This is a genomic window from Fervidobacterium pennivorans DSM 9078, from assembly GCF_000235405.2.
GTDB lineage: Bacteria > Thermotogota > Thermotogae > Thermotogales > Fervidobacteriaceae > Fervidobacterium > Fervidobacterium pennivorans.
In genome coordinates, this window is the sequence record NC_017095.1 from 1,687,915 (window position 1) to 1,745,585 (window position 57,671).

At 38.0% G+C, this 57,671-nt stretch carries 55 protein-coding genes (2 of these 55 only partly in view); 30 read left to right on the forward strand and 25 right to left on the reverse strand.

Annotated elements, in window-relative coordinates:
• A protein-coding gene (tdh, locus tag FERPE_RS08035) for an L-threonine 3-dehydrogenase (protein WP_041263479.1) crosses the window boundary here: on the reverse strand, positions 1-700 show its 5' portion. The gene continues 338 nt to the left of window position 1, outside the view; the window shows 700 of its 1,038 coding nt (coding positions 1-700); its start codon is at positions 698-700; its stop codon lies beyond the left edge, outside the window.
• A gap of 244 nt (positions 701-944) precedes the next feature.
• On the reverse strand, positions 945-1,640 hold the full coding sequence (locus FERPE_RS08040) for a Crp/Fnr family transcriptional regulator (RefSeq protein WP_014452130.1): 696 nt from the start codon (positions 1,638-1,640) through the stop codon (positions 945-947).
• Positions 1,641-1,827: 187 nt separating this feature from the next.
• On the opposite strand from FERPE_RS08040, the gene hcp reads away from it, so the two are divergent.
• Positions 1,828-3,123: a hydroxylamine reductase gene (gene hcp / locus FERPE_RS08045; protein WP_041263480.1), complete on the forward strand. Its 1,296-nt coding sequence runs from the start codon at positions 1,828-1,830 to the stop codon at positions 3,121-3,123.
• 37 nt (positions 3,124-3,160) lie between these two features.
• Here hcp and FERPE_RS08050 read toward each other — a convergent pair whose 3' ends face one another.
• Together FERPE_RS08050 and FERPE_RS08055 are read right to left on the reverse strand one after the other, a co-directional pair.
• Positions 3,161-5,293, reverse strand: a complete 2,133-nt coding sequence (locus FERPE_RS08050) for a metallophosphoesterase (RefSeq protein ID WP_014452132.1) — start codon at positions 5,291-5,293, stop codon at positions 3,161-3,163.
• 92 nt (positions 5,294-5,385) lie between these two features.
• Positions 5,386-5,568: an HTH domain-containing protein gene (locus FERPE_RS08055; protein ID WP_014452133.1), complete on the reverse strand. Its 183-nt coding sequence runs from the start codon at positions 5,566-5,568 to the stop codon at positions 5,386-5,388.
• 117 nt (positions 5,569-5,685) lie between these two features.
• Here FERPE_RS08055 and FERPE_RS08060 point away from each other — a divergent pair, with 117 nt between their 5' ends.
• The gene (locus tag FERPE_RS08060; protein WP_014452134.1) at positions 5,686-6,636 is read left to right on the forward strand and encodes a YbgA family protein; all 951 of its coding nucleotides are present in this window, start codon (positions 5,686-5,688) and stop codon (positions 6,634-6,636) included.
• Positions 6,637-6,646: 10 nt separating this feature from the next.
• The gene (locus tag FERPE_RS08065) at positions 6,647-7,549 is read left to right on the forward strand and encodes an alpha/beta hydrolase fold domain-containing protein (RefSeq protein WP_014452135.1); all 903 of its coding nucleotides are present in this window, start codon (positions 6,647-6,649) and stop codon (positions 7,547-7,549) included.
• On the opposite strand, the gene FERPE_RS08070 is transcribed toward FERPE_RS08065, so the two are convergent.
• The 14 genes from FERPE_RS08070 to FERPE_RS08135 all read right to left on the reverse strand — a co-directional run bounded on the left by FERPE_RS08070 (position 7,546) and on the right by FERPE_RS08135 (position 20,730).
• On the reverse strand, positions 7,546-8,772 hold the full coding sequence (locus FERPE_RS08070; RefSeq protein WP_014452136.1) for a D-alanyl-D-alanine carboxypeptidase/D-alanyl-D-alanine-endopeptidase: 1,227 nt from the start codon (positions 8,770-8,772) through the stop codon (positions 7,546-7,548). The genes FERPE_RS08065 and FERPE_RS08070 overlap by 4 nt on opposite strands.
• A complete protein-coding gene (locus FERPE_RS08075; RefSeq protein ID WP_014452137.1) occupies positions 8,741-9,454 on the reverse strand; it encodes a biotin--[acetyl-CoA-carboxylase] ligase in 714 nt (237 codons plus the stop codon). Before FERPE_RS08075 ends, FERPE_RS08070 begins: the two co-directional genes overlap by 32 nt.
• A 50-nt stretch (positions 9,455-9,504) precedes the next feature.
• On the reverse strand, positions 9,505-10,932 hold the full coding sequence (murJ, locus tag FERPE_RS08080; protein ID WP_245530454.1) for a murein biosynthesis integral membrane protein MurJ: 1,428 nt from the start codon (positions 10,930-10,932) through the stop codon (positions 9,505-9,507).
• Positions 10,933-10,971: 39 nt separating this feature from the next.
• On the reverse strand, positions 10,972-12,519 hold the full coding sequence (gene rny / locus FERPE_RS08085; protein WP_041263481.1) for a ribonuclease Y: 1,548 nt from the start codon (positions 12,517-12,519) through the stop codon (positions 10,972-10,974).
• Positions 12,520-12,524: 5 nt separating this feature from the next.
• Positions 12,525-13,055 (reverse strand): regulatory protein RecX, encoded by a 531-nt coding sequence (locus FERPE_RS08090; RefSeq protein WP_014452140.1) that lies wholly within the window; start codon positions 13,053-13,055, stop codon positions 12,525-12,527.
• Positions 13,033-14,103, reverse strand: coding sequence for a recombinase RecA (gene recA, locus FERPE_RS08095; protein WP_014452141.1), 1,071 nt, complete (start codon positions 14,101-14,103; stop codon positions 13,033-13,035). The genes FERPE_RS08090 and recA overlap by 23 nt, the downstream gene beginning before the upstream one ends.
• The gene (thpR, locus tag FERPE_RS08100) at positions 14,093-14,665 is read right to left on the reverse strand and encodes an RNA 2',3'-cyclic phosphodiesterase (RefSeq protein ID WP_014452142.1); all 573 of its coding nucleotides are present in this window, start codon (positions 14,663-14,665) and stop codon (positions 14,093-14,095) included. Before thpR ends, recA begins: the two co-directional genes overlap by 11 nt.
• A 47-nt stretch (positions 14,666-14,712) precedes the next feature.
• Positions 14,713-15,279: a CDP-diacylglycerol--glycerol-3-phosphate 3-phosphatidyltransferase gene (gene pgsA / locus FERPE_RS08105; protein WP_014452143.1), complete on the reverse strand. Its 567-nt coding sequence runs from the start codon at positions 15,277-15,279 to the stop codon at positions 14,713-14,715.
• Positions 15,276-16,571 (reverse strand): 30S ribosomal protein S12 methylthiotransferase RimO, encoded by a 1,296-nt coding sequence (gene rimO / locus FERPE_RS08110; protein ID WP_014452144.1) that lies wholly within the window; start codon positions 16,569-16,571, stop codon positions 15,276-15,278. Before rimO ends, pgsA begins: the two co-directional genes overlap by 4 nt.
• Positions 16,572-16,585: 14 nt before the next feature.
• On the reverse strand, positions 16,586-17,155 hold the full coding sequence (locus FERPE_RS08115; protein WP_014452145.1) for a DUF4416 family protein: 570 nt from the start codon (positions 17,153-17,155) through the stop codon (positions 16,586-16,588).
• The gene (locus FERPE_RS08120; RefSeq protein WP_155804141.1) at positions 17,143-17,430 is read right to left on the reverse strand and encodes a hypothetical protein; all 288 of its coding nucleotides are present in this window, start codon (positions 17,428-17,430) and stop codon (positions 17,143-17,145) included. The genes FERPE_RS08115 and FERPE_RS08120 overlap by 13 nt, the downstream gene beginning before the upstream one ends.
• 977 nt (positions 17,431-18,407) lie before the next feature.
• On the reverse strand, positions 18,408-19,151 hold the full coding sequence (locus FERPE_RS08125) for a Mut7-C RNAse domain-containing protein (RefSeq protein WP_014452147.1): 744 nt from the start codon (positions 19,149-19,151) through the stop codon (positions 18,408-18,410).
• 3 nt (positions 19,152-19,154) lie between these two features.
• Entirely contained in the window at positions 19,155-20,372 is a 1,218-nt protein-coding gene (locus tag FERPE_RS08130) for an adenylosuccinate synthase (protein WP_014452148.1), read from the reverse strand.
• A 79-nt stretch (positions 20,373-20,451) separates the two neighbouring features.
• Positions 20,452-20,730 carry an acylphosphatase gene (locus tag FERPE_RS08135; RefSeq protein WP_014452149.1) on the reverse strand — a complete coding sequence of 93 codons (279 nt, stop codon included), beginning with the start codon at positions 20,728-20,730 and terminating at the stop codon, positions 20,452-20,454.
• 385 nt (positions 20,731-21,115) lie between these two features.
• Here FERPE_RS08135 and FERPE_RS08140 point away from each other — a divergent pair, with 385 nt between their 5' ends.
• The 5 genes from FERPE_RS08140 (at position 21,116) to FERPE_RS08160 (ending at position 27,212) form a co-directional block, all read left to right on the forward strand.
• A complete protein-coding gene (locus tag FERPE_RS08140; protein ID WP_041263483.1) occupies positions 21,116-22,507 on the forward strand; it encodes an aspartate kinase in 1,392 nt (463 codons plus the stop codon).
• A gap of 21 nt (positions 22,508-22,528) precedes the next feature.
• On the forward strand, positions 22,529-23,950 hold the full coding sequence (locus FERPE_RS08145; protein ID WP_041262888.1) for a homocysteine biosynthesis protein: 1,422 nt from the start codon (positions 22,529-22,531) through the stop codon (positions 23,948-23,950).
• 28 nt (positions 23,951-23,978) lie between these two features.
• Positions 23,979-24,821: a UPF0280 family protein gene (locus FERPE_RS08150; protein WP_014452153.1), complete on the forward strand. Its 843-nt coding sequence runs from the start codon at positions 23,979-23,981 to the stop codon at positions 24,819-24,821.
• A gap of 31 nt (positions 24,822-24,852) precedes the next feature.
• Positions 24,853-25,803 carry a methylenetetrahydrofolate reductase gene (locus FERPE_RS08155; RefSeq protein WP_231882497.1) on the forward strand — a complete coding sequence of 317 codons (951 nt, stop codon included), beginning with the start codon at positions 24,853-24,855 and terminating at the stop codon, positions 25,801-25,803.
• Positions 25,804-26,018: 215 nt separating this feature from the next.
• On the forward strand, positions 26,019-27,212 hold the full coding sequence (locus tag FERPE_RS08160; RefSeq protein WP_041263485.1) for an L-cysteine desulfidase family protein: 1,194 nt from the start codon (positions 26,019-26,021) through the stop codon (positions 27,210-27,212).
• Positions 27,213-27,218: 6 nt separating this feature from the next.
• Here FERPE_RS08160 and FERPE_RS08165 read toward each other — a convergent pair whose 3' ends face one another.
• Positions 27,219-30,707: an ATP-binding protein gene (locus tag FERPE_RS08165; RefSeq protein WP_155804143.1), complete on the reverse strand. Its 3,489-nt coding sequence runs from the start codon at positions 30,705-30,707 to the stop codon at positions 27,219-27,221.
• A 180-nt stretch (positions 30,708-30,887) separates the two neighbouring features.
• On the opposite strand from FERPE_RS08165, the gene FERPE_RS08170 reads away from it, so the two are divergent.
• From FERPE_RS08170 to amrB, 13 genes are all read left to right on the forward strand, one after another.
• Positions 30,888-32,015 carry a sodium ion-translocating decarboxylase subunit beta gene (locus FERPE_RS08170; RefSeq protein WP_014452157.1) on the forward strand — a complete coding sequence of 376 codons (1,128 nt, stop codon included), beginning with the start codon at positions 30,888-30,890 and terminating at the stop codon, positions 32,013-32,015.
• Between the two features lie 21 nt (positions 32,016-32,036).
• Entirely contained in the window at positions 32,037-32,204 is a 168-nt protein-coding gene (locus FERPE_RS10470) for a hypothetical protein (protein WP_014452158.1), read from the forward strand.
• Positions 32,167-33,234, forward strand: a complete 1,068-nt coding sequence (locus FERPE_RS08175) for a sensor domain-containing diguanylate cyclase (protein WP_014452159.1) — start codon at positions 32,167-32,169, stop codon at positions 33,232-33,234. Before FERPE_RS10470 ends, FERPE_RS08175 begins: the two co-directional genes overlap by 38 nt.
• 40 nt (positions 33,235-33,274) lie before the next feature.
• Positions 33,275-33,934 carry a class I SAM-dependent methyltransferase gene (locus tag FERPE_RS08180; protein ID WP_014452160.1) on the forward strand — a complete coding sequence of 220 codons (660 nt, stop codon included), beginning with the start codon at positions 33,275-33,277 and terminating at the stop codon, positions 33,932-33,934.
• 33 nt (positions 33,935-33,967) lie between these two features.
• The gene (locus FERPE_RS08185) at positions 33,968-34,651 is read left to right on the forward strand and encodes an energy-coupling factor ABC transporter ATP-binding protein (protein ID WP_014452161.1); all 684 of its coding nucleotides are present in this window, start codon (positions 33,968-33,970) and stop codon (positions 34,649-34,651) included.
• 11 nt (positions 34,652-34,662) lie between these two features.
• Positions 34,663-35,913 (forward strand): type II secretion system F family protein, encoded by a 1,251-nt coding sequence (locus tag FERPE_RS08190; protein WP_245530408.1) that lies wholly within the window; start codon positions 34,663-34,665, stop codon positions 35,911-35,913.
• Between the two features lie 31 nt (positions 35,914-35,944).
• Entirely contained in the window at positions 35,945-36,280 is a 336-nt protein-coding gene (locus tag FERPE_RS08195; RefSeq protein ID WP_014452163.1) for a hypothetical protein, read from the forward strand.
• Between the two features lies 1 nt (position 36,281).
• A complete protein-coding gene (locus FERPE_RS08200) occupies positions 36,282-37,202 on the forward strand; it encodes a hypothetical protein (RefSeq protein ID WP_014452164.1) in 921 nt (306 codons plus the stop codon).
• Entirely contained in the window at positions 37,174-37,737 is a 564-nt protein-coding gene (locus FERPE_RS08205; protein WP_014452165.1) for a hypothetical protein, read from the forward strand. Before FERPE_RS08200 ends, FERPE_RS08205 begins: the two co-directional genes overlap by 29 nt.
• Positions 37,737-38,135, forward strand: a complete 399-nt coding sequence (locus tag FERPE_RS08210) for a hypothetical protein (protein WP_014452166.1) — start codon at positions 37,737-37,739, stop codon at positions 38,133-38,135. The genes FERPE_RS08205 and FERPE_RS08210 overlap by 1 nt, the downstream gene beginning before the upstream one ends.
• Positions 38,136-38,167: 32 nt before the next feature.
• The gene (locus tag FERPE_RS08215) at positions 38,168-38,803 is read left to right on the forward strand and encodes a hypothetical protein (protein ID WP_014452167.1); all 636 of its coding nucleotides are present in this window, start codon (positions 38,168-38,170) and stop codon (positions 38,801-38,803) included.
• 26 nt (positions 38,804-38,829) lie between these two features.
• Positions 38,830-43,017: a type II secretion system protein GspD gene (locus tag FERPE_RS08220; protein WP_014452168.1), complete on the forward strand. Its 4,188-nt coding sequence runs from the start codon at positions 38,830-38,832 to the stop codon at positions 43,015-43,017.
• A gap of 144 nt (positions 43,018-43,161) precedes the next feature.
• Entirely contained in the window at positions 43,162-43,962 is an 801-nt protein-coding gene (gene amrB, locus FERPE_RS08225) for an AmmeMemoRadiSam system protein B (protein ID WP_014452169.1), read from the forward strand.
• Between the two features lie 49 nt (positions 43,963-44,011).
• Here amrB and FERPE_RS08230 read toward each other — a convergent pair whose 3' ends face one another.
• From FERPE_RS08230 to sufC, 6 genes are read right to left on the reverse strand one after another with little or no spacing between them, the layout of a single operon-like run.
• A complete protein-coding gene (locus FERPE_RS08230) occupies positions 44,012-44,374 on the reverse strand; it encodes a large conductance mechanosensitive channel protein MscL (protein ID WP_014452170.1) in 363 nt (120 codons plus the stop codon).
• 57 nt (positions 44,375-44,431) lie between these two features.
• Entirely contained in the window at positions 44,432-44,842 is a 411-nt protein-coding gene (gene sufU, locus FERPE_RS08235) for a Fe-S cluster assembly sulfur transfer protein SufU (RefSeq protein ID WP_014452171.1), read from the reverse strand.
• Entirely contained in the window at positions 44,839-46,098 is a 1,260-nt protein-coding gene (locus tag FERPE_RS08240) for a SufS family cysteine desulfurase (RefSeq protein ID WP_014452172.1), read from the reverse strand. Before FERPE_RS08240 ends, sufU begins: the two co-directional genes overlap by 4 nt.
• Complete coding sequence (locus FERPE_RS08245) at positions 46,073-47,215, reverse strand: SufB/SufD family protein (RefSeq protein ID WP_014452173.1); 1,143 nt, start codon at positions 47,213-47,215, stop codon at positions 46,073-46,075. The genes FERPE_RS08240 and FERPE_RS08245 overlap by 26 nt, the downstream gene beginning before the upstream one ends.
• A 17-nt stretch (positions 47,216-47,232) precedes the next feature.
• Positions 47,233-48,642 (reverse strand): Fe-S cluster assembly protein SufB, encoded by a 1,410-nt coding sequence (gene sufB / locus FERPE_RS08250; RefSeq protein ID WP_014452174.1) that lies wholly within the window; start codon positions 48,640-48,642, stop codon positions 47,233-47,235.
• Between the two features lie 11 nt (positions 48,643-48,653).
• Complete coding sequence (gene sufC / locus FERPE_RS08255) at positions 48,654-49,415, reverse strand: Fe-S cluster assembly ATPase SufC (protein ID WP_014452175.1); 762 nt, start codon at positions 49,413-49,415, stop codon at positions 48,654-48,656.
• A 165-nt stretch (positions 49,416-49,580) separates the two neighbouring features.
• Here sufC and FERPE_RS08260 point away from each other — a divergent pair, with 165 nt between their 5' ends.
• From FERPE_RS08260 to FERPE_RS08300, 9 genes are all read left to right on the forward strand, one after another.
• On the forward strand, positions 49,581-50,156 hold the full coding sequence (locus FERPE_RS08260; protein WP_014452176.1) for an ECF transporter S component: 576 nt from the start codon (positions 49,581-49,583) through the stop codon (positions 50,154-50,156).
• Positions 50,157-50,185: 29 nt separating this feature from the next.
• The gene (locus tag FERPE_RS08265) at positions 50,186-50,965 is read left to right on the forward strand and encodes an energy-coupling factor transporter transmembrane component T family protein (protein WP_041262890.1); all 780 of its coding nucleotides are present in this window, start codon (positions 50,186-50,188) and stop codon (positions 50,963-50,965) included.
• A complete protein-coding gene (locus FERPE_RS08270) occupies positions 50,950-51,822 on the forward strand; it encodes an energy-coupling factor ABC transporter ATP-binding protein (protein WP_014452178.1) in 873 nt (290 codons plus the stop codon). The genes FERPE_RS08265 and FERPE_RS08270 overlap by 16 nt, the downstream gene beginning before the upstream one ends.
• Positions 51,806-52,603, forward strand: a complete 798-nt coding sequence (locus FERPE_RS08275; RefSeq protein ID WP_014452179.1) for an energy-coupling factor ABC transporter ATP-binding protein — start codon at positions 51,806-51,808, stop codon at positions 52,601-52,603. The genes FERPE_RS08270 and FERPE_RS08275 overlap by 17 nt, the downstream gene beginning before the upstream one ends.
• A 19-nt stretch (positions 52,604-52,622) precedes the next feature.
• Complete coding sequence (locus FERPE_RS08280; protein ID WP_014452180.1) at positions 52,623-53,870, forward strand: M48 family metallopeptidase; 1,248 nt, start codon at positions 52,623-52,625, stop codon at positions 53,868-53,870.
• Positions 53,863-54,417, forward strand: a complete 555-nt coding sequence (locus FERPE_RS08285) for a thermonuclease family protein (RefSeq protein WP_014452181.1) — start codon at positions 53,863-53,865, stop codon at positions 54,415-54,417. The genes FERPE_RS08280 and FERPE_RS08285 overlap by 8 nt, the downstream gene beginning before the upstream one ends.
• Positions 54,418-54,632: 215 nt before the next feature.
• Positions 54,633-55,748 carry a DUF3798 domain-containing protein gene (locus FERPE_RS08290; RefSeq protein ID WP_014452182.1) on the forward strand — a complete coding sequence of 372 codons (1,116 nt, stop codon included), beginning with the start codon at positions 54,633-54,635 and terminating at the stop codon, positions 55,746-55,748.
• 132 nt (positions 55,749-55,880) lie between these two features.
• Entirely contained in the window at positions 55,881-57,485 is a 1,605-nt protein-coding gene (locus FERPE_RS08295) for a sugar ABC transporter ATP-binding protein (protein WP_014452183.1), read from the forward strand.
• Positions 57,478-57,671 carry the start of an ABC transporter permease subunit gene (locus FERPE_RS08300; RefSeq protein ID WP_014452184.1) on the forward strand. The gene runs 871 nt beyond the window's last position, so only the first 194 of its 1,065 coding nucleotides appear in the window; it begins with the start codon at positions 57,478-57,480; the stop codon falls past the right edge of the window. Before FERPE_RS08295 ends, FERPE_RS08300 begins: the two co-directional genes overlap by 8 nt.

The window sequence follows — 57,671 nt, forward strand, 5'->3', positions numbered from 1 at the left end:
CATCACCAAGAAGTTTGTAAACTTCCCTGACTAAATCTTTCTCAGCAGGATTGATGACAACATCTGCACCATTTTCCTGAGCCATACGAATTCTTAATGGGTCGACTTCCGAAACGATTACTGTACTTGCTCCGGCAACTTTTGCGACCTGGATAGCCATTAAGCCGATAGGTCCCGCACCGGTTATAAGTACTGTTTTACCAAGTAAGTTTGTAACAGAGGCAGTATGGATCGCATTTCCGAATGGTTCCATAACGGAAGCGTAGTCAAGAGGTATCTCAGGAGAGAATCTCCAAAGGACCGTTTCAGGTATAATCGCGTATTCTGCAAATATACCGTTTGTATCGACACCCAAAATCTTAAGATTCTTACATATGTGCATCCTACCGGTTTTACATTGATAACAATGTTCACAAGGAATATGTGTCTCGGCTGCTACCAAGTCTCCAACTTTGACTTGCGTAACCGCGTTACCAACCGCAACAACTTCACCTGCCATCTCATGTCCCGTGATTAATGGAGGAATTATACGTGACTGTGACCATTCATCCCACTTGTATATGTGAACATCCGTTCCACAGATTGAAGCTCGTCTTATCTTAACAAGCACGTCCCTCGGTCCAAGGTCTTCTTGTGTAGGTTTCTTAACTTGCTCCATTACTAATCCAGGACCTGCCACCTTTTTCATTATCGCTTTCATTGTTCCATTCGTTGTCTCTGTTCCCAAGACAAACACCTCCTCTTATAAGAATGTTCATATTTATTAAGCTCTACATTTCAATTATACAACCAACAAAAAAACATCGAAATTCTATCAAGCGCTAAATTAACGAGTATACAAGAGAAAAACCATCAGAAGAATTCTTAATATGGTAAAATTCACTAATTTTCTCAAAAACGTTCGCTACGTGAATTTTCTACAAACTTTCACGGAAATATTTCTGTTATTCGAATTCCGCATAGTCTCTAACATACCGTTCGTTCCTTATTCTCACCTTTTTTCCATCCATTTCTATAATTCCCAGCTTTTTAAGTTCTATAAACACTCTGGAAAGTGCTGGTCTTGTTGCTCCAAACTCCCTAGCAATTTCTTCTTTTGACATATCCATCGTAACGATAGACGAACCCTGCTCGTTCATCAAACGAATAAGATACGAACAAACTTTTTGAACAAGATTTTTCATCGTTATCTCGTAGAATCTATCAGTTACAAAAGTAAATGCATCGCTTACATATCGAAGATAGTTTCTCAAAAGCCTTTCGTTTTTCATCATTAACGAGACAAAAAAGTTTTTATCTAAATTCAGAAAAACAGAAGACCTAACGGTTTCTACATCAACGGGGTACTTCGCATCAGCTGAAAAAATAATCGCAGCTGCCAAAAGTTTTGGCGCAAACATGTGATCTATCTGCAGAACCCTTCCCTCAGGATTCGTAAACAATCCAAATGCTTCGCCTTCGACTAAAAATAGCAATTCATTACATTCATCACCACGCATCCTTACTAATTCCTTTGCTTTGTATCTTTCAATCTTTGCGTTGCGAACAACTTCCTCTATACAGTTCCTCTCCACACCTTTGAATATTTCACATTGTTCAAGAACTTCTATAAACTCCTTATTTGAATTGCCCATACGCATAATATTTCCCCCTTAACTGTTAAGCTTTCACTAATTTTCTTGTTTCCAACAAAAATTGTAACATAGGTTACGGAAAAATGTGGGCATCCCTGCTACAATAACAGTGAACGGTCAAAATAAATCTTTCACAAAGTTTGTAAATTGAAAAACCATGAAAAATTCACTTGTAGGAGGTGTTAGTATGGCGTTGAACATGTTTTGTTACCAGTGTTCGCAAGCGATGAATGGTGAAGGTTGTACGGTAACCGGTGTTTGTGGCAAGGAACCAACAGTTGCAAGATTACAGGATAACCTACAATTTATACTGAAAGGTATCTCTGCATATTACTACCACGCAAGAGAACTGGGTTACAAAGACGAAGAAATAGCAGCATTTCTCAGCGAAGGACTATACTCAACACTCACAAATGTGAACTTCGATGCTCAGGAGTTTGTAAACCTTGCACTCAAGGCTGGTATGATGAATTTCAAGGTTATGCAACTTTTGAAAAAGGCACACATTGAGACTTACGGAGAACCAACACCCGTTGAGGTTGAAACAGGAACGAAGGAAGGTCACGCAATAATCGTTACTGGTCACAATCTGAAGGCTCTTGAAGAATTGCTCAAGCAAGTTGAAGGCACAGACGTTTACGTTTACACACACTCAGAAATGTTACCAGCGCATGGTTATCCTGGATTAAGGAAATACAAGAATCTTGCTGGTAATCTTGGCGCAGCTTGGTATGACCAAAGAGAACTCTTCGACAAAATTCCAGCCGCGATATTGGGAACAAGCAACTGTGTATTGCTTCCCAAAGAATCCTACAAAGACAGGATGTTCACAACATCAATTGCAAGACTACCTGGAGTGAAACACATTGAAGGTTATGACTATTCGGAAGTTATAGCTAAAGCAAAGTCTTTGCCAAAACTTCCAGAACAACCAGGAAAATACAAACTCACAACCGGATATTCAGCAAGCGTTGTGAAGTCCCTTGCAGGAAAGATAAAAGAACTCGTTGAAGCAGGTAAAATCAAACACTTCTTCGTCGTTGGTGGTTGTGACACACCAACAAAACGCGGCGCATATTACAGGGAATTCGTTGAGAAGCTCCCAAAAGAGACCATTGTTATCACACTTGCATGCGGGAAGTTCAGAATTAACGACTTGCAACTCGGAGATATCGAAGGTATTCCAAGGCTTATCGATGTCGGACAGTGTAACGACACAATAGTAGCACTTGAAATTGCAATGGCACTTGCAGAAACATTCAACGTTCCGGTTACTGAATTACCTCTAACGCTCGTTCTCACATGGATGGAACAGAAAGCTGTTGCGATACTATGGACGTTACTCGCTCTTGGACTGAAAGGTATCTACATAGGTCCTGTACTACCAGCGTGGGTTAATAAAGACATACTCGATGTTCTAGTGAATAACTATGGTATAAAACTCATTGGAGAACCTGAAGAAGACATTAAAGCTATTCTTAAGGCATAACTATAACGATGCGGTTCCCTTTCGATGGGAACCGCTTTTATTTTTTCATTGCAAAAAATTGGATATTTCCATCAGCCAAAGTTACAATGACTCCATTTTCGTAAGGTAAAACATCCATCACATATCCTGCCCCTACAGCAAACTTCTCGTATTTTCCTGTGTTTGCATCGATGACAGCCAGCTCTCCGTTGTTAGTTCCCAAAAGAAGGTATCCTGCGTTGACAATTTTTGGGGAACAACCTATCGTTGAAGAACCTATATTACTAGACCAAACAATTTTTCCATTCTTCACGTCTATTTTGTATACTTCACCGTTCATAGTGGAAAGATATATAAAATCTTCAACTTTTTCAACAGCCGAATAACCTATACCTGGTATTCTTAGACTCCAGATCTTTTCTTTTTTTCGTACATCCATCGCATTAACAGTTCCATCGATATTTGAGTAAATCAGTAAAGCTCCAACAAGTGTGGGAGTTGAACTACCAGATGTGTAGTAGGTTTTTCCAATGTTAAATTGGTCAACCAGCTTCCCATATTCATCTATCAAGTAAATATTTCCGTCCCAGGAAGGTTGAAAATAAATATTATCTTCGAAAAACGGCTGCACTTGGAGCAGGCTTTTTAAATCGTGTTTTGCAATTACTTTAAAATCAGAAAGCCTCAAGATGTGGAAATATCTACCAGCACAGATAGCAATCGTAGAATTACCTGCTTTTAATGAATAAACTGGCTCTGACAATTTTATCTGCCTAATCAAATTTCCTTTGCTATCAAAAAAATAAATCTTTCCTTCTAAATCTCCTATAACTACTTGCCTTTTCTCCACTTTTGAATCTCTTGATTCTGAAATTATCTCCACGTTTGCCACAACGGGACCTACACTTTTTCTCCAAACCACGTTACCATTTCTCAAAAAGACCACATTCCCAGAGTAATCAGCAACAATAACTCCATCTTCGAAAAGCGCTGGTTTTGAGTAGATAGTGTCTTCCAAACTGAAATTCCAAGCCTTCTTTAATACATTCTGGTCACTGTTTTGTGCCCCTTCCAATTTAAAAAATCTTTGGTAAATTCCATCTTTACCAACAACAGAGATTCTCAAAAGAACGGAAAAATCAGTTTTTTGAACGTTAGTAAGTGTAACTTCGTAAGTTGAAAACTTCTGTGCGTTGTATTGCAATGCTTGTTCATGTACCAATCTGCCATTAGCCAAGATTCTTATTCTCTCAGCTCCAATGTAATCAACTTTTAGTTTCATCGTATTATCAGAATTATCAGAAGCTTTCAAAAGTTTTATCGTCGCATCAACCAACTGCCGTTTTTTCTTTTCAAGGGGTATGCTTTTAATCATTTTAAAGTTATCGCTTTCAAGGTTGTAGCTCCATAGGTAAGCATTTTCTCTGTCCCAACTTAAGACTGTCATACTTCCATCCTTTGCAGCGCCAAGGGTTTGAAACCATGCACCGTTGTAACTACCAGAATAATCGTATTTATGAACATGCCCAGAAAAGGTAAAAATAACATCGTATTTGGATATTAGATCGATTATTTTCCAACCATCGTCCGTGTATGTTACAGGTCCACCCAACGGATGGTGTGAAAGTAGTATTACCTGTTTACCTTTCGCTCTGGCTCTCTCTAGCTCTTTTTCCAACCAATTTATTTGAGCTTTTCCAATATGACCACCGTGTTGGAAATACATTGTGGTGTCGATACCCAAAAAAATAAAGTTACCAACTTCCTTGGAAAAAACTTCGTAAAGACCTTTCGAAAAATTGTCCGAATTTTCCAACACCTTACTCTTCCTTACCACATAGCTCCAACGCACGTCATGGTTCCCCAAAAGAGAACTATATGGAATTTGTGCTTTTTCAATTATAGATAGCGCATTTTTTAATCCTTTAAATTCTTCATCACTTCCCATCTCGGTTAAATCTCCAAGTAAGAACACATGCTGTGGCTTAATCTCTGTTATTTTGTTTAGCAAACTTTCTATGGTTTTTTGTTTGTACGGAAAGTGCAAATCCGTCAGCAAAATAACGTATCCTTGGTGCGAGAAGAACGGATAAGATTTTACATTTCCATCTTGGCTAAGAAGTAGCTTTGGAGTAAACACAACAAAAACCAAACACAAAAACACTAAAATTCTTATATTTTTGCTTTTCAACTTCCAGGCCCCCTATTTTTTGAGATTTTTACAATTTCATTTCTGAAAATTCCCGCCGTTGCGGTGGGATGGCTTCCAGAATCTTATTCTTTTCACTGCTTCTTAGCTTGGTAATAGCATCTTTTCGGAGATTCAATTTTGCCTTCCTTTTTCAGTGACTTTATCGCTTTATCAACATCTTCTTTTGAAAGTCCAGCTCTTTCCGCAATGTCACCCGGTCTTAAAGGCTTGTCTGATTCCATGAGAACTTTGAAAACCAGCTCCTTCTTATCCATCGGTGTATCCCCCCTAAATATAAAGTGAACCTACTTTAAATTGATACGTGGTATAATTATTATAGCACAAATGCCAAGGGAGTGACTGGTCTGAAAAAAGTAAAGGAGAGAGAAACTATGACTGCGAAAGATATTAAACCAAAATTAGTTGTTAGCAGATGTTTTTTTGAGCACACAAGATACGATGGTGGAATCATCTCGAGTGAAATTGTAAGAAAGCTTGAAAAATACTGTGACTTTATAAAAGTTTGTCCAGAAGTTGAGATAGGCTTACCAGTTCCCAGAGAACCTATAGATGTATTTCTTATAAAGAACGAACTGAGACTTATGAACAAAACAATGTCAGAAGACCTTACGGACAAGATGGTTTATTTCAGTCATAAATTCACCGATAGTCTGCCAAACGACATCGATGGAATGATACTAAAATCCAAGTCTCCATCCTGTGGCTTAAACGATGCAAAATTGTATGGAGAAAACGGGAGAGTTATTTCAAAAACACCAGGTTTGTTTGCAAAAGTGATGCTAGAAAGATTCCCGCATCTTGCCATTGAAAGTGAAATGAGACTTACAAACGATAAGCTGAGATTTGAGTTTCTCACATTCATTTTTACACATGCACGTTTTAGAAAGGTTAATAGCAAGGAAGAACTTGTTGAATTTCATTCAAGGAATAAGTATTTATTAATGGCAAAAAACGAGAAAGCAATGCGTGATATGGGAAAATTGGTTGCACAAAAGGGTTTTGATGACACTATAAAAATTGCATACGAACAACTGCTCGTAAAGGCATTGAAAACACCTTTGAAAGTGCCAAAGGTCATTAATACACTCCTGCATCTATATGGTTATTTCAAAGACAAGTTATCATTGCAAGAAAAAGCGTATTTTATGGATTTGTTAGAAGACTACAAAAACCATATTGTAAACTTACAAACTTTACTAGCAATCCTAAAATCTTGGGCTATACGGTATTCCGTTGATTATGTCTTGGATCAAACATTTTTCGAACCATATCCCAAGGAATTGGACCAACTGAAACTCGAAAGAGAAGTAACTGAGAGGTGAGATAAGGCGAATGGGAGTTGCTGTTAGCACATTTTCACGTTTAATGTACACACTCTTAAAGGTTATGAGATTTTCGAACATCGTTGAAAAGAAAATAAGGGAAAACAACTTTAATAAATCTCCAGCACCACCAAAGAAATCTATCTATAGAATAGCTGATGTTTCTCTTTCGCATATCTTAGAGAGACAGGTTTGGGAAATCAAAACAAAGAATTCAAGACCAGAAACAGTGGTCATCTTCCTACACGGTGGAGCGTACGTTGCAAATATATCTAAGATGCATTGGCGTGTTGTTCAGAAAATAGTTGAAATGATTCATCCAATAATTTATGTACCAGATTATCCTATCGCTCCAGAATCAAATTGGGAAGATACTTATAAATTCATGGATGAGTTATATTGCAAAGTGCAAGAAAAATATGAAGATAAGAAAATCGTTTTTATAGGCGATTCAGCTGGTGGAGGACTGGCTCTTGGGTTTGCACAAAAATTGAGAGATGAAGGCAAGAATTTGCCAAACCACATTGTTCTTTTCTCTCCGTGGCTTGATTTAAATATGAACAATCCTGAACTTAAGGAATACGAGAAAAAAGATGTGATCTTAACTATACGAGGTTTAAAATCTGCCGCTCAAAAATATGCCGCAGGTGCAGATTTAAAAAACCCTTATCTCAGCCCCATCTATGGCGATTTCTCAAAGCTTTGCCCAATAACTGTCTTTACAGGAACAAATGATTTACTGCATCCAGACTCTAAAAAATTACGGGAGGTATGTACGTCTCAAAACCTCCCGCTGAATTATTTTGAATATCCTGGAATGTTCCACGACTGGGTAGTCTTCACGTTCCTACCTGAATCAAAAGATGCACTTAAAAAAGTAAAAGAAATATTAGTAACGGGGGTGAAATTTTAGTAGTTATTCCAAACGAATCTAATTATCTCATCCTGGTACTGCATGACAACGTACGTTGGAATGACAAAGTTGTTGACCATTATGGCGAATGCTACTTTTCTACCAGTCTTTGTAATCATTATCCCTGCTATGTTGGAAACTTTCTGCAAGGTTCCAGTCTTCGCATACAACGTTATATCCCCAAGCCTCCCTTGCATCGTACCCTCTGTTCCTGATCTCGCTAAAGTTGATATGAACCCGTTAAGGCCACCGTGGTTTTTGTACGCGTAAACTAACGTTTGTGCAACCATGTATGGTGTAGCAAGATTGTAAGTTGACAAACCTGAAGCGTCGTTCAACTTGAAAGGATAATATTCTCCGAAAAGTTTCTTGTAAAAGTCATTCATCACTTTGAGTGAATTGTAAATACTTCCCAATCCGTAGACTCTTAGACCCACGGTTCTCAATATTTGTTCAGCGTAAGAGTTGCTACTGTACTTGTTTGCAACCGATATAAGGTTCTTTAAAGGGGCGGATTTAATGACTATGAATTCTCTATAGTCATTTCTTAACTTGCCTATTTTAACTGTACCGTAAACTTTGATTCCGTAATCATTGAGGATCTTCCTAACGTTAAACCCAAAATTCAACGCCACGGCGTTAATATCGTATGGGTTAAATGTATTAGGATTTTCTTTAAGCACAAGTGCATCAATACTTGGGTTTTTGTAATCCCACTCCCAACCGATACCCCATCTTTCATTTGAGAAAAAGGAATTATCAATAACAATATCACCTTCGATTTCTTTAACACCTTCTATTATGAACTTTTTAAAATTTTCACTGAGTATTTCAACACTCATCGAAGGATCTCCGTTGCCTTTTATGACGATATCTCCCCTAATCCTTGGTGAAATGTTACCACGTGGGACATAAACTGTGGTGGTGTAGCGGAACTCAGGTCCAAGCACTTCCCAAGCCACAAGTGTGGAAAACAGTTTTGTCAACGAAGCGGGAATAAAAAGATTATGCTCATTATAGTGAACGAGCGTACTACCATTGTCTGCATCAGCAAAATATACACCGACAAACCCACCTTGTGGTACTTTTGATGTTATAAGTGAATAAATGTCTTGTGATAAACAGAAGGAAGGAAAAAGTAAAAACGACAACAATAAAAATAAGAGAAAGGAACCGGAGTTTTTAATTTCTTTACTCAACAATTTGATGGATGCTCTGGACACCGATTACTTTGCCTCCCATATCAACATACAAAGTATCTTCTGTAATTTTTAAAACAGTTCCTTCAACAATCTGTTCATCAACTTTTATCTTAATCCTATCTCCTTCTCTTGGGACTAAGTATTTCTTCCAGAGTTTTGTAATGTTCTCAGTTTCATTTCTGTAACTTATCAATAAGTTCCACGCATGTTTGTTAATGGCATCAAGTAAGTAAGTGATTTTTACCTTTTTCTTCAGAATATCTTTTAATGAGATTGCAATATCTTTCAAATCATCTGGAATGTCATTGTTCACGTTGATTCCTATACCTACAATTATCGCAACTACTCTGTCGTTAACAGAAACAGCTTCTGAGAGTATGCCCGCAAGTTTTTTACCATTGTAATATATGTCATTGGGCCACTTTATGTAAGCCTTCACTTTCAACTTTTTTAATACTTCCACAATGGCTATAGAAAATACTTTTGTGTATACATGAAGGCCTATGTGCACCTTCGGTTTAAAGAGAACCGAGTACCAAAGTCCACCTTCTGGAGAATACCACGTTCTTCCCATTCTACCTTTGCCAGCTGTTTGCTTAATGGCAACTACTATAGCTCCATCGTGAAAAGACTTATAGTTCCTTTTCAAAAACTCGTTGGTGCTATCGACCTCGTAAAGTACTTCTATCTCTTCTCCTATCATCTCTACACTCAGCTCCCTTTATCCGTTTTCCAGCAAATATACCTGTAAAACTATAATGCTTTCCTTCTCAAAAACTCTTTCAACCTGTGTCTCAAGAAAATTGCGGAAAAAATTAAATAAACCACTGCGCCAAAAATTGTGGATGGAATCACCCAAATACGTCTTGAAGAAATATTAGAAAAGAAATAAGTCGCTACCCCCATGATAAATGCAGACAAGATAATGTACAAATCATCTTTTTCGAAAAGCTTTTTGTTTTGTTCGTTTATCAAAAGGTACAGAAATCCTACTATTCCTGCAACACTTGTAGCTAACGCGACGCCAACTGGTCCATACTTCAAGCCAACAAGAAGGTCCATCACTACATTCGATACAGCAACTATCGTTGTTGCTTTCAAAGGTGTTTTCATATCTTTCATTGCGTGGCGCGCACGTGTCATCGTTGAATACATACCATAGAAAGGTAGTCCTAAGACGTAAGCGTTTAGTACTTGAGCAGTAGTTCTGGTATCTTTCGCTGTAAATTGCCCATATTCGTAAAATAACCGAAGTATAGGTTCGTCGAGAACGATAAGACCGATTGTTGCAGGGACCGTGAAGAACAGTGTCGAAGTTATACCATGTTTTAAATGCTGAGTATAATTATCTCTATCGTTGCTGATTGTTGAGAGTATCACAGTTGCCACAGCCACTCCAAACAAACCATATGGGAGCATATAAAATCTTGATGCATATTGGAGATAGGAAACTCCACCGCCAAGTCCTCGACTGTAATAAGAAACCACGTTCGTGTCAACTATGCTGTTGATTTGAGAAATGGACATCGCTAAGAAACTGGGCCAAAATAGTTTTAAGAACTCGCCTGTGTATTTAAAAGTAAAACGGAGTTTGTGCCTTTTTAACGGATAAGCAAGCGCCAAGAATGCAGCGGCTTCTCCTATTAGAAAGCCCCAAGTAGGTCCGTAAATACCCAAACCTGGGACCAACATAAAGATTATAATTACGATATTTGGAATAATAGGTGTTAAAGCCGGATAAAAGAACTTACCACGCGTATTCTCAATAGAATATGTTATCGCCCACCAAAAGATGAAAAGTATCGAAGGAGCCGTTATCCTTGTCAGAACGCGTATAAGTTCTTTCGTTTTCGGTGCTGCACCTGAACTGAAAAGGTATACGACTATATCTGGGAATATCATGACCGCTGAAACTATAACTAATAAGACTATTGTAAAACTTGTTAGAACGGAAGATAAGAACTCATCTTTGTCTTTAGACTCACTGTAAAGTGGTACAAATGCAGAGGTCATCGCACCTTCACCAAAAACCCTTCGTAAGAAAAACGGGAACAAGATGGCTACGAAATATGCATCTGCTTGCCATGATGTTCCAAATTTTGAGGCCATGAGCATATCTCGGACAAGTCCTAAGACTCTTGACAAGAATGTCGCTATAGCGAATGCAAGGCTACTTAACATTACACTCAATTTTCGACAACCTCCAAAGATTAGGTCAGTTTACTTTGCGTAAGCTATTGAGCGTTTTTCCCTTATCACAACAACCTTAAGTACACCTGGATACTGTAATTCATTCTCTATTCTCGTTGCGATATCATGCGCCAATTTCTCGATTGTTGCATCATCGGTTTTCTCTGGCTGGACAATAACCCTAATCTCCCTACCCGCTTGTATTGCATAGGCATTTTCAACGTATTTATAACTCTTTGCTATCTCTTCAAGTTTCATCAATCTCTTAATGTAGCTTTCTACATCTTCCCTTCTTGCACCGGGTCTTGCAGCCGAGATAGCATCTGCAGCGGTGACAATGGCTGCTTCTGGTGTCATTGGTTCTTCTTCTCCGTGGTGTGCCATTATCATGTTGATAATTTCGTCAGATTCCCCGTATCTTTTGAGAATCTCTGCACCTATAATCGTGTGTGAACCTTCAACTTCGTGGTCGAGTGCTTTACCTATATCGTGCAACAAACCTCCACGCTTTGCCTTATCTACATTCAGTCCAAGCTCAGCCGCGAGCAAGCCAGCAATTTGAGCTACTTCGATTGAGTGGTTCAGAACGTTCTGACCGTAGCTTGTTCTAAATTTCAATCTACCGAGCAATTTAATAATTTCCGGGTGGAGTCCTCCAACACCAACTGCAATTACTGCTTCTTGACCTGCCTCTTTGATTTCTTTTTCAACTTCTGCCTTCGCTTTTTCGTACATCTCTTCTATCCTTGCTGGGTGAATTCTACCATCCTGGACCAATTTTTCTATCGTTCTCCTTGCGATTTCTCTTCTCAACGGGTTGAAAGAACTCAAAGTAACCATTTCAGGTGTATCATCAATAATAAGGTCAACACCCGTTATCTTTTCAAAAGTTCTTATATTTCTTCCTTCTCTTCCTATCAAACGACCTTTCATATCATCGTTTGGCAAGGCAACCGTGCTGATAGTAACCTCACCAGTGTACTCGGGAGCATACCTTTGAATAGCATCAGCAATAACTTTCTTTGCATACTTTTCAGCATCTTCTTCGTATCTTGCTTTAATTTGAACAAAAACTTTCGCAATTTCGTGTTCGTATCTTTCTCTTGCCTCTTGCAAAACTATTTCTCTTGCTTGTTCGTGCGTAAGACCTGCCAGTTTGGTAAACTTTTCCTGGATTTCCTTTTCCTTCGCTTCAAGTTCCTTTGCCTTTGTTTCTAATTCCATTTTTAAGTTTTCAATGAAACTTTCGCGCTTATCAAGCATCTCTTCTCGTTTACTGAGAAGTTCCTCACGCTTCAAAATCCTTTCCTCGAGTTGCTTTATTTCCTCTTCTCTTCTCTTTCTTTCTTTTTCTATCTCTTCGCGAATTTGGTGTGCTTCTTCGCGCGCTTCTATTATCATTCTTTTCTTTATCTCGGTAGCTTCTTTTTCCGCATTCTTTATTATGGTTTCCGCATCTTCCTTAGCAGCCTTTAATTTCTTTTCGATATCTTCTTGAGCTTTTTTTCTGCCAACCGTGCTTCCAAGGTAGAAACCTAATGCCAGACCTACGACCGCTAAAATTATGTATATCAAAATATCCATTACCAATCACCTCCAAAACCATGTCTGTATAGTTTTTCTCGCTTTTTGTGTTCATCTAATCCTTTTGTCAGTTTTTCGATAATCTCTTGAACATCAACTTCTTCAAGAACTTTTTTTATTGCGTCTTCTATTACGTATTCATCTACATGTAGTTGCCTGAGTTCATAGCGTATCCTGTAAGGACCTTTGTAATGTATTACCAAGCTATCGTAAGCATAAAGATACGCAAACTTCTCATCGTCTATAAAACCACTCTCTTTGAGCTTTTCTATTGTTTGGTTTATAACCTCATCTGAAAAGCCTTCTTTTTTAAGCCTGTTTTCTACTTCCCACTGGGAGCGTGCTCTGAATTTGATGAATCTCAGAGCAACGCTTAAAGGATCAGATTTAGCCCTCTTTTTTGAGCTTCTGTTTAACTGTTTACTATTTTGATAGCCTTTTTCGTCTTCCCACTCGTTATGAGACTCAAAACTATCTAAGTTGTTTCTGTTGCTTTGAAGTTCGTATTTACTTTGTCGCCTTTTCCGCATTCTTCGTTCCTTCTGCAACTTGCGTTTCTTCACTTACCGGTTTAGAGAAATATTTCTCGCGTATTCTTTTTTCAATTTCATCCGCAATTTCGGGATGTTCTACAAGATAACTTACAGCGTTTGCTTTCCCTTGTCCAAGAGAATGTTCTTTTCCATCGAGTGCCTCGTACGTGAACCAACTCCCTCGCCTGTCTATAAATCCTTCGTTCACCGCGATGTTGAAGAGTTCATTTTCGCGAACAATTCCTTTTCCGTAGATAATATCGACCGTTGTTGTTTTAAACGGAGGTGCGACCTTATTCTTCACAAATTTAATCGTTACCTCGTTTCCTATGTGTTCGTTTCCTTCAACTATCTTACCTGAAGACCTAACTTCCATCCTCATCGTCGCGTAAAACTTTAACGCAACTCCACCAGTGGTTGTTTCCGGATTGCCATACATAACCCCTATTTTCATACGCGTTTGGTTAATAAAGATAACTACCGTTTTGGATTTGTTTACATTTCCTGCGAGTTTTCGAAGTGCCTGCGACATCAACCTTGCTTGAAGACCTATCTGCGCATCTCCCATTGCTCCTTCGATTTCAGCACGTGGAACGAGTGCTGCAACCGAATCAATGACAATAAGGTCCACAGCGTTGCTTCTAACCAGTTCATCAACGATGTCGAGTGCTTGTTCGCCGTAGTCTGGCTGTGAAATCAAAAGCTCAGAAAGGTTTATTCCAAGGTTTCTTGCATAATTCAAATCTAGTGCGTGTTCTGCATCGACGAAGGCAGCTATTCCGCCAAGTTTTTGGACAGAAGCGATAGCATGGAGCGCTATCGTTGTCTTACCACTTGATTCTGGACCATAGATTTCTATGATTCTTCCACGAGGATAACCACCAACGCCTGATGCAATATCGATAGCGAGCGAACCACTTGGAATAACCTCTATACTTTGAACGAGGTTATCTTCACCAAGAATCATTATAGAACCTTTGCCATACTGTTTTTCAATTTTGCTGATAGCTTTTTTCAGTACATCCTTTTTCATTTCATCTGACATTCTTAATCAGACCTCCCTCAAATTTCAGTTTGTAGACCCATTTGTAAATGGGACCTTGTGGTGTTAATGTGGAACTGTAAATCGTTATTCCATCAACTACAAGCGTTATCTTGGGCGTTTGGATACCTTCAACCAACTTTTCCCAATCATTTGGGTATTCTTTTACCCTGCCTAAAGTAACATGTGGAACGAAGTTGCCTTGCTCATCGTATTTGATTTTGTTTTTGTTAAGCTCTGACTTCATTTCAAGGAATAACCTCTGCAAAGATTTTGTAGGTTCAAGTTTTAAAAATAGCACTCTTGGAGAATGCTTGAATTTGAAATAGCCAAAACCTGCTAAATCCGTGCTGAACGAGGGAAAACCTTGTAATCTTTTCTGAAGAGCATGAGCCATTGAATCAACAGCTTTTTCGTCCATCTCTCCAAGGAAAAAGAGTGTAAGATGAAGGTTCTCCGGTTTTGTCCATGTGGCCTTGAACCCCATGGAAATAAGTTTGTCTATAACCTCCTGTGCAACTTCCCTTATTTCTGGATTTACGTCAATAGCTATAAACGTTCTCACAGTAAACCCCTCCAGGTCCTTTGCTTAAGTACTTTTTAAGCAGTTTTTCAGCGGTTCAAGTATATTCGATTTTGGTAAAGATAAAGCATTCCCGAGAGTATTGTAACAATGGCTACAAAGTATACCAGAACCAAATTCACTTTTCCAAATAATAAGCCAAGAGAGAGAAAGTCAAGTTTTTCAACGAACAGCCCAATTGCCAGAACCATCTGTGATACTGTCTTCAGCTTGCCGAAAATATTAGCAGCGATGATGTTCCCAGCTTCGGATGCAACCATTCGAACGGTACTAACCAATGTGTCACGAAAAACCAATATAACCACGAGCCAACCAGGGAGCATACCAAACTCTACAAAAACAACAAAAATCGACGTAATTAAAATCTTATCACTCATCTGGTCAAGAACCTTACCAAGTTTTGTAACCTGCCCGAGCTTTCTGGCGAAATAGCCGTCCACATAGTCGCTAATGGCTGCTAACAAGAATAAAAAGAAAGCCCAGGCATATAGGTTAAGATACATCAGCAGCACAACGAAAATTGTTGAAATAATCCTCAACCAACTTATCGTATTTGGTAAATTGAAAACAACGTTCGTATCATTCGATAATTTCAAACTAACTCTCCCTCCAAATCATATGTGTCCGCCTCTGTGATTTTAACCCTTACAAACCCTTTTAAATTACTACCTTTAAAAAAGACGTTACCATCTATCTCTGGAGCATCCATGTAACCGCGACCTATGAGGACTCCACTGGCTTCTTCTTCAATCAAAACATCGATAACTTTTCCAACATATCTTTGGTTTCTAATAAACGAAATCTCTGCTTGTGCTTCCATTAACTGATCCAACCTTTTTTGAGCAGTTGTCGGACGAACTTTGTGTGGTAATTTGTAAGATGGTGCGTCTTCTTCATCTGAATACATAAATGCTCCAAGCTTATCAAACTCAACACGTCTTATAAACTCCAATAATTCTTCAAAATCCTGAGATGTTTCTCCTGGGAATCCTATAATGACCGATGTTCTCAGCACCGCTTCTGGGTACATCGTCCTAATTTTCTCAAACAAATCTTCGAGTTCTTCTGGTGTTTTAGTCCTGTTCATAAGTTTTAAAATCTTCTCGCTACCATGTTGGACTGGTATATCAAAGTACTTTACTACTTTTTGGTATGAAAACCCCTCAAGAATTTCGTCCGTTACATGGTCTGGATGCATGTACATAACCCTTATCCAGAAGTCTCCAGGTATATCGTTCAATTGCTTGAGTAGTTCTGGAAGCATCGATTTTCCGTACAAATCAACACCATATCCCGTCGTATCTTGAGCAACCAAGATAATCTCTTTTTTTCCATGTGCGACCAAGTGTTTCACTTCTTTTACTATATCCTCGAGCTTTCTGCTTACAAAACCCCCCTTGAATTTTGGTATTGTACAAAAAGTACAAGCACGGTCACAACCATCAGCTATCTTTACATACGCGTACGGAAGGTCATCATCGACCCTTCCTTCAAAATCGTATACAGCTATGGGATCCGTTACGTACTTTTTGGTTTTCTCAAGGTTGTCCGCTAACACTTTTGGTGGAAGGACGCCAAACCATCCGTCTACTTCTGGAATTTCTACAGGTAACTCCTTGGGATATCGCTGGACCAAACATCCTGTGACAAATATTTTGAAATCTCTTCCTTCTTTTTGTTGTTTTCTTTTGTGTTCAACGAATTCCAAAACTGTGTCTATCGACTCTTGCTTGGCATCTAATATGAACCCACAAGTATCGATAACTACTCCGTCTGCCTCATCTAAATCGTCAACAATTTCATGCCCAAGTTGTTTAATATGGTGCTTAAATAGAGCAAAATCTGCCTCGTTCTTTGGGCATCCCAAAACCACGATGTATAATTTCAAGAATTCCAACCTCCTCACCTAACACGCTTTTCACTTTTCACAAAATTTTGCAGATACTTCTTCCTTTTTTCAAGGTACAGGTCTCTGATTTTCGAAAGTTCAAATTTATAGACTTCTTCTTTGTAATTTGGATAAGTAAAATCGTAATCTTTCCAGGCTCCATTTATATACATCAACGTTGGTTCTGCATATATGCCTTGCCCTATATATATCCTGTGGGGCCACATCTTTGTTGTAGCCAATACGAACTGCATGTGGTGTATATATCCAGGGTCAAGGTTGAACCGTCTTTTGCCATCTACCGCATGCTTTAACTCCAATTCGTTTGTCTTAATCTTTATCGAAGCTAACAGCGACGGATGAATCAACCTTTCAAAACTAATTAACCTTCCTGTTATTCCAGACCCCATTTCTTCGTTGTAATAAAGTGTGTACTTTTCAAAATCTAGCTCTGGACTGATATAATCTATTGGTCCAAAAAGAGATATCAAATCAGGTTTCACAGTTTCAAGCCAATAATCTAACTGTGCCGAAAAAATAAATATCACTAAATTCACCGGCTCAACAATTCTCACTTTTCCCATATAACTTCCACCTCGAAACGTGGTATTTTAACCACCTTCACACGGTTCCCGTAAAGTCGCAAAATGCTCTCACCAAAAACTACATATTTTCCGACATCCAATTGTGCTTCTTGGCTGTGTAAAACCCCATTAAGCACATAACTGCCCCTTAAACCTTCTATCGTCACAAGAGGGGCATTCTTCACTCTTGACACGTATTCATATGTGAATAACAACATAAAAACACTTAGTAGTGTCATCACATAAAACAAAATTCTTATCCACTTTTTCGACATTTCTCCACCTTTTAATTCCACTAGCGATTCAGTAAAAACCCCTGACCTTAATTTTGCCTGCTTCAAATTCTGGAATCCTGGAACCTATGATTAATTATACAATAAAATTCCAAAAAATGAACACCGTATCGAAATAATTAAAAATATCCGCAATTATTACCATTTATGAACCAAAACTTTTTTAGCCAAGAATAACTTCGAGAAACAGCAAAATTATAACCAAATTTACCACTATATATTGTTGGTGGTAAATTTTTGACCACAACTTATTGATTGGTGGTAAATTTCTGGTAAGTTTTTGGTAAGTTTTTACCACCTGGTGGTAAGTTTTTTACCACTATATTTTGTGAAAAACAAAATTAGTTTACTATCCATAGTTTCTTGAGAATGATTCTCAACAAAAAACTTACCAAATTTACCATTAGTGAAAAATTTCACAGCTTTTAGGCATGCCTAATTGCACTTAAAATGTGTATTCATCATTATTAGAAAAATTTACCACCTTTAATGTGGCTTAAAATCAAGCTTTTTCGTAAAAACTTACCAGGGTGGTAAGTTGTAACAAAAAGGTGGTAAGTTGTAATATGATTCTATAGTGCCCTTGGATAAAGACTTGCAGTGTTACATTTAGGTAAACTTACCAAATTTACCACCCATATATATAATACTACTACTAACTTAACGTTATATATATACCTAACGTTAAGGTATAAGGTGGTAAATTCAAAAGTTAGCCATGTCAACCATACTACCATACTACCATGATGGGTTACACTACGACAAGTAAAGAATATGAAAAATTGGTTAGGATGAATCCAACAAAGCGTTGAATCACCCTAACCAACCAAATTCCAAACCAAAAAATCTGAACTCTAAAATCTTGAGAAAGCTTTTTTAGGGAATTTAGTAGATAACGTACATTAAAATTAACCAAAACAAGAAATGGATTGAGTGAAGGTGTAAGAAATTGGAATATTTCAAAATTTTTTCCTGGGAATGTCTTTCAAAAATTTTTCGATGAACACACTCATGTTCTCGTAGTGCGTTCCACCCCAGTAGATTTTTCCACACCTTTCGCATTTGGCAAATTCGTCAAATGTTTCCCTGACTTTTTCAGGAACATGTTCCTGGACATCTCTTTTTGGAACACTTATTAATTTACCGTTGCATTCCATACATCTTGTGAATGGAGCAAACCAATTTTGAAGGCTATATCTGAGAGTTACTTCCCTAAGTTGTGTTTTGGGGTCATCTGAGCGCAATATGTAGCCATAAGTCACTTCGTTTCTTTTCAAAATTCCCCTATCCCTTGTAAGGATGATAAGATTTTCAGAGAGTGCTTTTGAAACGATTTCATTGTCGTCCACAACTCCATACTCGGCACTGATTCCAAGCATTCTTAGGAGTCTTGCAAGCTTTCCAAGGTGAATATCCAAAATAAATTTTGGAACACCTTCATATTTTGGGGTTAAAATGTATTCTTTTGGTATATCCAAATTACATTCTGGATAAACAAAATACATATCTCCATTTTTCACGATTTTATCAAAACGCACAAAGCTTTTTTGTAACGTTATAAAATATACCTCGGTGTGTGGAACACCGAGGCGCTCTACACAATCTTTTATTGTTTGATTAATTCCAGCGTCTAACTGTACGTATTGTTTTCCAACTAAGTCGACCAAACTACCAAAAAATCTGATTGTTATTTTCGTTTCCATATGTCAAGATACCCTCACAATATCGCTAATAAGGGCTCCTGTGGATATGTAAGTTATCTTTTTGCCTGTCTCTGATTCGATAAACTTGACAAATTTTTCAAAATTCTTGTCGTCTAAGCTTTTCCAACCATCGAATTCCACATACTCAGCATGAACATTGGAAATCAAGCCTAAATCATAAGGCATATCTATAACCTTGCCATGCTCACTTGTTCTGTAGTTAACAGCGACCTTTATCTTTTCCATTCCAGCTAAAACATCTGCTTTTGTCATTATCATTTCGTCACAATTGGATATTTCAATTGCGTATCTGAGAAGTGGTAAATCGAGCCATCCACATCGTCTTGGTCTACCAGTCGTTGCTCCATATTCTTTCCCAGCTTTTCTGAGCTCGTCTGCTTCCTTACCAAATAATTCAGTTGGAAACGGACCTTCACCAACCCTTGTCAGGTATGCTTTAAAAACACCTATACGCTTATCGATTTTTATAGGATAGCCCAAACCTGTTTCAACACCTGTAACATTGCAGTATGTTCCGGTAACGTAAGGATAGCTACCCATATCAACATCAAGCAAAACTCCTTGAGTTCCTTCAAACAGAACGTTTGAATTATTTAGTTCAAACCTGATTTCGAGTGGAGAAACAATCTTGTCTTTGAGTTTCTCGTATTCTTCAAAGATGCAATCGTAATCGTCCCATTCTATCGAGTAGAGATTTTTATATAGCTCGCTCACAAAACGCAATTTTTCAAGAGCCAGTTCTTTTTCTTTTAGGTCTACCAGCCTCAATCCTATCCTGTGCACCTTGTCGGCATATGCAGGTCCAATTCCTCTTTTTGTTGTTCCAACAGCCTTACTTCCTTTTGAAAGTTCAAGCTTTTCGTCAAGCATTTTGTGAACAGGCAAAACAATATGAGTTAGACTGGAGATTTTCAGCCTACTTGAGATATCAAATCCTATCTTTTTTAGTTCTTCCACTTCGTCGTTCAAGACCTTCAAATCCACAACGACACCGTTTGCAATATATCCTTTTGCCTTTGTTCTTACGTCAAACGAAGGTACCAAGTGATGGACCAACTTGAATTCACCGTACTCAACTGTGTGCCCAGCGTTACTACCTCCACTGTACCGAACAACGTAATCAAAATCCTTGGAAAGGTACGTCGTTACCTTTCCTTTTCCTTCGTCCCCCCACTGAAGACCGTAGCATGCCACTTTCATTTCTCTTCATCTCCTCTTCCCGTAAGTTTTGTGAGATTTGTATACAAAATTAAGTTTCTTATTCCATTCTTCGAGTTGTTTAGAACTCGACATGGAAATCTTTGTAATCTTGTGGAGGCAAGATTTCTTCGTCGTAATCGGTGATAGAACTCCAACCGTTCCCTTCCATGACCCTTTTGAAAAGTTCAGTTAGTTGCTCCGAATTTCCTCCAGCAACGATTGTTACACTCCCATCCATTTCATTCTTCACGTAACCTTTAACACCTATTGCACGTGCCACGTTCTTAACGAAATGTCTGAATCCCACACCCTGGACAATACCACGAACATTCCACTTTTTCCAAATGGTGCCTTCCATAACTTTCACACCACCTTTGGTCCATTTTCCTTCAAGGTTTTATAGTTTTTCCAAAACACGCTTTTTTTATAACACAATTTTTTGAAAATTCAATCTTGAAATATCGAAGTTTTTGTGTATAATTCTTGCCAAAGGGAACATCAATCAAAAAGTAGTAAGAAGGAGTAATTTAAAGCTTATGAAAGAAATCAAAAGGGCGAAAGTTTTAATAGTTGATGAATACCAGAGCAAACAAATAAGCATGATGGCTATGATGATGTGGCGTACCGACCGTCCGGTATGCCCTTAGTTTGTTGGAAAGCAAAAGGACGGTCGGGTGAGAAAATCACCCGACCTTTTTTTATATCCAAAGAAAAGTTTTACAGGAGGTGATACCGTGAGCAAAATGGGTAGTTTTATTGTAGTTAAGTTCGGTGGTTCGAACTTCAAAAACTTTCAAGGCTACTGCGAAGTAATAGCAAAAATTAAAGAAATACTCGAGTTTGAGAAGGAGAAAACGTTAGTGTTGGTTGTGAGTGCTGCTTATGGTATTACCGATAGATTGTTTAACGCGGTTAACAACTTTCAAAACATTGATGTTCGAACATTTTTGCGTGAACTTTACGATTTGCACTCTTCACTATTATCAATGAGTAATGATGGAAATTCGCATCAAATAACAGAAGAGCTTAAGGATTTGGAAAACAAAGTCTTTGAACTAGAGAAAATATTCGATGCGGTTAAATTACTTCACAAGGTGCCTGATTTTGCAAAAGATTTAATCATAAGCTATGGCGAACGTCTTAACGCATATGTGTTGCAAAAATTACTGCAAAAGGAAGGTCTTGATTTTGAACTTAAGATGCCGGAGGAGTGGATAATAACCGATGGAAAATTTGGAAATGCATCTGTGCTCCTTGAACCCACAAAACACTTGATTGAGAAACGCTTGAATGATTGGAAAAACAATCATTCCATAGTTCCTGGGTTTTATGGTGTATCGAAAGATGGTGATGTAACTCTCTTGGGACGTGGTGGGAGTGATTACACAGCCACTGTTTTGGCATATGCTTTAGATGCAAATTATGTTGTACTTTTCAAAGATGTCAACGGTTTTCTTAGCGGTGACCCGAAAATTGTTGAAAATCCAATATTGCTTGAAAAACTCAGTTACGATGAACTTGAGGAGCTCTCATATTTTGGTGCGAAGATTGTCCATTCAAATGCAGTGGAACCACTTAAGAACCGTTCAATACCATTGTATGTGTGCAGTTTTTCAGGAAATTTCAATCTCAGCAAATGCACGGTAGTTTCAAATGAAAAACATCGTTCTGAGAGGTGTGTGAAGAGTGTTTCGTTTACGGATGATGTAGCAATTGTTCAGTTCTTTGGGGCAAATTTGGGACGGGTTCCAGGTGTATTGGGTGAGATTTCAAAAAGTATGGCACAATTTGGTTTAAATATTAAGTTCGTTATCACATCCCAGACAGCGATAAATCTAATAGTTTCTAAAAAAGACCTCCCGGAAGTTATGAGAGTTGCTGAAACGCTTAGGCTTAGAGAAATAGAGAAAATTTCATACAGAACAGATAAGGCGCTTGTGGCAGTTGTAGGTTACGGTTTACTCGATACACATGGTATAGCAGCTAAAGTTTTTGGTGCGCTATCCAAAGGTGAGATAAACGTTGATATGATTTCCGCAGGTGCTTCGGAAGTTTCGATGTATTTCTTAGTTGATGCTCAGAACGTAAAAGACGCAGTTAGGATGGTCCACAATGAACTTTTTGGTGAGGATTAAACAAAGCGAAGAAAGGGGGAGATGAAGTTGGAAAACTTAAGAAGCATAGAGGAAATCAACAAGAAAATTGCCAGGGGAGAAGCGGTTGTTCTTACAGCTGAAGAAGTTGTAAAACTCGCTAAAGAAGAAGGTATCAAGAAAGTTGCAAAAAAAGTTGATGTCGTGACCACAGGAACATTTGCTCCTATGTGCTCCAGTGGGGCGTTTATAAACTTTGGTCACACGATGCCCCCTATGAGAATGGAAAAGATAAAGCTTGCTGGTGTTGAGGTTTACGGCGGACTAGCTGCTGTCGATGGATACATTGGTGCAACGCAAGAATCAGAGTTCGACAAAACGTTTGGTGGCGGGCACGTTATAGAGATGCTCATAAGAGGGGAAAACCTCTTGCTTGAAGCTTACGGAAAAGGTACAGATTGCTATCCGGGGAAGTATTTCAGAGGATATATCAACAAGGATATGATAAACGATTTCTTCCTATTCAATCCACGAAACGCTTATCAAAACTACGCTGCAGCTACAAATAGTTCTGATAAGACACTTTATACCTACATGGGTAAGTTGTTGCCAAATTACGGCAATGTGAATTATTCAACATCGGGAGAGCTCAGTCCGTTACTTAAAGACCCGAAAATGTTAACGATAGGTATTGGGACAAGAATATTCCTCGGAGGTGCGGTCGGATACGTTGCTTGGTATGGAACGCAGTTCAGAACGCAAGTAAAGGAAAGCGAACATGGTGTTCCTCTTGTTCCTGCACGCACGCTTGCACTGATTGGTGATGCTAAGAAAATGGAACCAAAATTTGTAAAAGGAGCATACTTTAAAAACTACGGAGTGACACTATTTGTTGGTGTTGGTGTCCCGATACCAATCTTAAACGAAGAAATAGCCTACTATGTAAGTCTTTCTAACGAAGAGCTCTACACAGAGATAAAAGATTATTCTAATCTGGAAAGACCTACTGTTGGTGTGGTAAGTTACGCACAACTAAAGTCAGGTAAGGTTGAAATAAACGGTAAAAAGGTAAGAACCACATCACTTTCGAGTTTAGAAAAAGCCAGAGAGATAGCCCATATTCTCAAAAAATGGATACTAACAGGCAACTTCTTTTTGACGAGTCCATCGGTAATGCTTGATGAAGAACGAATGCTGAAAAACCTTTCAAAAGTTGAGCAGATTGTTCCTCACTTGGAAAATGAGAAAGTCGAATATGTTAAGGGTGTGTTTAATCCAAAAGATAAACTGAACGAACACAAAGAATGTGTCAATTGTGGTGCCTGTGTTTCGGTATGTAACCAAGAAGCACTATATTGGGATGGAGATAAGGTGAAATTTGATGAGTCAAAGTGCGTATATTGTATGTTGTGTACCGATACATGTCCTGTTGGACTGAAATTACCGGATGAAAAGTCAGAGACAAAATTTGAAATGCCTTATTGATGAGTTGAAATCTTGGCGAGGGATATACATGGAGTTTGAATTCGAGGGAAAAATGCGAAAGAAACACTATGGGTATGTTGGGCAAGTTGATAAATTTCAAGAAATTCAGATGAGTCAAAGGAAGCTTAGAATCGTCAAAAAGTTTTACAGAAATTACTACTCGGAAAGATTCACAAGATTTTACGTTAAATACAAATACACCGACTTAGCAATAGGTGTTGATAAATTCAACCTCCAGATGCTCGATGGAGTTTATGATTTAGTTAGGAACCACTACAAAGAGCTTGAAAGATTAAGAGAATTCAACAAGGAGTTCTTTGAATCTTTCAAACCTGTTGATGTTTCTCTTTTTCAACCAATAACAGATATAATCCTCGCAATGGCTGAAGCGTCTAAATTAGCAGGAGTAGGACCGATGGCTGCCGTTGCTGGAGCTTTTGCTGAATCGGTTGGAAAGTATCTGTTGAAGATACACGGAAGCAAAGAGGTTATTGTAGAAAATGGTGGTGATATTTATTTAAACGTTCGAAGTGAGGTAAGAATAGGAATTTTTGCAAATTTTGATAGTGAATTCAACAAACTCTCTATTATTTTAGGACCTGGTGAATATGGGGTATGTACTTCTTCTGGAAAAATAGGCCATTCGGTAAGTTTTGGGAATGCCGATGCAGCTTGTGTAATAGCAAGGAGTGCAGTGATTGCTGATGCTTTCGCAACGAAATACGGGAATTTAATAAAAAGCGAGAAAGACTTTGAAAAGGTCTTGGGGCTTGTCAAGGATGATATCGATGAAAAAAGATATATATTGGGTGTATTGTTTGTTGTTAAGAATAAACTACTTGTTTACGGAAATGTGAGACTTTCAGTTTAGTTTTAGTTTTGTAGATTGTAAAACTTTGGAGGTGGGGAAGTTGAAGGTTACGGAAATGGTCAAAGAAAGAAGGATTATATCCATAGAGATAATCCCACCAAAACGTGGCGAGGATGTTGAAAATATCTACAGAACCCTGGATAAGCTTATGAACTATGACATTTCATTTATAAGTATTACAAGGCATCCTGTCGAAGTAGATTACATTGAATACGAAGACAAAATTGTTAAGGTTCATAAGGTCAAAAGGCCTGGAACACTTGGCTTAACTGCTGCGTTGATGAATAGATACAGAATTGATGTTGTCCCTCATCTTATTTGTGTTGGGATGAGTAAATTTGAAATGGAGGATATGTTGATAGACCTGGATATAATGGGGGTTGATAATGTTTTCGTTATACGTGGTGAAACTGCCTCAAGTGTTGAGAATTATAACAAGGGAGATTACAAGTACGCTGTTGAGCTGGTAAGACAAATAAAAGACCTGAACATGGGAAAATACCTCTACACATCAGCTAAGCCGACAAATTTTTGCGTAGGGGTGGCGGGATACCCAGAAAAGCACTACGAATCCCCAAACCTGGAAACTGATTTGAAATTTCTCAAGCAAAAAGTAGATGCAGGAGCGGGTTATATCATCACACAAATGGTCTTCGATGCACAAGTTTATAAAGACTTCGTTGAACGTTGTCGAAGTATAGGCATAAATGTCCCAATAATTCCAGGAGTGAAACCTGTAGTAAGCAAAAGTTCAGTGTTTAACATTCCAAAGAAATTTTTTGTGACCATACCTCAAAGGTTTGTTGAGGCAATCGATAATGCGAAGACAAAGGAAGAAGAGTTTAAAGTAGGAATACGTTTTACAGTCGAGCTTGTTGAAAAGCTTATCGAATACAGTGCTCCAGGTATACACATTTTTACAATGGGGCGTGGAGAGGAGAGCTGTGAAGTAATTAAGCATACTCAAAGCATACTCAAATGAGAATGAGAAATTTTGAGAACTATCGATTGAATGAGTAAAAGTTCACTCTTGCTGTGCTTAATATGAGACAGAAAATCACAGGATGAATTCGATTGGTAAAACAATTTGTGATAGAATATTTTCAACACGTGGTTGAACAGCTGTTGATTAATGCAAGGGTGGGATGTGAATTGGCTGAGTTCGAAAAGCTTGGTAGACTTTCAAAGATTAGGCAAATAATTCGTAATGTTTTTTTTGACAACGTGAAGCTCTCTTACGGGTGCACAGAACCTGTTGCTGTTGGGTTATCTGTCGCCGTGGGGAAAGATTATCTGAAGGGTGAACTGGAAAGGTTAGAAATAGTAATGGATAGAAACACTTACAAAAACGGTTTGGAAGTTGGTATTCCAGGAACTCATCTACACGGCTTTGAAATTGCAGCGATGCTGGCTTATTTAGTAGGTGATTCCAAACTTGGGCTCGAGGTCTTTAAAAACGTGACAACCGAAGTGATTTCTAAAGCGTATGAGATGAAGGATAAGGTTACTGTGAAATACGAAAACGATATGCGCTTGCACATAAAAACAAAGCTTGTGGGAGAGAACGAGGTAATTGTTGAGATAACAGATTCTCATGATAATGTTACTAGAATCGTTGTGGATGGAGATGAGATACTGAATGTACAATCGAGTGTGAATTTCAAAAAAGAAACAGCACGAAGTATCACACTGAACGAGATATTTGATTATGTGCAAAATCCTGAAGAAGATGTCTTAGAGATTGTTAGACAAGCTATCCAATACAATGTCGAGATTTCAAGAATAGGTTTGGATACACAGGGAAATTTTGGAAGAATACTTGAAGGTATACCACGGTACGTTGCTGCTGGTGTTGACCAAAGAATGAGTGGAGCATTATTACCTGTGATGACTGTTGCTGGCAGTGGAAACCAGGGGATTTCTTGTATAGTCCCTGTAGCAGTTGTTGCGGATGAACTTGGTGTATCGCAAGATAAGAAAGAAAAAGCAATTTTGCTTAGTATACTTGTTACCATTTACATAAAAGCTTACACAGGGATGTTAACCCCAATATGTGGAGCTGGTAGCATAGCTTCGGCAGGTGCGGCAGCTGGTATTGTGTATCTGAAGGATGGAACAGTCGAGCAAATCAAGAACTCCATCAACAACGTACTTGCTACATTGTTTGGTATGACGTGCGATGGTGCAAAGAGAAGTTGCGCGCTAAAAGCAAGTATAGGTACTCAGATGGCATTGAACTCAGTCAAGTTGTCTTTGAACGATACAAACATACCTTGCGGAAACGGATTTGCCGCAAAAGATGTGGAAGAAACTATAAGGAGATTGGAACTTCTGACCAATTCTCTTAGAAACTTTGATGAGGATGTTATAAATTTTATAGGACATTGCTAGTAGCTTTTAGCTTTTAAACCTCTCTTCAAATAGCTTTTCCACAAGTTTTATATACTCAGAAATCTTTTCAACATGTTCCAGATAATTAAATTCAGAGTTTCTATCACGCGCAGCATATTCGATATCTTTTGCCAGTTCACCTATTTCTTCAAAACCTAGTGAACGTGCGGAACCTTTGATGCTATGGGCTTCTTGCCGTATTGTTTCAAAATCTCCCGTTGATAGTGCCATAATTATATTGTTTAGTGAGCCTTTCGAGGAGGTAAGAAATGTCTCAAGCAGTTCTTTCTCGAATTCCGGTGTCAGGTCGTATTCTTTTTCGGCTTTTTCAAGTTCTTCCCTTAGTTTGGATATATCGTCTGCAATATCTTCAGCTTGTTCTTTTTCATCAGGTTTAGCTTTTCTTTTTGTCGTTTCAAAAATTGATGATTCAACACTTTTTACAGTTTCTGGTTTTTCAGTTAAGTGACTACAGTACGTCTCAAGAATGCGAGCTATTTCTTCAACTTTTATAGGTTTGACAACGTAATCGTTCATCCCGGATGCCAAAACCTCATCTTTGATGTTTTTCATAGCGTGTGCAGTTAAGGCTACTATCGGAACATCCAGATTGAACTGCCTTATCTTTTTGGTGGCTTCTATTCCATCCATTTCTGGCATGATTATGTCCATGAAGATTAAATCATAGTTGTTCTTTAGAGCTTTTTCTACAGCCTCCTTCCCATTAGATGCAAATTCAGGTTCTATTCCGAATTTTTTGAGTATCTCTGAAATGAGCAGTCTGTTTACTTCGTAGTCTTCAGCAACCAAAACCTTCGCTTTATACTTTTTTATTTCAGAAGTTTTCTTCGTATCTTTTGTTGTTTTGGCTACACACTTTTTCAGTTTAAGAGTGAAGTAGAACTTGCTTCCTTTACCTTCTTTGCTTTCAACATTGATTTTTGAGCCCATAAGTTCCACTAGTTGTTTACTAATTGACAATCCAAGTCCGGTTCCTCCGTATTTTCTGGTTATTGAAACATCAGACTGCTCAAATGGTTCAAATATTTTTTCAATCTTTTCCTTGGGAATCCCTATCCCAGTATCCTTTACTGAGAAGCTTATATATTGATATTCCTCGTCTTCCCCTACCTTTTCGATACGAACAGACACTAGCCCACCTGCAGGCGTAAACTTGATTGCGTTGTTGATTAAATTGAACAACACCTGCTGGAGCCTGACAGGATCAAAAACTAAGCAATCTGCAATATTGTCGTCGATAAAAATATTATAGTCCAGGTTTTTCTCTCTTGCTTTTGCTTCATACAACATGAGTGAGCTTTGAAGTTCGGCTTTTAGGTTAGATTCAACAAGCTCAAGTTGTAGTCTACCACTCTCGATTTTTGCTAAGTCTAGTATATCATTTATAACTCCAAGCAAGACCTCCGTAGATTTTAGTATAGTTGATAGATATTTCCTTTGTTTCTCGTCTAAGTTTGTTTCAGCAAGCAAGTTGGCAAAACCTACAATACCGTTCAAAGGTGTTCTAATTTCATGACTCATGTTCGCCAAGAAGTTACTTTTCGCTATGCTTGCCTCTTCTGCTAATTTCCTTGCTAATATCAGCTCCTGTTCGTATCGTTTCTTTGCCTCAACGTTTGCGATTAATGAAGCTAAGAGCTTGAATATATTTTTCTCAATAGGATGCCAATCCTTATGTTCTTTAGATGCTGCACTTATAAAACCCGATACTTTGTTTTCTAATATTATTGGAGTGATAAGTGCAGCATAGTGTTCTCCGAGTATTCTTATTATCTCTTCGTTTTTTGTTTTTTCTTTTGTAATTACAAACTGTTTTCCTTGCATTAGATTTTCTAACTCTGGACCTTTTACTTTTTCTACATCGAAAGTGATTGTAGAGGTTTCATTTGGATTTTCAGAATAAACCCAAGAACTAATAGATGCAAAAGTTCCCACGTCTTTGATAAACCTGTAAACCCTTAGCCTTGAAATATTTAGCTCTTTGGCAACAAGTTCAACGGCTTTTGAAATCTCTTCATCAAGCTTTTCGATAGGAAGGTTTATGAAGTTTATAGCTAAGTTTATGATAATTTGCTGATACTTTGCAAGCTTTCTAATGACTTCCTGTGCAATTTTTTGTTTGGTGATATCTTTTTGAATAGAAAGTATACCTCTTTTCCCATTGGGTAAAGTGATGCTCGTTTCGTAGAGCTCAAGATACCTAATTTCTCCGTGCTTTCCTACGTTTCTTACTGTATGCACCAAAGTCTTTCCAGAAAGTATCTCTTGGATGTTCTTTTTAACCATTTCGACATCTTCTTTTGGTGCGAGAATTCTGACATTTTTACCTATCAGTTCTTCTTTGGTTCTTCCGTTTATTTTGCAAAATTCGGGGTTCACGTCGATGATGTTACCTTCTTCATCTTCGATAAGTATCCCAACGGGAGCAAATTCGAACAGAGTTTTGTAACGTTCATTTTCTAACATTCTTTCTTGTTCTGAGAGTTTTACATCGGTTATGTCGTGGAAGAATACAACCTTTCCTTTTTCATTACCTTTTTTATCTCTCAATGGATTAGCCCATACCTCAAAATAACGTCCAAACCTTTTGACCACGCCTTCGCCGTGTTTTATGACTTCCAAGCATTCTTCGCTAAGGATGTTCCTGGCTGGTTGGTATAAAATATCACTTTTTCCAACTAGGTTCTTGATAAAGTTTTCGAACGTTTTGTTAGCGCTGATTATATAACCATCCTTGTCGAGAACAACTATCAAATCTTTGGATGATTCGTAAACAATATTTTTTATCTCGGACTCTAAATCAAATCCGTGTAACTTTTGTGCTTCGAATAGTATAATGATTATACTTATCATCAACCCGAAAGGTAGCAAATCGACAGGTAGGTTGAACAAGATATAAACAGCACTTGCAGTAACAGGTATCATAACTGCAGCAAATAAGTGGATTATTGTAGCTTTCCGAAAAACTGTTTTGTATCTATTAACCATTTTTAAGAGCATGTAATAACCCAAGAATGAAATAGTGTAACTGTAAAATATTTGTAGGTAATAGAAAGGTCCTCTCAATATATAATTTCCTTCGACAACATAACCTTTTAAAAAAAGATTATGCAATTCGTTTGTCCAAACGAAAATGGTAGTGAGAACAGGAAGAATAAAGAGTATTGTAATTTCCTTTTTTGTAATTTTTCTTCCTGAGAAAGTCGAAACGAAGAAATACCAGAGCACTGGAATGTACGGAATAGCGAAATACTGTGCTTTATACCAAGAAAACGCATGGCTAATATTTCCTGATAGTAAATTAAGTAATTCCATAGCATAGCCGAATGAGTAAAATCCCACGGCAAATGATGTGATGGCTCCTATTATAGAGATTGGTTTGTTTCGATACCGTAGGAACACCGCTATTGCTTGCAATGAGATTATCGAATTGTACAACAGCAGAAAAACAAAGACTATAGAAATTTTAGGCACTTGAATCACGCCCCTTTTTCCAGATGTATTTTTCTGATATTTTAATATAGTGAATTTGAGTTAAAATTAGAATTACAAAAAATCAAAACACTCAATTTCTTCTTGTCTATGCTAAAATATGAAATAAGGAGACTATTTAATAACCGAACCGTCCGTAGCGAATATGCGGGGGTGTTTTAATTGCAAGAGCTTTTAAATGGGATATTTGCATTGAGTATAGGTAATGTTGTCATGATAGGAGTAGGGGCTTTTCTAATATATATTGCTATCTCCAAAGAGTATGAACCAGCACTACTGATTCCCATAGGTTTTTCTACAATATTGGTAAATATTCCTTTCTCTTCCGCTATTGACCAATGGATGGGCGGAGTTTTACATCGTGGTGTTCTGAGCATATTCTTTGACATAGGTATTATAACAGAAATTTTTCCACTTTTGATATTTATCGCAGTAGGTGCAATGATTGATTTTGGACCTTTGCTTGAACATCCTATAATGTTCCTTTTTGGAGCGGCTGCTCAGTTTGGTATATTTGCAACGATGGTTGTTGCAACGCTTTTGGGTTTTGATATAAAGCAGGCAGCTTCCATAGGTATAATTGGTTCCGCGGACGGCCCAACTTCAATTTACGTCGCGGGAAGATTCGCAAAAGATTTGCTTGGTCCGATTTCAGTGGCAGCCTATTCTTACATGTCGCTTGTTCCAATAATACAGCCACCGGTTATAAAAGCACTCACTACCAGGGAAGAAAGAAGAATAAAAATGGCCCCGAAGAGTTTAAAAGTGAATAAAACCGCCAGGATTATTTTTCCTATTTTAGTTACAATTATTGCAAGCTTAATTGCTCCAAGTGCAGCTGCACTGATAGGCTTTTTAATGTTTGGAAATCTTTTAAGAGAGTGCGGAGTGTTAAACTCAATTTCAAAAACTGCTCAAACAGAACTTGCCAATATCGTTACTATTCTTTTAGGGTTGTCTATAGGTTCAACAATGACAGCTGATAAGTTCCTACAACCTAGAACACTTTACATACTGCTTTTGGGTGTTGTCGCTTTTGTTTTTGATACCGCTGGTGGTGTATTATTTGCAAAGTTCCTAAATCTCTTTCTTAGGAATAAAATCAACCCGATGCTCGGAGCGGCTGGAATTTCTGCGTTCCCGATGTCTGCACGAGTTATTCATCAGTTGGGTAGAAAAGAGGATCCGACAAATTACTTGTTAATGTACGCTGTTGGAGCAAATGTTGCTGGTCAAATAGGTTCAGTGCTTGCTGGTGGAATACTCATAGCACTCGTAGGGAATTTGTAAAATGTTGACGGAGATGAGAGTATGTCGAATGTAAACTTCTTGCTAGCGTTAAAAATAGGTATCACTGGATATTTAGTGCTGATAGGTATACTTTTTTTGTTCTACATTTTGCTAACAGGTTTTGTGAAGTTTTTTACTAGGAGTGATAGTAATGGCTCGAAAAAAGGTGAAGGAAAATCTTCAGAATGAGATCAAAAATATGTTCTTTCTTTTTAGTGAAAATCTACTGCGTATAACCACGAACAGAGAGACTAGTCTCAAAAAAAAGGACTTCGAGCAATTGCTTAAGATAGTTGTTGATAATCTCAGCTTTGTTCATAGCGGAAGTGTTTTATGGCTAGATAAAGATGGGACATATTTCTATTTGGCGGTTTACAACCACGATTACGGCATTTTGAAGAACATTAAATTTACTCCGAAAGAGATGGTTATGAGAAGATTCAAGCACGCGTATGTAATTAAACGAAGAAGTGTTGATTTAATCAAAGAACTTGCAAGAAAACTGAACGAAGATGAGGAGCTTATTCAACAAAAAGCACAAAGTATTGATAACATAAAGGCTTTTATCTCTATCCCAATAAGATCACAAAGGAAGGTGGTAGGTTTCTTCAATTTGGATACTTGTGAACATGAAAATATATTCGAAGAAGTTGAGTTTCAAAGCGTAGCCGAGGCAATGGGAAACTTGCTTTCCACCGTTGTTGAAAAGTTTGAGCTAATAGAGGCTATAAAAGCAAAGAATGCAGAGATTGACAGGGTTAACCTTTTTGATAAGTTAACTTACCTACCTAATTTGAAGAATATAGCTATTTACTTCGATAAGTATTCTGAAATAACGAAACGAATTCCGGTTAAGTTGTATATAATGCTCCTGGATGTAAAGGAATTTGAGAAGATAAACAAAGTCTATGGATATGAATTCGGTGATGATTTGTTAGTTAAACTATCGAAAGTTATTACAAAATCGTGCAGAAAAAGTGATGTAGTTGGTAGAACCAACAGTGATGAATTTGTGGTACTCACCCTTTCAAAAGAAAATCCTTTAGCGTTAATGAAAAGACTCGAAGAAAAGATTTCAAACTTCTCTTCAAAATTAGGAATTAGCTTAGAAGTTCAAATAAGCATAGCTGAATATGGAACAGATGGAAAGGACTTGAACACGCTTATCTCAAAAGCTCAAGAAAAGCTTTACCAAAACCGTGTTTTTGCTGCATACTAGCATAAAAGGGCGATTTTAATCTTAAACCGGAGGTGAAAGAATGGGTAAAAGGGATGACATAAACAAAGAACAGCAAAACCAACAAACCGCAAGAAATTCTGAGCATTTTGAACATTACTACGTTGAAGAACCACAAACTCCTTTAAAAGTTAGAGAAGTCCAGCTTAAGCTGAAAAACGGGCACATCTATTCGTTTAAAAGTCCTTCAGGAGTTTACTCCTTTGGAGATGTTGACAAAGCTACACAGATACTTGTCAATCATCATGCTCCAGTCAGTGGGAAGGTTTTAGACATAGGTTGTGGATATGGTGTAATAGGCATCGTTCTGAAAAAAGAAAATCCCAGCATCGAAATTTTCATGTCTGACATCAACAAAAGAGCTGTTGAATTCGCAAAAATAAACGCAAAAGACAACAACATCGATGCTGACATAAGACAAGGGAACCTATATGAACCTTGGGAAGGGATGATTTTTGACCATATTATCGCTAATCCGCCAATTGTTGCTGGTAAGAAAGTGTGGATGGATTTAATTACCGGAGCCTACGAACACCTAAAGCCTGGAGGAACACTTCAGTTAGTCGCGTATCACAATAAAGGCGGAGAAAGGATAAGAAACTTCATGAAAGAAGTTTTTGGCAACGCCGAGGATATCTGGAAAGAGGGCGGTATTCGAATTTATCTATCCCGAAAAGAATAAATTTAGATATTAAAGGTAGGCGAGTGAATAGATGTGCTTATAGAATTAAAGAACGTTTCTGTTATTTTTGAAGAGAAAACAGATGTTGAAAAAGTGGCACTTAAAGACATAAATCTATCTTTTTCAACAGATGAGAGCATCTTGCTTATTGGTAATACAGGCTCTGGAAAGACAACGCTTATATATTTGCTGGACTTGCTTATAAAGCCTTCTAAGGGCTTTTTACTTTACGACGGTAAGGACCCTTTCTTTTACCCATACGAGTTCCGTAAAAGATTTGGAGTGGCTTTCCAGATACCGGAAAGACAGTTTTTTAGCGAAACTGTTGAAGAAGAAATTACTTACGCTGCAAAGAACTTTGGTGTTCCATTCACCCAGGAAGATATTGAGAAAGTGCTTGAACTTGTAGGGTTAAGAAAAAATATACTTAAGCAATCTCCTTTCAAGTTATCTGGTGGTGAGCAGAGGAAGGTAGCGATTGCATCCATTTTGTTACATAAACCGGAATTCCTCATCTTTGATGAACCAACTGCCGGATTAGACTTGAAAGGTGTCCTTTCGGTTAGAGAAATTCTTAAGAAATTCAAAAACAGTGGCAAGGGTTTTCTTGTTGCAACTCATGAACCAGAGTTATTTGAAGATTTGTGCGATAGAAAAATAGTCTTGAAAAGCGGTACTATTTTGGAAGATGTGAGGTCATCAGTAGCCCACACTTAAAAGGGCGGGTGGTGTGTTTGGTATTTGAGTATAAAGGTATAGATCGAAGTGGAAAAAAGCTGAAAGGAATTGTTCAAGCGGATAGTATAAAAGAAGCATTGGACAAACTTAAGGAACAAGGTATTTTGGTCACCGATATTGTGGAAAAAAGTGAAAAAAGGGTATCTGTAAGGACGTCCGCGGGGCCTGTCTCACCTGGACGCAATGTAGCTAAAAAAAGAACAGTTTTCCAAGTGAAGCTGAAAGATATTGTTCTTTTCGCAAGACAGTTGGAAACAATGATAAGTGCAGGTTTGAGACTTGTTGATGCGATAATGACACTTTCAGAACAAGAGGTGTTCTCAAAAAAATTCAGAAATATACTTAGAGAAGTCGCAGCGGACATGAAAGGAGGTATGTCCTTTTCCGACGCGCTTGAAAGACAAGGAGTGTTTGACTCTATCTTTATAAACATGGTGCGTGCAGGTGAAGAAGGCGGTGTATTAGATGTTACTATGAAAAAAATCGCAAACTATTACGAAGGAATGAACAGATTAAGAGAACAAGTAAAATCATCCATGGCGTATCCAATGTTTATCTTAGGTTTTGCTGTAGCCGTCGTTATTGTGATTTCTGTTTTCATTTTGCCTAAGCTTATCTCTGTCTTTGGTACAACGCCCCAAGGAGGGGTTTTAGGGATGCTTATGAAATTGAACTACATCTTCACCAAAAAATGGTACATATTGTTGCCTATTGTTGTAGTAATTGGTGTTGGATTGAAATTCTTCTTAGATACAGTATACGGTGCGTATTTGAAAGAATTCATAGGAGGATTAATTCCTCCGATAAGAAAGCTGAGGCTCAAGATGGCTAACGAAAGATTTACAAGAACACTCGGAGTTCTCATCGGAAGTGGAGTTCCAATGGTTAATGCGTTAGATATGGCTGCTAAGGCTTCTAATAATCCGAGGTTTATGGCAATAATATCCAAGGTTATTGAAGAAGTCAAAGCAGGAAGTAACTTAAAAGATAGTCTGAAGCGAACAGGCATCTTTCCACAAATTGTGTACGAAATGGTTGGGACCGGTGAACAAACAGGTAAACTCGATGTTGTCATGGAAAAGGTCGCCGATTTCTATGAGGAAGAAATACTGGCTGATACAAAGAAGCTCGTTAGTCTTATCGAGCCAATGATGATTGCGTTTGTTGGTTTGTTTATTGCTTTCATCGCTTTTACAATGTACTCAACGATATTCCAAATGCAAAGTCAGTTTGGGCGATAAATACTTCAAAATCATGCGAGGGTGACTAAGTTTGAACCTCATTGAACTGATGGTCGTACTGCTTATTTTAGGGTTTGTTTTTGTTGCTTTTTCAGCAAGCCTTATGAAAATAGCCAATATTGATTTAACAAAAGAGTATGTAGAAACTGCTGTTTATGCAGGTTTATGGAAATCTCAACTGTACAAAGATTACAAAAGCAACAATTACTGTCGAATTGTCACGGTAGATATGGTAGAGTTTTACAAAGCTTCTGAAAGTTGTCTTTCAGGTCTTGTGGTTAACTCTTTCAGATGGGTAAAAGGTGGGACATACTCAGGGGTAGCGGTTGAACCTATCCTTTTCAAAGTTTCAGGAGGTGAAAAATAATTTGAGCGTATTTTCGTACAGAGTGGTAACATACAGCCTAAACGATGGACAAATCAACACAACGATTGCAAAATACCGTGTGGGAAAGCTGAAAATAAAAAACTATTATCCTCAGTTTGTTCTTGCTGATCCTGAAGACATAACGGTAATAAACATACCGTGGGATATTGTACAAATGACATTCTTAGAGTTACCACCTACCAAAAAAGAAAGGGATCGCATAAGGGCTGCTGAGTTAGAAATCAGGCGAATTTACAATCTCAGTGAAGATCTAGTCGTATCTTGCGTACCTTCGGCTTTCGGTAAGTGTCTTGTATTCTTTTTGAAAAAATCTGATTTCTTCAGATTCCTTAGTTCATACAATATCGATTTTATACCCGACGTGGCTTATCCAAACATTCTTGCCGAACTCTTGATAGTAAAAAAACTCCCTGGAAGATGGGTTTACATTGTGCTTAGCGAGCACACTTCAGGTATTGTAATTATGAACGGTGAGAATATTCTGAACGTAAGAATGATTGATTTATCTTTGAACGAGATTAATCATATTGTCAAAGAGGAGACAGGTTTTGAAATCTTCGAGATAGAGAACAGTGGTAATGAAGAACTGATAGGACAAGCGAAAAAGATAGTTGATAGCATAACCTATGACATACTGGGAATAGTAGGTAGGGAAGTAATAATCTCGATTAACACGACGGAACAAGAAAAACTTAGCATAGAAATGATCGATGGTATCTCCTTGGTATGTCGTTCGAGTATTATCAAAGAAGCCATTTTATCTACCGAGTCTGATATCAAATCAAAACTCTCCGAGGCAATACTTACAGTCCTCCCACATCCACAACTAAGCTTGGCAGACCTCGGGCTACTATACAGGGGGGGATTAGAGCTTGGAAAAGTTAAATCTATCACCTGGTAAGAAAAGGGTTTTGAAACTTACTACATTTTTAATGCTCTTGTTTATATCGATATTGCCTTCCATTTCCATACTATCGTTATCATATTTCATAATGGAACAAAAAATTTCAAAATTGTTGATAAGATATCCGGAGGTTTTCAACAATCTTACGACCGCTGACTCGAGAAATATCGATGCTCAAATAGATAACCTACTTTCTTCTTTGAAGGCTAAGGAATCGCAGTTGAAAAGTGCAAGCGAGGAAATTAAGAATTATATAATAGAAGCTTATAAGAATACATATTTTTTGCATAGCTTTCTCAAATACACATCCACAAACACTAACAGCTATTTTCTAACAAACGTTATTTATGATGGTCAAAGGTTCTACGTAGATTTTTATGAATACGGAACTGAAACACAAATTAGTACTTCTGTTATTTATAACGACCTGGCACGGTTTTATAAGGATGTGCTTGTATCTTTACTAGAGCAAAGAAATTTTTTGGGAGACATGAAATATTTCCACTACATTTGGGAGGGTAGGATAAGATAATGATTCTGATACCAAGAAAAGGCGCGATGATAATTTTGTTTGTTACGTTGATAGTATCAACTCTTGGTAGTCTTCTTTATTTTTCCGGTAAAACATACACTTATGTCTCAAAACTTGAGCAAAAATTTATCGAAGTGAGAAGTGTATCCAGGAATATAGCTCAGCTTGAAACACAACTCAAACAATTAGAGAATGTTAGAGCTTCTGTTTACAGCGTTCAAAGTACCTTTGCCAAAAATGAAATGACTCCAGAACAAGTGAAGGAAAAATTATACGAAGTTCTTTCGAGTGGGCTCCTTATAACTGATTACATCGTTATAAAAGCCTCTTTAAGCGAACCTATAGTATTTAAAAAACTTTCAGTGAAATATACGATGATAATTCGCGGTTCTGAATAAAATTTGATATAAAATGAAAGTGGTGAGAATCAATGGCACTGAACAGAAGAACTGTTATTCTTTTAATAATAGCGATAGTTATATGGGCTGCTGCTATAGTTGTTCTGTATATAAATTATGGTCCCAAAAAAACACCAACATCTACGGCAAGTACAACTCCAGCTCAGATTATAAATGAACAAGCATCGCAACCTGGGAGTATTAATGTACCGAATACTACAACTTCTACTGGTCAAGGTTCTACTAACGTATCTGGATCAACATCAATTGGAGCAACTACAGTTGCTAATTTACCCAGTTTTAGTATTACAGAACTAGCTTCAATGGCGGAATCTAAGGTAATTATCAAGAACGTTTTTGAACCGTATTTTGTTGATTTAGTAAGTTTGCTTGAAGGTGTTTCAGGAACCTTGGAATCACAAGATTCATCAACATTTATAGAAGATATTACTTCTGATAATACACAATATCACGGATACTTAGAAATCAGAGACGGAAGTGCAAGAACAACGAAGGTGTATCTCACATTAAATGGAGAAACAAAAGCTTGGTTGAGTGAGGAGCTAATCGATGGGAAGTACAAAGTCATCTACGTAAGTAGTAAATTCTTGGTTGTTTTGGATACTTCGGATGGGAGGTTAAAGAAAATATCGGTAATGCAGAAATAATAGTTAATCAAACGGGGGGAATGCTTTTGAAAAACACAAGTTTACTCAAACTCTTGGGGGCTCTTTTGTTTCTTCTGATTTTCACAAGTTCATTTGCAGAATTGATAGATCTAACCTACGTTAAAACATCGAGTGAGATAGTAATTATAGTATCTTTTACAAAGCCACCTACGGTTCAATACTATTCGAAGAATGGCAGCAAGACTGTCCATTTCTTCGTTGTAAATGACACTTGTGTAAGCCCTATTTACCTTCCTATAAATGCTGAAAGCGTGGATGCCGTTCAGGTTATACCATTCCGCGACGCTGTGAATTTATTTGCCTACACGCTCACACCTGTGAGTGCCACATATAACGTCACAGGTTCTAGGTTATATATTAGGTTGCCTTTAAGCACTTCTAAAAAGCGTATGACTGCGAATTTTACAAATCTCAAGAGCGAAGTTGTTTTTAAAGATTTAGCTGACTTTTTTGGAATAAATCTTGTTTTATACGATAGTGCGAAGGGAAAACTTGTAAACATAAAAGCGAACAACTCTACTATTGAGCAGATTTTGAGAAACCTTATCACATTAACCGGTTTATCTTATGCTTATTCAGAAGACCAGACCTTGTACGTAGGTTCCCAAGAGGACATTGAAAAGACATTCGCAATGAACTTCCAGCTACCTAGTGGAAAGGTGTCTGTTGAAGAGTTGAGCAAATTATTCACGGAGAGTATCTACGCACTACCACTTTCTGATAAGTCAAAATTATTCACTTATGGAGGTTCTAATGAATACAAGATTTTAGCATCTGCTATAGGCCTAGCCGCAAGAGAAGCTGCTAAGAAGATGGAACCAAAACCAGCATGGTATTATTTCAGTTACACAGCTGACGAGAAAGAACTTGAGGGATTCTTAGAGAAGCTTAAGAAGATTTATGACTTCGATTTTGTTCTTCTACCTGAGATCAAACAGTTAGCTCTTAACGGAACCGACTACGAGAAAGTGCAGGAATTAGTGAAAACTTTGAAACCTGCACAGAAACCAGCAATTGAATCGCAATATAAGACATTTACTACAGAATATCCTCAACGTGTTGCGGAATTTCTCAAACAACTCTACAAGGATATTAATGTCGAAGTTATAGGTGATAAACTTTACGTTTCCGCAGATTATGAAAATGTGGTAAAGAGACTTCTTGAAGACCCTGTCATTGCGCGTCCTTGGAAGGTGATGTTCTCTGATATTTCGGAAGACATAGTCAGGGCAGCTCTAAGTTATTTGGATATAGCTGAGCCAAATTATATTGTGAAGTCATACGATAACACAGTTTACGTGACACTCTTTGTTAATGAGAAGAAATACAAAGAATTTCTTGACCTAGTAAACACAATGAGTTTTACAACAGCGACTGTTAAAGTCGATGAAGCTTTTTTGAAATCATTTAATGTAGTTGTTGTTCAGACCTTTTCTGATGGTTCTAGGTTAGTAAAAGGGAAAATAAAAGAAATAGAGAGGCTGAAGAAAGCAATCGAAGAAAGCATTACGAATGTTGTTATAAAAGCCGAACCATCTGATCCTTCAAAAGATGTGATATCTAAGGTTCTTGGTTATCCAGTTGACATTACAACAGATGGTTATTGGATAATAACTGTACCGAAGCAAGAATATTCAACGATTCAGGAGAAATTTAAGAATATCAGAGAAAACTTTGGCAAAAGTATAATTACGCTGAGCGGTAGATACGATGAAAACGCAGTGGAGATTGCTAAAAAAATTTACGGCGTGGAAATATACACGTTGTCAGATAGATTGATTATCTACGGTTCCCAAGCCCAAAATACAAGGGAATTTTTGGAAAAACTGACAGTTGAAAATTTCATAGTTCCCGTCCAGATTTCGCTTTCAAATGTTCATATCGATTATGTCAAGAAAGTCTACGATGTTGAAATTATCTACTTTCCAGAAATGAATAAAGCCGTAGTTTTTGGACCAACTGAACGTGCTTTAAGAGCAGCCGCTTATTTAAAATCGCTTACCATACAGACAGATTTAGAATCACTAAAACTTCCTAGTTCTTTGAAAAAAGAAGATTTAGAAAAATTGAGTTCGCTCCTGGAACTGAATGTAAAGATAGAAGTTATCGGAGATACTGTATATCTAAAAGGAAGTAAGAACGACATCGAGAAACTGGTTAAAGAAATTAACAAGCTGAGTCTGTCACCGGAAATGATTTACGATGTTATTAGTTACGATGAAAGCTTGGATGAAATTTTAAGGAAACTGTACAATGTGCAAACTTACAAAATAAAATCGGGATACATAGTCTACGGGACACAGGAGCAACTTGCGAGTGTAAAATCTTTCGTAAGTGGTTTCTCTACGCAACTTGAAGTTAGGACGTTAACAACAAAACTCGAAGCAAAAGATATTGAAACAATTATTTCTGTTTACGACCCGAACGTAAAAAATTATAAAATAGCTGATAAAGTTTATTTGGTTGGCAAGAAAGAAAGCCTAGATAAGATAGAAAAAGAAATTTTGCAGTTCGATGTCCAAAGTGAATATAACATCATAAATGGTAAGTTGCTGATCGAAGTTACAAATAAGAATTTGACAGAACTTGTAATGAAAGTAAGTAGTGTGTTTAAAGAACAAGCTATTTTGGTAGATGAATTAAAAACGAATGTTACTTTGCGATTGTTGGTAGCGGATTTTAAGAGCTTTTTGGAATATTTACAGACCTTTGGTGTTACTTATAAACAGACAGACGATGTTTACTTAATTTATTCAAGTGTTCCTCAACAAGCAGTTTTCCAGGGACAGCAACAAACGCAACCAGTGCAACCAGAAGAAGTTATCGTGAAAGATGGACTGATAACAATAAATGCTTCGAACAAAAACGTAACTGATATAGTTTCCCAAGTACTTTCAAAGCTTGGAAAGTCTTACAAAATCGATGATGTACAAACAAAAATTTTCTCTGTCAGTTTGAATAACATAGACTACGAAACATTCAAATCGGTGTTTTCCGAATGGGTTGATATTAAGGAAATTGGTAATGTAGTCTACGTTTCAAAACCTGTATCTGTTAGCGAGTCAAAAGTTTCAGTTAAGAATGGCAAGATTAGTGTAAAAATAGACAATGAACCACTTGGAAATGTTATAAAATCCGTCTTTGAAAGTTTCGGGTATCCCATTATATTCTCCAAACAAATAAACACGACGGCAACGATGTCGCTATCAGAGATAGATTTCGATACTTTCACTTCTATACTTTTGAATTACGGGATAGCGATTAAAAAATCCGGAAACGTGTATGTTGTTGACACTACACCTGAAGCCACAAAAACAAAAACAACGTATACGTTTAATGTAACGCGTGGTGCTGATAAAGTCAAAGCACTTATAGAATTCTACGGTGGTAAAGCAATGGTGAATACAGATGCCGGAATAGTAATTGCTTATGATTTAGATCCGAAAAATGTCGATGATATCAGAAACGTCATCGATAAGGTTTCTAAAGTCAGAATTGTCTCCATCGAAACAAAAGTAGTTGACGAATCTCTTTTGAACAGTCTGGGATTTGATATCTCAACGATTTTGAGTTCAGCTGATTATCTATCGATTGGTACTGGAGGTCTTAGCCTGAAATTCAAGATTGTTGACTTTATGGATTTGCAAGCGCTGTGGAACAAAATAATCGACGAAGCTCAGGTTCAAATTAAAACGTCAGGCAGTAATGTAGCAGCTCCATACGGAACATCTGGAGGAGGAAAACTATTGGCAAACCCAAATATAATGGCAAAGAGTGGGGAACAAGCAAGAATATTTATAGGTGATTCTATACCGGTTGTAATTACTTCTGAAGGAAGGCAGACGATGAACTATTTGGAAGCCGGTATAGAATTAAGAATCACCCCGAGTATAAACCTTGATGATACGATAGACTTGGATTTATATACAACAGTTGGAAACTTTGATTATTCAGTAGTTGTAGGAGGCTTCCCGAAGCAGAACAAAAGAGAGGTCCAAACAAAGATTACACTCAAGAATGGTCAAACACTCATAATCGGTGGACTTGCCAGAGAAGAGGTTAGCAAATCGGAATGGAAAATCCCAATTCTCGGAGACTTACCTATAATCGGTTGGCTTTTCAAAGGTATGCAAGAAAAAACAGAACAAAGAAACATAGTGATATTCTTAACAGCCAAGATAATAGAGCAATAGTCAGTATAAGCATTATCTGAAAGCGCCGGGCAATCCAAATGACCGGCGCTTTTTTAGTCTCTAAGGTATCTATGACGAGAAATTGTGGTATACTAAAAATAGTTGGTTTTTTAAAGGAATTTGTTCAAAGGAAAGGTGAGTAAAATGAACAGAAGACCTGTGGTTGCTGGAAAATTTTATCCTGGAACTCCAAATCAATTGACAAGCATGTGTGAAGCTTTTCTGGGAAGTGAAAAACCGAAAAATCGTCTTGAAAAACCATTAGGTCTTATCTTACCGCATGCTGGGTACATATACAGCGGAAAAACCGCAGGATTGGGTATTAAAAAAGCTGTTGAATTTGGTAAGCCAAGTAACATAATCATTCTAGGTCCTAATCACACAGGTTACGGTGCTTCGGTCTCTGTTTGGAAGGAAGGTGAGTGGTTCGTTCCAAATGGAAGTGTTAGGGTAAACTCTATAATAGCTGAGGAAATAATAGACGGAAAAATAATTGAAGAAGACGAAAGTGCCCATTTGTACGAGCACTCTATAGAAGTTCAACTACCGTTATTAATACACGCATTTGGTGAATTTCAAATAGTTCCCATCTGTATGATGGATCAACGACTCACTAAGGCCCGCTTTATTGCTGAAAGGATAAGAAAAATTCTTGAGAAATATCCAGATACATTAGTTGTTGCTTCTTCTGATTTCAACCATTATGATCCACATGAATTAACCATGAAAAAAGATGAGATTGCTATTACGAGAATAATTAGTAACGATTTGGAGGGTCTTTACGAAGATTTGAAAAAATACGACATAACCATGTGCGGTCCTGGACCTGTTGCGGTTGTTAGAAGTTTGTTTGAAAACGCCGAACTCGTATATCACACTACGAGTGCGGAGTTTTCGCAGGACTTTTCTTACACTGTTGGATATGCTTCTTTCATTTTGTGGTAAGAGTTCAAGAATAAAAAAGCCCAGAGCTCAGCTCTGGGCTTTTTGATTTTTAATCTTTTTCCCTCTTTACTTTTTCTTCAAGCTTTTTAGCTGCAAGTTCTGCTGCTAATTTTGCTTTTTCAGCAGCTTTGTTCATCGCTCTAACAAGGAAGAAGACTATCAAAGCAACGATAAGAAAATCTAAAGCAGCAGAAATAACCCTTCCCCAGTAGATACCGTGCCACTGAATTTCCTCAATTTTTCCAAGGTGCATCTTAGTGAGCACAGGTTGCAAAATGGCAGGAGTGATCAGATCATTTACAAGAGAGGTAACGAGTTGGTTGAGTTTGCCACCGATAATGATTGCTACAGCAAGTCCGATGACGTTGTACTGTTTTAGAAAGTTCGAAAACTCTTGGAAAACCTTTTTCATACATACCACCTCTTCCTGGTAAATTGAAACTTGCTCAATAAATTTCAAAGTACTTTTCTAACCCTCTGATTTAAGCGCTAATTCCAAAGTTTTCCAAGGAAGGAGGAAGCACTTAACCCTCATTGGATAATTCTTCACGTCGTAAAAATTCACAATAGGTCCTAAGATATTTTCGTCAAATTCTTTTCCAAGCATCATATTTTCCGCATTTTTCATGATTTGCATAGCCTCTTCTTTTGTTTTGCCTATGATTTGTTCAATCATTGCATTTGTCGATGCCTGACTTATCGCACATCCGTGTCCTTCAAATTTCACATCGACGATTTTATCACCATCGAAAAGGAAATATAATGTGACTTCGTCTCCGCACGAGAGATTCTTACCTTCTTCGACCTTGTGTGCGTTCTCTATTTTCCCATGGAATTTTTTAAGCTTTGAATAGTCCATTATGAATTCCGAATATATCATTCAAACCACCTCTTTATGTGTTTTAATCCTTCGACTAAGATGTCTATATCTTCCTTTGTATTGTAAAAATATACGCTCGCTCTAACTGTGGAATTTGGGAAATCTATTTTTGACCCACGTGCTAATACACTCATCAGTGGTTGTGCACAGTGATGACCACTCCTTGTTGCGACTCCAAAATTTTCATCAAGTATGTGCGAGACATCGTGTGGATGGACTCCTTCCACATTAAATGATACTAAAGATCTGTGAGAATCATCGATTGGACCGTAAACCTCCACGAAATCAAGTTCTAATAATCTTTCCATTAAGTATTTCGAAAGTTCTGCAATATGTTTTTCTATTTTCTCAAATCCGATAGATTCAAGATAATCTATCGTGTATCCTAGTCCAACAGCTCCTGCAATATGTTGTGTCCCTGCCTCGAATCTGTATGGCAAGATGTTGAAAGTAACGTCTTCAAATGTGACCTTGTCTATCATCTCTCCGCCGTACAAGAATGGTTCTAACTTTTCCAAAAGAGTTCTCTTCCCGTATAACACACCGATACCTGTTGGGGCTATCATCTTGTGACCAGAAAAGACTAGGAAATCTATATCGAGCTTCTTAACATCGATTCTCTTGTGGGGCACTAGTTGTGCACCGTCAACTATGAAAATTGAGTCTTTGAATGTTTCCCTAATCAATTCCAAGGGCATTTCTTGACCGGTAACGTTTGATTGACCAGTGATTGAAACGACCTTTGGATTTTTCAATTTCGCTTTTAGAATTGCATCGGTTGTGATGACACCTTTATCATCTGCCTCTATATATTCCACTTTGAACCCGTAGAATTTTGAAAGCCTTACCCATGGGACAAGGTTCGCATGGTGTTCAACTTGAGATAGAAGAACTGTGTCTTGGGGATTCAACATACCACTTCTTACAAGTGAATTTACCAAGAAGTTTATTCCCAGCGTTGTTCCGCTCGTGAAAATAACTTCTTCTGGGTTTGCGTTAAGAAACTTTGCTATTTTTTCTCTTGCTTGTTCATAAGCAACAGTAGCTTCACTTGCAAGTTTGTGCACTGCCCTGTGGATGTTAGAGTAGTGATTAAGGTAAAAATCCGTCATCTTTTCGATGACGGATTTGCTTTTAAGAGTACTTGCAGCATTGTCCAAATAGACTAACCGTTTCCCATTTACCTCTCTTTTCAACACAGGAAAGTCTTCAAGTATTTTGAAAAACTCTTCATCCGAGAACACTGTCGAGTGCATGCTCAACGACCCCTTCCAGATTGTATCGTTTTAATTCATCTTTCAGTGTCTCAAAGACCCCGCGAACAATCATCTTTTGAGCATCTTCTTTTGGTATACCTCTGCTCATCAGGTAAAAAACCATGTTCTCATCTATTGGAGCACTACTTGCCGCATGTGATGCAACGACATCATTTTCATCAACCATAAGACTTGGTATTGCTTCAACTTTTGCTTTAAGCGAAATCAAAGTAGCATGGTTACTTTGATGAGCCTCCGCTTCTTTTGCACCGCTAAGAATATCCATTATCCCTCTGAAAACTACTTTTGCTTCGTCTGTAAGTACGCCCTTTGCATCAACATTTCCATAACTGTTTGGTTTATAAAATCTCATGAGGTACAGTATATCGATAACAGTTTTTTCATTACCAAGATAGTATGGGCGTATATCGGCATACGCATTCTCTGCGTTAACTCGCATACCAAAGTAACCTACATTTATTTTACCACCAAAGTAGAAATCTTTAACTATCGTTTTTGAATCATTTTCGACGTCTATGAAAACATTTGAAATTAGCAAGTCGTCTTTAGAAGTTCCCAAATAGAGGTTGTATAGATTAAGTTTTGCGTTTCTTCTCACCTTTATTCTAAGATTACCGATGAAAAATGGGTTTTCTACGATTCGGACAAAATTCAACTCTCCATTTCTTATATCAATTAGCGTGTTGTCAAACTGGCTAACGTCGTTGACAACAATCGTTGTATCATTTTCCACAACGATATATTCTCCACTCGAAGAAAAGACATCTGCAAGTAGAACGAATTTTCTGTCAGTCCCCTCGAAGTCAAGCGTTTCGAGTAAGTTCAGACCATCAATATCCAGTGCTTCCAAACCTTTGTATGGTAAAACATTTGGCAAAGAAAGGCTCTTTAAACCTGTCCTTTTCCACATGGGGAACTTATAGGTTAGGTATTCAGAAAGCCTTCTTATTCTCCATTCATCGAGCAGGTTATTCCCACTGGGTTTGAAGTCATCAACCTTGTAATCCTCAGTGTCTATTGTCTTTCTTTGAGGAACAATGCCTCGTAAATTTTGATGCTCCAATCTTAAGGTCTTTTCTATTTTCGTTGTGTTCATACCATTCACCACCCTAATTATCCTATCGAGGATTCAATTTCCATATCGACAAGCCTGTTCAATTCTATTGCGTATTCAAACGGAAGTTCTTGGACAACTGGTTGTATGAACCCCTTAACGATAAGTCCTTTTGCCTCCGATTCACTCAGTCCTCTGCTCATAAGATAGAAAATCTGCTCATCTTTGATTCTTCCTATCTTTGCTTCATGCCCCACATCGGAGTCTGTGTTGTAAACTTCGATTATTGGAACTGTGTCACTTTTCGATTTGTTGTCTATCATAAGACCAGTACAGCTAACGCTTGCTTTTGAACCTTTTGCACTTTCCATAATCTTTAGCAGACCTCTGTAGAAAGACCAGCCTCCACCAATGCTTATACTTCTTGCATCAACGGTCGAACGTGTATTCTTGCCTATGTGAATTACCTTTGAACCTGTATCTATATGCTGACCTGGACCTGCGAATGAAATTGAGATATTTTCAGAAACGGAATTATTGCCTTTGAGTATCGTTGCAGGATAAACCATCGTTTTGTAACTACCAAACGAACCTGAGACCCAGGTCATAACCGCATCGTCTTCCGCTATTGCACGTTTAATTTCAAGGTTGAACATATTCTTGCTCCAGTTTTGCATTGTTAAATATTTCATCTTTGCCCCTTTTTTGACATACACTTCGACTGTTCCAACATGCAGGTTTACAACATCGTATCGTGGAGCAGTACAACCTTCTATATAAGTTACCTCGCTACCTTCATCGGCAATTATAACCGTGTGTTCGAATTGTCCACCGCCAGGGTTACCGAAAAGAAAGTAAGATTGCAGTGGTAGAGGGACTTTCACTCCTTTCGGCACGTAGAGAAAAGTTCCACCGCTCCAGAGTGCTCCATGGAGTGCAGCATATTTGTTATCCGTTGGAGGAACGAGTTTCATGAAGTGTTCTTTGACAAGGTCAGAATATTCCCTAACAGCGGTTTCAATGTCTGTGAATATAACTCCGAGCTTTTTCAGTTCTTCTTTGATGTTTTTGTATATCATCTCAGAATCAAATTGAGCACCGACTCCTGCTAAGTATTTCCTCTCTGCTTCCGGTATACCCAGTTTGTCAAATGCTTGTTTGATTTCTTCAGGCACTTCTTCCCATGTGGTGGTTTTTTTAGCGTTTGGCTTTACATATGGAACTATCTTTGATAAGTCTAGTTCCTCACGGCTAACACCCCAGTCAGGTTCGTGCCATTTTTCGAAAATCTCAAAAGATTTAAGCCTGTGCTCAGTCATCCAAGCAGGTTCGTTTTTTGCTTCTGATATTTCATATATAAGCTTTTTGTTCAATCCCGCCGGCAATTTTATCGCTGGTTGAACATTCACTCTTATCTCAAAATCTTCCCGTTTTTTTAGTTCGTACAAAAGTTCATGGAGGTCACTCATCATTATCCCCCCTATTTGGATGAACTGGCATCAACTGTGCCATTCACTATCGCATATCCTGTTTCTTCTACCTCATATGCGAGTGATTTATCACCTGTCAATGCAACCTTACCATCGACATACACATGGACCTTATCAACATCCAGGTAATTTAAGATCCTCGCATAGTGTGTAATTATCAGCAACGAAGTGCCTTCCTCTTTCAGTTTATTAATCTGCTCCGCAACAATTCTCAACGCATCAACATCTAGACCCGAATCAATCTCATCCAAAATCAAAAGCTTTGGTTTCAGAAATCTAGCCTGTAATATTTCTCCCTTTTTCCTTTCGCCACCGGAGAATCCGAGGTTAACAAATCTTTCCAGAAATTCTGATGGAAGACCAACTTCGTTCAAAAGTGCTTTCATCTCTTTGTCGAGTTGGAAGAAAGTTTTATCCTCTCCGTGTAACTTGCGGTACGCAATTAAAAGTAGCTGGTCGAGTTTAACTCCTTCAATTTCGTAAGGATTTTGGAACGTCATCATTATTCCTTTCTGGGCTCTTTCATCCGTTCTTAAATCGAGTATCGATTCACCTTCAAACAATATATCACCAGTGACAACTTCGTATTTCGGATTTCCCATAATCACATTTGCGAGCGTTGACTTACCTGACCCATTTGGTCCCATTATCGCATGAACTTCTCCAACACCTATTTCCAAGTTTACCCCTTTCAGTATAACTTTCTCTTCATCTCTCAGCTTTGCAACCAAATCTTTTACTTGCAACAGCATAATCACACCTCCAACAATTAGTCATTTTTATCTACTTAGTTATTCCTAATTTATTATACCATATGGTATTGGATTGTAAAGTAGACTATGTATAAATTTTGTAAGATGGGGGGAGATGAGGTATAATAATAAAGCGACATTATCTTAGTATAGGGGGGAGGTTCTATGGCGAAGTCTTCGAGATTAACAACTATGATTATCGTGCTTATTCCAGTAGCGGTAGGTATAAACTACGCAGGTAAGTTTTTTGCAGAGGCTTTGAAACTTCCTCTTTGGCTTGATTCTATAGGAACTGTACTTGCAGCTATGCTTGCTGGTCCGATTGTTGGTGGTATCAGTGGGGCGATCAACAACATTATTTACGGTTTGACTGCTGGGCCTGTATCTTTTATATACGCACTTACAAGCATTGGAATTGGTGTTACAGCAGGTTTGCTTTACAAAGCAAAGATGTTTGAGAACGCGTTCAGAGCTTTGATAAGTGGTTTAATTATAGCTATTGTTGCAACGGTTATATCTGTTCCTATAAATGTCATTTTTTGGGAAGGTCAGACGGGTAATGTGTGGGGAGACGCGCTTTTTGCTTTCCTTAGGTCTAAAAACGTTGGTATTTGGTTGGCTTCTTTCTTTGACGAGCTCGTAGTAGATTTGGTGGACAAGGTTCTTACAGTTTTCATTGCCTATGGAATTTTCAGAGCACTACCAAAATCGTTAATATATAACTTTAGACAGGAGCAGTAACTCATGGTTTGCTTCTGGAGGTTAGGGCTTTGAAAACAGTAAGTCTTTATGTGGACAAAGACACTTTTGTTCACAAGCTTGAACCTGTGACAAAACTCTGGTATGCATTTACATCTGTTATTTTGAGCTTTATATTCCCATCCATTTGGATGGGACTTCTCTTTCTTTCAATTTCCGTTTTTCTTTCACTTGTGGCGCGTGTTTTAAAAAATATGGTTGGATTTGTAAGTGCTGTCTTGGTTGTTTCACTGACGATGTTGGTGATTCAAGGAATGTTTTACAAAGAAAATGCCACGCTTGTTTTTACAATCGGTGACTTGAAATTTTACAAAGAAGGCTTGGTCCATGCAACGTTGCTTATAATACGCATTGTAAATATGATAACAGCTTTTGGATTGTTGATATTAACGACCAGACCTTCAGATATGGTGACAAACCTTGTTCAGAAAGGGTTGTCACCAAAGCTAGGTTATATCCTATCATCAGTTCTCCAAATCATTCCTCAAATGCTCTCCGCTGCATCAACAATAATAGATGCCCAACGTTCAAGAGGTCTTGAGACAGAAGGAAACTTTTCTCAAAAATTAAAAGCTTTTTTTGCTCTTATCGGTCCTCTTGTTTTGAGTTCCCTTGTTGAAGCAAGGGAAAGAGCGGTTGCTATTGAAGTGAGAGGATTCGGTGCCACTAAAAGACCTACATTTGTTAAATTGATACCGGAAACGCGTACCGACAGGTTTGTTAAATTTATAATGAAATTTGTTTTGGTCATCGCTGTTGTTTGGAGGGTTACCTTGTGGATACTGAAGTGAAAAAAATCGTTGTAGAAAACCTTTCATACACATATCCACTTTCCAAAATAAAAGCTCTAGATAACGTTAGTTTCTCGATTTTTCCAGGAGAGTCTGTGGGGATTATCGGCAGGAACGGAGCTGGTAAATCTACGTTGTGTTTGGCGCTTACAGGATTGGTACCTTCATTTTTCGGTGGAAAACGTTCGGGTAGAGTGCTTATCGATGGGACAGATGTGCTTGATATTCCTAAAGAAAAATTGGTAAGAAAAATAGGTTTGGTTCTTCAAAATCCATTTTCACAAATCAGTGGAGCAAAAATGACTGTCTTTGAGGAAGTAGCATTTGGGTTAGAAAACGTTGGCTTGGAAAGAGATGAAATACTTGAAAAGGTTGAGAAAATTCTTCGCCGGTTGGACCTTTGGAGCAAAAGAGACCAAAACCCTTTTGAACTTTCCGGAGGACAGTTACAAAGACTTGCTATTGCTAGTGTGCTCGCATTGGAACCAGAGATTTTAGTATTAGACGAACCAACGTCACAACTTGACCCGCAAGGGACAACGGAAGTTTTTGAAGTGTTATCTGAGTTGAAGAAAATGGGAATTACAATAATCTTAGTAGAACATAAATTTGAAAAGCTTGTTGAACATGTGGACAAGCTTATTTTTCTTCACGAAGGAAAACTGATAGGTTTTAGCACTCCTGAAGAGATTTTTTCAATGAGGGAAATAGATGAATACAATGTTGGTGAACCAATATACACATCTGTGTGTAAAAAACTAAACGCAAGAAAGCCTAATGGCAAATATCCAGTGCATTTTGAAGAAGCGGTTGAAGTATTGAAAGGAGCTCTCAAAAGGCATGGCACAAATGGTTAATGAAAGGTCGATAAAAATTGAAAATTTGTGGTTTGCATACAAAAGCGAAGAATATGTTCTCAAAGGGATTTCGCTTACCATTGATGAGAGACCTACTGCTATTGTTGGTCAAAATGGTGCTGGTAAGACTACTTTTGTAAAGCTATTAAAGGCTCTTTTGAAACCAACGAAGGGCGATATCTGGATATTTGGTCAAAATACAAAAGATACAACTGCTGCAAAGCTTGCAAAGACGGTTGGTTTGGTTTTCCAAAATCCATCGGATCAAATATTCAAAAGCAAGGTTTTGGACGAGGTCATGTTTGGACCGTTGAATGTTTTTAAAGATAAACATAAGGCCTACGAAAACTCGTTAAGGGCTCTTGAAATTGTGGGACTTAGTGATAAAAAAGAAGAACATCCGTATGATTTAACCCTTTCTGAAAGAAAACTTCTTTGCCTTGCATCAGTTCTTGCTATGGAACCAGAAGTGATAATACTTGACGAACCCACTATTGCTCAAGATAGATATTCAACAAAGTTAATATCCGAAATTATTCAACAACTTGTATCATTAAGAAAGTTTGTAATAACAATTACCCATGATATGGACTTTGTCCTTGAGAATTTTTCCAGAACGATAGTTTTTACCGATGGTGTTGTAATATCAGATGGTGAAACTGAAAAGGTGCTATCTGATGATAGAGCTTTGGAGAAGGCGCACTTAGAAGTACCATGGCTTATAAAATTAGCTCGGAGAATTGGTGTTAATTATGATGAGATAAAAAATTTGAGAGTTTGAGAAGCTGGAGGGGATTTCGATGCTGAATTCTTTCGTTTTGCTATTTATCGCTGTGATTGTTCTCAAGGTGTTGTGGGATATCACCCTTGATCTTATAAACATGCGATACTCCACAAGTCCAAATGCGAAGATACCAGATGTGCTAAAAGACAAGATTTCCGAGGAAGATTTTGAAAAAGCAAAGAGGTATCTCAAAGATAGAGTTACCCTCGGGGTGATTATGAAGATTACATCGCTTATTCTCACATTGGTTTACGTGTTTTTCCTATTTCCATTTCTTGAAAAAGTCCTGGAAAGCAAGGGATCATTCATAGTCCAGTCGCTATTATTCTTTGGAATCTATGCTTTGATTGATTATTTAGTTGAACTGCCATTCAAAGTGTATTCCATCTTTGTTATTGAACAAAAATACGGCTTCAACACAACAACTCCAAAATTATTTGTAAGAGACCAGATAATCGGAATCATACTTGGAGTTATCATAGGTGTGCCCATAATTTCCATCATGATGTGGCTTTTGAACAAGTTTACAGTCTGGTGGTGGCAACTTTCGATACTATCGACTGCATTCTTGTTGTTCTTCATGATTATCCAACCGTTAGTTATAGCTCCCCTCTTTTACAAATTTTCCGAATTGGATGATGAGGAGTTAAAATCGAAATTGCGAGCATTGTTGGATAAGTCGGGTGTTAAGGTTCCACATATTTACAAAATGGATGCGTCCAAGCGAACAAAAAAGCAGAATGCTTATCTCACCGGTATTGGAAAGTCAAGGCGACTCGTGTTGTTCGATACGATTTTGAGCTACAATCATGATGAAGTTCTTTCGATTGTTGGACACGAGCTTGGACATCATGTGAAAAAGCATATACCGAAACTTCTGTTAATAGACATTGTATTCATATCATTTGTGCTTTACATTACAAACGTAGTTTACCGATTTATTCTCGAAACGAGAATTTTTGGAGTTTCTCAGCCATACACAGTATTCGCTTATTCTTTTTTATTCGTTTCATCGCTGGTGTTTTTCTTAGAACCAATTTTGAATTACCTTTCCCGAAAGATGGAATACGAAGCGGATGAATACTCTGCCAAACTATTAGGCACTCCAGAACCTTTGATATCTTCTTTGAAAAGATTAGTAAAAGAGAATCTATCAAATCCCAACCCAATGCCACTTTACAAGGTCTGGCATTACAACCATCCTGCACCAGAAGAGAGGATTAAAAGGTTGATGGAAATGGGGGTAATTGATAGAGATGGCTAGAAAACGTCAAAAACAAACTACCTCACTAAGTAGTGTTCTAATTGCAATTATTGTAGCACTTGTTCTGTTTTTCCAATCACAAGGTGAATACAAAAAGTGTTACGTTGTTGAAGTTGTTGATGGGGATACTCTAAAGGTAAACTTGGCTGGTGAAGAGTACAAAGTTAGACTTATCGGAGTTAACACACCAGAGACCAACCACCCTGTTAAACGCGTAGAACCATATGGTCCTGAAGCAAAAGCCTTCACAAAGAAAATGCTAACAGGAAGAACAGTTTACTTGGAATTCGATGTCCAAGAAAAGGATAGATATGGAAGACTACTTGCGTACGTTTGGCTCGAAAAACCAAGTCAGATAACTGATGAAGAGATAAGAACCAAGATGTTCAATGCGATACTTCTTCTTGAAGGCTACGCACAAGTTATGACGGTCCAGCCCAATGTAAAGTATGTTGATTACTTCTTGCAGTATCAACGCGAAGCAATGGAAGCTGGCAGAGGTTTGTGGGGACTTGCAGTGTATCAAAAAAGCAAGAAGAAAAAATAATTCGTGGGCATTGATTAAATACAATAAACTCTTTTTCTTCAAGCAAAAGTGCGCAAAAATCAGATTTTGTAAAGATAAAGAGATGAAAAGAAACAAAGAAGGTAATAAATTAACAGAATTTACAGCTTAAGTAAAGCAAATGCAGTTTTTTTAAACCCTAAGCATTCGTGATATAATTATCATGACCCACACTATTCAAGGGGAGGGGATTGGGTATGAAGAAACTGGCGGTATTGCTCGTGGTCGCTCTATTCATCACTTCTCTTTACGCTGCGCTTGGTTTCAAGATAGGTGTTGTCACGGGAACGGTTTCACAAGGTGAGGATGAGTACAGGGGTGCGGAAAACGTTGTTAAAAAATACGGAAAAGAAATTATCCACGTAACGTACCCAGACAAATTCATGCAAGAGCAAGAAACAACGATCGCAAGAATCGTAGAACTTGCTTACGATCCTCAAGTTAAAGCGATAGTTATTTGTCAAGGTGTTCCTGGCACAACAGCGGCCATTAGAAGGGTTAAGGAAATGAGAAAGGACATTGTTTTTGTTGTCGGTGTTCCTCACGAAGACCCAGCGGTTATTTCTTCCGCAGCCGACGTCATACTTGAAGTTGACACACCTGGTCGTGGAAGGACAATCGTTGAACTCGCAAAGAAGCTGGGTGTTGAAACGATTATCCACTATTCATTCCCGAGACACATGAGCTATAAGCTACTTGCTGAGAGAAAAGACATCATGGAAAAGACAGCTAAGGAAATGGGTATCAACTTCGTGTTCGTTTCTGCTCCAGACCCACTTGGTGAACAAGGTTTGACCGGTGCACAGCAGTTTATACTTGAAGACGTTCCAAGACAACTTGCAAAATACGGTCCAAAGACCGGTTTCTTCTCAACAAACTGTGGTATGCAGGAACCACTCCAGAAAGCAATTCTCAAGCACGGCGGTTATTATCTCGAACCATGCTGTCCATCTCCAACACACGGATTCCCAGGAACACTTGGAATTAAAATACCAGATGATAAGAAAGGTGATATGACCTACATACTTAGAGTCGTAAACCAAAAAATCGTTGAAATGGGCGGTGCGGGTAGGTTCGCAACTTGGCCAGTTCCAATGAACATGCTCTTTGTAGAAGCTGGAGTAGAGATTGCTAAAGCTCTGGTACAGAAAAAAGTTAGTCCAACTAATCTCAACGGTATAAAACTTATAGTGACAGAAGAAGCGAAAAAGAAATATCCAAAAGCTGAGTTGCAGGTTAGAACTCTTGATCCTTACAAGAACTACTACATGTTTATCCACAAATCAGTCATATTTGGAGTTGACAAATTCTAATACGTTTAAAGCCTAACATTTGAAACCAAGGTGTCGGCGGCTGCCGACACCTTTCAATTAAACCTTAGGGTTTTTTGTTTCTTTCTCTCAGTGTAGGACGTCTTTTAGAGCCTTTAAATAGGGGGATGAGCTATGAAAACTGTTTTAGAAATGAGGAACATTTCAAAGTTTTATTACGGGAACCAGGTCTTGAAGAACGTTTCTATCTCAGTGGGAGAAGGTGAGATACTTGGACTGGTAGGTGAAAACGGAGCGGGTAAGTCGACTCTCATGAACATTCTTTTTGGAATGCCGGTTATACATTCCACAGGAGGATTCGAAGGAGAAATTATCTTCGAAGGGCAAAAGGTTGATATAGATTCTCCATCGAAAGCTATGGAGCTTGGAATAGGAATGGTCCACCAGGAATTTATGCTACTTCCTGGATTTACGGTGACGGAGAATATAAAGCTTAACAGAGAAATTACCAGACCTAACTTACTCAGTAAGATGTTAGGGACCAAGGGAAAAAGACTCGAAACTTTAGATATCCCGGCCATGCGAAGAGATGCGCGCCAAGCACTTGATACCATTAAGATGCATTCGATTGACGAGATGGAATACGTTGCTTCATTACCTGTTGCTCATAAACAATTTGTCGAAATAGCGCGCGAAATTGACAAAAGAACATTGAAGCTCCTTGTATTAGATGAACCTACCGCTGTCTTAACTGAATCAGAGGCGGAAAATTTATTGAACATTATCAGATTACTTTCCGAAAAAGGTATTTCTATAATTTTTATCTCTCACCGTCTGCACGAAATACTCGAAGTGGCGCATAGGATAGTCATACTTAGAGATGGTCAAGTTGTTGCTGAGGGCAGGAAAGAAGAGTTTACAGTATACCAAATTGCAGAAAAAATGGTTGGTCGAAAGATAGAAAATGTTCAACTTCCGCCGAGAAAGAAAGAGATAAGTGAAAATAATGTAATAATGTCGATAAAGCATCTGAAAGTTCATATGCCGGGTGAGGAAGTTAAAGATTTCTCGATTGATATAAGAGAAGGTGAAATCTTAGGAATTGGTGGATTGGCTGGTCAGGGTAAGCTTGGAATTGCGAACGGTATTTTTGGACTCTACCCTGCCGAAGGTGATGTGACTTATATGGGCAAGTCTTATCAGTTAAATTCTCCAATGTATGCATTGAAGAGTGGAATTGTTTATGTTTCTGAGGACCGCAGGGGTGTTGGCTTATTACTTGACGAGTCTGTCGAAATGAACATAGTTGCAACCGCTATCACAGCATTTGGAATGTTTACAAAGAAATTCTTGGGCTTTACTGTATACGATAGAAAAGCTATTAGACAACATGCAGAGAATTTGATAAAAGAGCTGGACATTCGATGCAAAGGACCTACACAACCTGTAAGGAGACTCAGCGGTGGTAACCAACAAAAGGTCTGTCTTGCACGTGCGTTTACATTGAATCCAAAGCTCTTGTTTGTATCAGAGCCGACACGAGGAATAGATGTCGGTGCAAAAAAACTTGTGCTTGATTACTTAGTAAAACTCAACAGAGAGCATGGGATTACCATCGTACTTACCTCGAGTGAATTGGCAGAATTGAAGTCTATATGTGACAGAATAGCAATCGTTGCTGAAGGTAAGCTCGCTGCAGTCCTACCACCAACAGCTCCAGATGTTGAATTTGGTTTAGCTATGGCTGGCGAGTTAAAGGAGGTAAAAGTAAATGGGTGAGACTATGGATATCAAGAGCTTAGTTACACAGATTTTTAGGAAAGTCGACATCCCAATATTGGTTATCATCCTTTTTCTATTATCTTTGTTTGTTTTGGCTGCGTTTACTACAATTTCAATACCAGGATTAATAAGCGATTCATTGGTGAGAATTGGTATGAACGGTGTATTAGTTCTTGCTATGCT

Coding starts and splice junctions, on each gene's coding strand:
- FERPE_RS08260 (WP_014452176.1), top strand. CDS start 49,581: ATGGCGAAGTCTTCGAGATTAACAACTATGATTATCGTGCTTATTCCA.
- FERPE_RS08090 (WP_014452140.1), bottom strand. CDS start 13,055: ATGCGGAAAAGGCGACAAAGTAAATACGAACTTCAAAGCAACAGAAAC.
- FERPE_RS08180 (WP_014452160.1), top strand. CDS start 33,275: ATGGGTAAAAGGGATGACATAAACAAAGAACAGCAAAACCAACAAACC.
- FERPE_RS08290 (WP_014452182.1), top strand. CDS start 54,633: ATGAAGAAACTGGCGGTATTGCTCGTGGTCGCTCTATTCATCACTTCT.
- FERPE_RS08055 (WP_014452133.1), bottom strand. CDS start 5,568: ATGGATAAGAAGGAGCTGGTTTTCAAAGTTCTCATGGAATCAGACAAG.
- amrB (WP_014452169.1), top strand. CDS start 43,162: ATGAACAGAAGACCTGTGGTTGCTGGAAAATTTTATCCTGGAACTCCA.
- sufC (WP_014452175.1), bottom strand. CDS start 49,415: ATGCTGTTGCAAGTAAAAGATTTGGTTGCAAAGCTGAGAGATGAAGAG.
- FERPE_RS08125 (WP_014452147.1), bottom strand. CDS start 19,151: ATGGAAACGAAAATAACAATCAGATTTTTTGGTAGTTTGGTCGACTTA.
- FERPE_RS08210 (WP_014452166.1), top strand. CDS start 37,737: ATGATTCTGATACCAAGAAAAGGCGCGATGATAATTTTGTTTGTTACG.
- FERPE_RS08240 (WP_014452172.1), bottom strand. CDS start 46,098: ATGCACTCGACAGTGTTCTCGGATGAAGAGTTTTTCAAAATACTTGAA.
- FERPE_RS08275 (WP_014452179.1), top strand. CDS start 51,806: ATGGCACAAATGGTTAATGAAAGGTCGATAAAAATTGAAAATTTGTGG.
- FERPE_RS08075 (WP_014452137.1), bottom strand. CDS start 9,454: ATGATAGGAGAAGAGATAGAAGTACTTTACGAGGTCGATAGCACCAAC.
- FERPE_RS08145 (WP_041262888.1), top strand. CDS start 22,529: ATGAAGTTGGAAAACTTAAGAAGCATAGAGGAAATCAACAAGAAAATT.
- FERPE_RS08280 (WP_014452180.1), top strand. CDS start 52,623: ATGCTGAATTCTTTCGTTTTGCTATTTATCGCTGTGATTGTTCTCAAG.
- FERPE_RS08150 (WP_014452153.1), top strand. CDS start 23,979: ATGGAGTTTGAATTCGAGGGAAAAATGCGAAAGAAACACTATGGGTAT.
- FERPE_RS08285 (WP_014452181.1), top strand. CDS start 53,863: ATGGCTAGAAAACGTCAAAAACAAACTACCTCACTAAGTAGTGTTCTA.
- FERPE_RS08040 (WP_014452130.1), bottom strand. CDS start 1,640: ATGCGTATGGGCAATTCAAATAAGGAGTTTATAGAAGTTCTTGAACAA.
- FERPE_RS08175 (WP_014452159.1), top strand. CDS start 32,167: ATGGCTCGAAAAAAGGTGAAGGAAAATCTTCAGAATGAGATCAAAAAT.
- FERPE_RS08060 (WP_014452134.1), top strand. CDS start 5,686: ATGACTGCGAAAGATATTAAACCAAAATTAGTTGTTAGCAGATGTTTT.
- FERPE_RS08115 (WP_014452145.1), bottom strand. CDS start 17,155: ATGGGAAAAGTGAGAATTGTTGAGCCGGTGAATTTAGTGATATTTATT.
- FERPE_RS08140 (WP_041263483.1), top strand. CDS start 21,116: ATGGGTAGTTTTATTGTAGTTAAGTTCGGTGGTTCGAACTTCAAAAAC.
- FERPE_RS08135 (WP_014452149.1), bottom strand. CDS start 20,730: ATGGAAGGCACCATTTGGAAAAAGTGGAATGTTCGTGGTATTGTCCAG.
- FERPE_RS08245 (WP_014452173.1), bottom strand. CDS start 47,215: ATGAACACAACGAAAATAGAAAAGACCTTAAGATTGGAGCATCAAAAT.
- murJ (WP_245530454.1), bottom strand. CDS start 10,932: ATGTTAAGTAGCCTTGCATTCGCTATAGCGACATTCTTGTCAAGAGTC.
- sufB (WP_014452174.1), bottom strand. CDS start 48,642: ATGAGTGACCTCCATGAACTTTTGTACGAACTAAAAAAACGGGAAGAT.
- FERPE_RS10470 (WP_014452158.1), top strand. CDS start 32,037: ATGTCGAATGTAAACTTCTTGCTAGCGTTAAAAATAGGTATCACTGGA.
- FERPE_RS08215 (WP_014452167.1), top strand. CDS start 38,168: ATGGCACTGAACAGAAGAACTGTTATTCTTTTAATAATAGCGATAGTT.
- FERPE_RS08120 (WP_155804141.1), bottom strand. CDS start 17,430: ATGTCGAAAAAGTGGATAAGAATTTTGTTTTATGTGATGACACTACTA.
- FERPE_RS08130 (WP_014452148.1), bottom strand. CDS start 20,372: ATGAAAGTGGCATGCTACGGTCTTCAGTGGGGGGACGAAGGAAAAGGA.
- sufU (WP_014452171.1), bottom strand. CDS start 44,842: ATGATATATTCGGAATTCATAATGGACTATTCAAAGCTTAAAAAATTC.
- FERPE_RS08295 (WP_014452183.1), top strand. CDS start 55,881: ATGAAAACTGTTTTAGAAATGAGGAACATTTCAAAGTTTTATTACGGG.
- recA (WP_014452141.1), bottom strand. CDS start 14,103: ATGTCAGATGAAATGAAAAAGGATGTACTGAAAAAAGCTATCAGCAAA.
- FERPE_RS08230 (WP_014452170.1), bottom strand. CDS start 44,374: ATGAAAAAGGTTTTCCAAGAGTTTTCGAACTTTCTAAAACAGTACAAC.
- FERPE_RS08065 (WP_014452135.1), top strand. CDS start 6,647: ATGGGAGTTGCTGTTAGCACATTTTCACGTTTAATGTACACACTCTTA.